The organism is Streptomyces sp. CNZ301 (assembly GCF_004217425.1).
The window spans coordinates 2,523,378-2,581,048 of sequence record NZ_SHLG01000001.1; the positions used below are offsets into that span (position 1 = coordinate 2,523,378).

Consider the following 57,671-nt stretch of genomic DNA (forward strand, 5'->3'; position numbering starts at 1 on the left):
TGTCGCACAGCACGACCACGTCGGCGCCGGCCTCGTGCGCGGCGCGCACGACCTGCTTCGCGTAGCGGGCGTCGGCGAAATAGCCGTCGAAGAAGTGCTCGCAGTCCACGAAGACGCGGCGGCCCTGCTCCCGCAGGTACGCCACGGTGTCCCGGACCATCTCCAGGTTCTCCTCGAGCGAGGTGCGCAGCGCCAACTCGACGTGCCGGTCGTGCGACTTCGCGACGAGCGTGACGACCGGGGCACCGGAGTCCACCAGCGCCTTGACCTGGGCGTCGTCGGCGGCGCGCACTCCCGCCTTGCGGGTGGCGCCGAAGGCCACCAGCTGCGCGTGCCTGAAGTCGATCTCCGCGCGGGCGCGGGCGAAGAACTCGGTGTCGCGCGGGTTGGCCCCCGGCCAGCCGCCCTCGATGAAGCCGACGCCGAACTCGTCGAGGTGACGGGCGATGGTCATCTTGTCGGCGACGGTCAGGTTGATGCCCTCGCGCTGGGCACCGTCGCGGAGCGTGGTGTCGAAGATGTGGAAGTTGTCGTCCGGGGCGAGCATGCTCATGACGGCTGTGGCTCCTGTTGGATGCTGTGCTCCTGGGAGACGAGGGGGAGATCCGTGATGCCGGGGCCCGCTTGTCCCTCGATTGTCCTGCTTCTGTCCTGCTTCCTCCTCGGGCCGCCGGTTCCGGCTGCGGGTGGGCCGGAAACCAAAAAGACCCCTCGCGGGTGCGAGAGGTCTGGCGCGCGGGTCTGGGAGACGGTGACGGCTGCCGCACGGTTTTTCCTGCGGCAGCCGGTCACTGCGGACCGGCGCGCCTGCTGCCGATAATCATGGCGGACGAGGACACGAGGGGAGTCTCGCACAGACCGGGCAGAGGCTCGCAAGGTGTCTCACGATGCGGAAAGTGCGTGCGCACAGGCGCCTCCCCGCTCCGCAGGCGGACGGAACGGCGGTCCGGCGGGCGGGCCGACCGGCCCGGAACGGACCACGGGCCCGCACGGCCGTCCCTCGTGGACGGCGGACGGGGCCCCGGACCGCCGCGGAACCGGCGGTCCGGGCGGTGCGGAGGCGAGGCCCGACAGACCCGCACGCCCGCACGCCCGGCGGCGTGCGCCGCCACACCGCTTTCCGGCCCGCCGGCCGAGGTCAGGCCAGCGACCGCATCCAGCCGTGCCGGTCCTCGGCGTGCCCGGTCTGCACGGCGAGCAAAGCCTCGCGCAGCCGCATGGTGATCTCGCCGGGCTGCCCGTCGCCGACCTTCCATGCGCCGCTCGCGGACTTCGCCTCCCCGACAGGGGTGATCACGGCTGCCGTGCCGCAGGCGAAGACCTCGGTGATCGTGCCGTTCTCGTTGCCCTCACGCCAGTCGTCGACGGTCAGCCGGGCCTCGTCCGTCCGGTAGCCGAGGTCGGCGGCGAGCGTGAGCAGCGAGTCACGGGTGATGCCGGGCAGGAGCGTCCCGGTGAGCGACGGCGTGACGATCCTGGCGTCGGCGCCGGAGCCGTGGACGAAGTACAGATTCATGCCGCCCATCTCCTCGATGAAGCGGCGCTCGATCGCGTCCAGCCACACGACCTGGTCGCAGCCCTGCTCGGCGGCCTCCGCCTGCGCGACCAGCGAAGCGGCGTAGTTGCCCGCGCACTTGGCCTCACCCGTGCCCCCGGGCGCCGCCCGCACGTACTCCCGGGAGAGCCAGACGGACACCGGCTGGACGCCGCCGGGGAAGTAGGAGCCGGCGGGCGAGGCGATCAGCATGAACAGGTATTCGTTGGCGGGCCGCACCCCGAGGCCCACCTCGGTGGCGAACATGAAGGGCCGCAGGTAGAGCGACTCCTCGCCGCTGCCCGGCACCCAGTCCTTGTCCTGCCGGACCAGCAGCTCGCACGCCTCGATGAACGTCTCCTCCGGCAGGGCCGGCATGGCCAGGCGGCGGGCGCTGCGCTGGAAGCGGCGGGCGTTGGCGTCCGGACGGAACGCGGAGACCGACCCGTCCGGCTGCCGGTACGCCTTCAGCCCCTCGAAGATCGACTGTGCGTAGTGCAGCGTCATGTTGGCGGGATCGAGTTGCAGCGCGGCGTACGGCTGGAGCTGTGCGTCGTGCCAGCCACGGCCCTCGGTCCACTTGATCGTGACCATGTGGTCCGTGAAATGACGGCCGAAGCCCGGGTCGGCCAGCACCGCCTCGCGCTCCGCGGCAGGCAGCGGCTGCGAGGAGGGCTTGAGGTCGAAGTCGATTCGAGGCGTCGTCATGTGAGCGCGTCCTTCACTGTGTGTCGTGGCGGACCGCGCTCCCGTACGCCCTCCGTCGTGGTACTGGGACGTCCGAGCTTTCACTCATGCGTCAGCCCCGAGTCCGATTATCACCCGCGGAGGCTCGCAGAGGGAGTCCGGGTGGGCGGCCCCTGCATGGATGGTGGCACCCCGACCCCCCACTGGAACAGCGGCCGGGCACCGATGCCCGGCGAGAGCCTGCGCCGGGTCAGCCGGATACTCGCGTCGCCAGGGCGTCGCCGATCTCGTCCGTGGTCCGGGCCCCTGAGCGCTCGGCGAGGTCACCCGTGACGGCTTCCTCGACGCGGGTGGCCTCGGCCTCCAGGCCGACGTGCCGGAGCATCAGTGCGACGGAGAGGACGGTGGCCGTCGGGTCCGCCTTGCCCGTGCCGGCGATGTCGGGCGCGGAGCCGTGAACGGGCTCGAACATCGACGGGTATTCGCCGGTCGGGTTGATGTTGCCGGAGGCGGCGAGGCCGATACCGCCGCTCACGGCGGCGGCGAGGTCGGTGATGATGTCGCCGAAGAGGTTGTCGGTGACGATCACGTCGAAGCGCGCGGGGTCCTGGACGAGGAAGATCGTCGCGGCGTCGACGTGCAGATAGTCGGTGGCGACGTCCGGATACTCCTCGCCGACCCTGTCGAAGGTGTTCTTCCACAGGTGGCCCGCGTGCACGAGCACGTTGTTCTTGTGCACCAGGGTCAGCTTCTTGCGCGGACGTGCCCGCGCGCGCTCGTACGCGTCACGGACGACGCGCTCCACCCCGTAGGCGGTGTTCACGCTGACCTCGTTGGCGACCTCGGCGGGCGTGCCGGTGCGGATGCTGCCGCCGTTGCCGACGTACGGGCCCTCGGTGCCCTCGCGCACGACCACGAAGTCGATGTCGGGGCGCCCGGCCAGAGGGGTCTCCGTGTTCGGGAAGAGCTTCGACGGCCGGAGATTCACGAAGTGGTCGAAGGCGAACCGCAGCTTGAGCAGCAGCCCGCGCTCCAGGACGCCGGAGGGCACGCTCGGGTCGCCGATGGCACCGAGCAGGATCGCGTCGTGCTGCCGGAGCTGCTCCGTCTCCGCGTCCGTGAGGGTCTCGCCCGTGGCGTGCCAGCGCTTGGCACCCAGCTCGTAGTGCTTCGTCTCCAGTTTCACGTCCTGCGGGAGGACTGCGGCGAGGACCTTCAGGCCCTGGGCCACGACCTCCTGGCCGATTCCGTCACCGGGGATCACTGCGAGGCTGATGGTGCGAGACATGCGGCGACCTTAACCTGCCGTCCCAGGAGCTGACACTTCCGGTCCACATGCCGGACCAGCGGACCGCCGGTCCGGCATGTGCGGGCTGAGTGGCCGTCAGTGGCCCGTGGCTCCGCCGTTGTCCCGGCGGTCGAGGGCGCGCTGCAGGGCGGCGGCGGCCTTCCTGCGCTCGGCGTCACGGTTCGTACGGGCGTTGTGGCGGAGGCGGCGGCGGGCGGTCTCATCCATGATCAGCAACTCCTTCTGCACACAAGGGCTTCAAGAAAGGCTTCAAGAAGGGAAGGCGGGGCTGGTGCTGCCGGAAGGGGCGGGGGCGGAACGGTGCGTCAGGGATCACCTGCGCGGTGCACCGGGCCTCATCCGCCGCTCGCTGGATGAGCGAGAACGTTCGGCTTCCACAAAGATAGAACCCGGACGCCGTGATGTCCCGCCAATTAGTTGGCCTTCCTACTATCTGAGACGAACACCACTCGGATCCGGCCACGGCGCCGGAGCAACCGGCGTCCGTCGGCCACCCGCGGGCGCGGACAGGTCCTAGAGGAGGGCGGCGAGCAGGGCCGGCAGCTCCGCGAGGCCCGTGATCCTGCGCACCCCGGCCAGGGCGGCCGGAGGAGACTGGCCGGTGCGGTCGATCCAGACGCCGCGCAGTCCCGCCTCGTCGGCCGCACGCGCGTCGATGTCGTGCCGGTCGCCCACGTAGGCGACCTCGGAGGGCGGCAGGCCCATCGCCTCACAGCCGGCGTGGAACGCCTCCGGCGCGGGCTTGGCGTGGCCGAGTTCGTCCGCGCACAGCAGGACTTCGAAGCGGTCGCGGATACCCAGGCGGCGCAGCTTGCGCTCCTGGTTGGACGTGGAGGAGTTGGAGAGAGCGCCGTGCCGGTAGGCAGGGGTGAGCGCGTCGAGGGCGGGGACGGCGTCGGGGAAGAGAATCCAGGCCTGCTCGTACAGCGCGACGTAGCGGGCGAACCAGACGTCCGCATCCTCGTCGGTCAGGGGGGTGCCCAGGAAGCTGCGTGCCCGCTCCCTGCGGTGTTCGGCGAAGCCCAGCTCGCCGGCGAGGAAGCGCGCGAACTGCTCGTCCATGACCTCCCGCCAGCGTCCGAGCGCGGCCTCCGGCGAGGGGTGGCGCTCCAGCAGCCGTTCGGCCTCGATGTGCCGCAGGGCCGCCGCGCGGTCGGATCCGGTGTAGTCGAAGAGCGTGTCGTCGACGTCCCAGAGAACAGCTCGGATCGGCATGTACGCGACGCTAGCAGGGAGTTGGGGAGGCTCGTTCCTCGTCCCGACGGTGCCGTGGGCCCGTACCGGAGCCCTACACTCCGCGGCCATGACAGATGATCAGCCGAACGCGCCCGAACTCTTCGGGACCATGTCCACGATGCGCGCGATGCGCCGCCTGAAGCCCGACCCGGTTCCGGAGGAACTGCTGGAGCGGCTCGTGCAGGCCGCGGTGTGGGCGCCGAGCGGGTCGAACCTCCAGCAGTTCCACTACGTCGTCGTGACCGACCGGGCGGTGATCGCCCGGCTGGAACCGCTGTGGCGCAGGTGTGTGAACGCCTACCTCGGGTCCGCGGGGAAGGCCACTCCGCCCAACATGGACGAGGGCGCCTACCGGCGGATGGTGGCGGCCATCGAGTACCAGCGCGACCACTTCGCCGACACCCCGGCGCTGATCATCCCCTGCTACCGCTACGTCCAGCCCAAGGGCGACATGGACGGGCTGCGCGCGATGCGGGACGCACTGGGCACCGGTGCGCTGCTGCGGCTGATGCGCAGCGGGGTCTTCAGCACCGTCGCGGAGACCTCCAGCGTCTACCCCGGCGTGCAGAACTTGCTCCTGGCGGCGCGCGGACTCGGGCTGGGGGCCACGATCACCGTGTGGCACCTGATGCTGGAGCGGGAGTGGAAGCAGGTGCTCGGCATCCCCAAGCAGGTCAACACGTTCGCGGTGATACCCGTCGGCTGGCCGGTGGGCAACTTCGGCCCCGTGCGGCGGCGTCCGGTCTCGGAGGTGATGCACCGGGACGGCTGGTGAGGCGGCGTACGGCGGAGGCGGCGTGCCGCCTCACCAGCCGTCCCGGCTCCGCACGGCGACGGCCCGGCCCCGTGCGGAGCCGGGCCGTGGAGGTCAGCCCATGTGCGGGTACCGGTAGTCGGTCGGCGCGACCTGGGTCTCCTTGATGGCACGCGGCGACATCCAGCGCAGCAGGTTGAACTTCGAGCCCGCCTTGTCGTTCGTGCCGGAGGCGCGGGCGCCGCCGAAGGGCTGCTGGCCGACGATCGAGCCGGTGGGACGGTCGTTGAGGTAGAAGTTGCCCGCGGCGAAGCGGAGTTTCCCGCTCGCCTCGGCGAGCGCCGCCCGGTCCCTTGCGAGGACGGCGCCCGTCAGGGCGTAGGCCGCGACGGACTCCATCTGCTCCAGCATCGTCTCCCAGTCGCCGTCCTCGTAGACGTGCACGGCGAGGATCGGGCCGAAGTACTCCTCGGAGAAGACCTCGTTCTCCGGGTCGGTGCAGGCGATGACCGTGGGCTTGATGAACCAGCCCGTGGAGTCGTCGTATTCGCCGCCGACGAGGATCTCGCAGGTGGGGTCCTGCTTCGCGCGGTCGATGGCGGCCTTGTTCTTCGCGAAGGCGCGGTCGTCGATCACGGCGCCGATGAAGTTGGACAGGTCACTGACGTCGCCCATCGCCAACCCCTCGGTCTCCGCGAGGAGTTCGTCCTTCAGGCCGCTGTCCCACAGCGAGCGCGGGATGTACGCGCGGGAGGCGGCCGAGCACTTCTGGCCCTGGTACTCGAAGGCCCCGCGCACCATCGCCGTCTTCAGCACGGCGGCGTCGGCCGTCGGGTGGGCGACGATGAAGTCCTTGCCGCCGGTCTCACCGACGATGCGCGGATAGGACTTGTAGCGCTCGATGTTCTCGCCGACGGTCCTCCACAGGTACTGGAAGGTCTTGGTGGAGCCGGTGAAGTGCACGCCCGCCAGGTCCGGGTGGGGCAGCGCCACCTCGGAGACGTCCTTCCCGTCGCCGGTGACGAGGTTGATGACGCCCTTCGGCATGCCGGCCTCCTCCAGCATCTCCATGAGGAGCACGGCGGAGTGGGTCTGCGTCGGGGAGGGCTTCCAGACAACAACGTTGCCCATCAGGGCGGGCGCCGTGGGCAGATTCCCGGCGATGGCCGTGAAGTTGAACGGCGTGATCGCGTAGACGAAGCCCTCCAGCGGCCGGTGGTCGAGCCGGTTCCACACGCCCTTGGGCTGGATCGGGGGCTGTTCGGCGAGGAGTTCGCGCGCGAAGTGCACGTTGAAGCGCCAGAAGTCGATCAGTTCGCAGGGGGCGTCGATCTCGGCCTGCTGGATCGTCTTGGACTGGCCCAGCATGGTGGAGGCCGCGATCGTCTCGCGCCACGGGCCCGACAGCAGTTCGGCGGCCTTGAGGATGATCGCGGCGCGGTCGTCGAAGGACATCGCGCGCCACGCGGGCGCGGCGGTGAGCGCGGCGTCGACGGCGTCCTGCGCGTCCTGCCTGGTGGCGTTCGCGTAGGTGCCGATCACCTTGCCGTGATTGTGCGGCTGCACGACGTCGACACGTGCGCCGCCGCCCATCCGCTTCTCGCCGTTGATGGTCATCGGCAGGTCGACCGGGTTCTCGGCGAGCTCCTTGAGCTTGCGCTCCAGCCGGGCGCGCTCGGGACTGCCGGGCGCGTAGGTGTGGACCGGCTCGTTGTACGGGGCGGGGACCTGGGTCACAGCGTCCATGGCTGCCGTCTCTCCTTCGTACGAGGGCACTGTCTGGGTGTTCAGCCGCGGGTGGCGAGCGAGCGGAGGAAGAATCCGAGGTTGGCCGGACGTTCCGCGAGGCGCCGCATGAAGTATCCGTACCAGTCGGTCCCGTAGGGGACGTAGACGCGCATCCGGTGGCCCTCGGCCGCGAGCCGCGACTGCTCGCTCTCACGGATGCCGTAGAGCATCTGGAACTCGAACTCGTCGTGCTTGCGCCCGAGTCGCCGCGCCAGCTCCTGCGTGATCGTGACCATCCGCGGATCGTGCGTGCCGACCATGGGATAGCCCTTGCCCGAGAGCAGGATCTTCAGGCATCTCACGTACGCGCGGTCCACTTCGGCCTTGTCCTGGTGGGCGACCGACGCCGGTTCGTTGTACGCGCCCTTCACCAGCCGTACCCGCGAGCCCTCCCCCGCCAGGTCCCGGCAGTCGTCCTCGGTGCGGTAGAGGTAGGACTGCAGCACGGCCCCGGTCTGCGGGAAGCTCTTCCGCAGCTCGGCGAGGATCGCGAGGGTGGAGTCCACGGTGGTGTGGTCCTCCATGTCGAGCGTCACGGTGGTGCCGGCCTCGGCCGCCGCCTCGACCACCGGCCGGACGTTGGCCAGCGCGATGTCGTGGCCGCCGTCCCGGAGCGCCTGTCCGAAGGCCGAGAGCTTCACCGACAGCTCGGCCCGCACTCCCAGGCCCTCCCCCGCCAGGGCCTCGGCCAGGGCGAGGTAGGCGTCGCGGTTGCGCAGCGCTTCCGCGCGGACGGTGGTGTCCTCGCCGAGGTGATCGAGGGTGACGTCGAGACCGCGGCCGGTCAGCGACCGCACGTTCTCCATGCACGCCTCCAGCCGCTCGCCCGCAACGAAGCGGTTGACGACGGGGCGGGTGACCGGCGTCGACGAGACGAAGCGGCGGATGCCGTCGCTGCGCGCGGCGGCGAGGAGCACTGGACCGAGCACGGGCACCTCCACTGACGTTCTTCTTCGCGCTCCTGGCGTCTTGCGGAGGTCCGTTCACCCGGACCGGAACGGTGCACGGGGGAGCGGAGCGCAATGGCGTCGGAAGCCACCCTGAATCTAAGGATCGCGCCATTCCGCGGCCATCGACAGCTGTCAGGCATCCGTGTCCCGGATCTCAGACATCTGTACGAGAATGGTGGCGCGGGCCGCCCGTGACGAGCGGAGGAGGACCGCACGGCGGTACGAGAGCGCTACGGCGCTGTGGCACTACGGCGCTACGGCGCTACGGCGCTACGGCGCTACGGCGCTACGGCGCTACGGCGAGGATTCGGAACAGCGGGACAGCGGGATGGCCATGCGCGAGGACTACCAGGCACTCATCGACGAGGTCTGCGCGCTGCTCGGCACCCCGGCAACGCTCGAGGCCCGCGACTTCGCCCTGATCGCCTTCGGCGCCCACGAGGGGGACGGCGAGGGCGACGAACCCGCCCTGGACCCGGTACGCAGGCGTTCCATCCTGGGGCGCCGCTCCAGCCCCGAGGTCCGGGCATGGTTCGAGAGCTTCGGCATCACCAGGGCCACGGGCCCCGTACGCATCGACCCCGAACCGTCGGCCGGCGTCGAGCACGGGCGCATCTGCCTCCCCGTACGGCATCGGGGCGTCGTCCGCGGCTACATCTGGCTGATGGACGACGGGGCGCTCGACCTCGCCGACCCCCGGCTGGCGTCGGCCATGGCGGTGGCGTCGCGGATCGGGGCCCTGCTGGCGGCGGAGACGCAGGCCGAGGCACGTGCGGGAGACCTGCTGCGGGAGATGCTCACCGAGGACGACCGGGGCAGGGCCGAGGAGTCGGCGGCCCAGCTGGGTGAGCTGCTCGGTCCGGCGGCCTCGGGGCCGCTGGCGCTCCTGGCCGTGGCCCCCTGGCCGGCGGACGACGCGAGCGGCGACTTGGAGGGTTCCGCAGTCGCGGCCGCACCTGTTCTTCCGCATGTGACGGCGCGGTGCGTGCTTGCGGCCCGCCTCCCCCGGCCCGGCCCTCCGGCCGGGTCCGGCCCGGCGCGGGCGCCGGGCCGGCAACCGGTGCTCGCCGCTCTGGTGAGGCTTCGCTCGGCGGAGGTCCGCGCCCCGGCCCGTACGGCCGCCGAGCAGTTGCTGCGCGTGCCGCGCTCCCCCGCCACCGTGGGGATCAGCGCACCCCGCCGCGGGCTCTACGGCGCCGACACCGCCTGGCGGGAGGCGCTCGCCGCGGCGCGGGCCGCAGGCGCGGAACCGGAGCGGCTGGGGCCGGTCGCCGAATGGGAGACGATCGGCCCGTACCGGCTGCTGGCCGCCCTGCCCGCAGGCGCCGCCCACGATGCGGCAGTCGCGCCGCTGTTGCAGCCGGCGCACCGCGAACTGGCGCGCACGGCCGAGGTGTTCCTCGACCACGCGGGCCAGGCGGGACGGACGGCCGCGGCGCTGGGCATACACCGTCAGACGCTCTACTACCGCCTCTCGCGCATCGAAGCCCTCACCGGCCTCGACCTCGACGACGGCGGCGCCCGGCTGCTGCTGCACATGGCGCTGAAGACCGCCCGGCTGTGACCGGTGGACGGAGCGGCCACGGGGACCGCCGCCCGGCGATGCGGCGGCCACGGTTCCGTCCCGCCGGGCGGTTTCTCCGCTCCGCCTGCCGAGGCCGTGCCGAGTGCGTAGCGTCTGCGGAGTGACGGACGGGGACGGCGGCCGAGGCGGCGGGGACGGGGCCGGGGACGAGCCGGATGGGCAACTTCGGGCCCTCTACGACGAGTTGATGCGCGGAGCGCCCGCCCAGCCTGCTCTCGGCGTGACGTACGAACAGGACGGGCCGCTCGTGCGTGCCGTGGGCGGCTTCCGGGCCTTCGTCTTCGGCCCCCGCGACACCGGTCTGCGCGGCGCCGCCCTGGACCGTCTGATCGCACGGCAGCGCGACCGTTTCGCCGCGCGGGAGGAGACGGCCGAGTGGCGCGTCCACGCGCACGACCAGCCGCCGGATCTGCCCGAACGGCTGCGGGCGGCGGGCTTCGTCGCGGGCGACGCCAAGACCGTACTCGTCGGCGCGAGCGCGGAGTTGGCCGCCGGCTTCCCGCAACCGGACGGGGTGGCGATCCGCCGCGTCACAGAGGCCGGGGACATGCGACGGATCGCGGCGATGGAAGCCGCGATCTGGGACATGGATCTGAGCTGGCTTGCGCGCTTCCTGACGGAGCGGGCCGCGGCGGCACCCGACGGTGCGGTGGTTCTGGTGGCCGAAGCGGGCCGGGCCGGCGGGCAGGTCGTCTCCGCGGGATGGATGATCTTCCAGGCGGGACGCGGCATCGCCGGGCTGCGCGGCGGCACGACACTGCCGGAGTGGCGCGGCCGTGGTGTCTACCGGGCCCTCGTCGCGGAGCGCGCCCGGCTCGCCGTGGCCCGCCGCGTGCCGCATCTGCAGGTCGACGCCTCGGACGACAGTCTGCCGATCCTGCGCCGCCTGGGCTTCCGGGCCGTTACGACCATGACGCCCTACGTGTGGACGCCTGCCCGCGACTGAGACCCGCCCCGGCCGAGGCCGTTCAGGCGCCGGTGGTCCCGTCGACGGCCTCGCGGAGGAAGTCGGCGTGGCCGTTGTGGCGTGCGTACTCGTGGATGAGGTGCAGCATCACCAGCCGCAGGGAGACCACTTCGCCGGTGCGGGCCTGGTGGCCGGTGACATCCAGGGACTCCGCCTCCCGCTCGATGCGGCGCGCGTGCCCGACCTCCTCCTGCCATGCGCCGAACGCCTCGGCCCGGGTGGACCGGCTCGCGTCGTACGCCGTCTGGAAGTCGCCGTCGTCGGACCAGACCAGCGGAATGTCCTCGCCGTTGATCGCGCGCCGGAACCAGGCGCGTTCGACCTCTGCCATGTGCCGCACCAGGCCGAGCAGCGAGAGCGTGGACGGCGGCGAGGAGGCGAGCCGCAGCTGTTCGTCGCTCAGGCCCTCGCACTTCATGGCCAGGGTCTCGCGGTGGAAGTCGAGGAAGGCCCGCAGGGTCTCGCGCTCTCCCCCGGTGAGCGGCGGAGAGGTCCGTTCTTCCCCCTCGGCCCTGGAAGGGCTGGCGGGACCCTCCCCCTCGGCCCTGGAAGGGCTGGCGGGACCCTCCCCCTCGGCCCTGGCGGGCCTGGGGGGACCCCCAGTCACGTCCATGTGTCCTGCCTTTCAGCTCTCGGCGTAGGCGCGGCCCCGCGCCCCTGTGAACAGGCGTGCGCCCGGGCCGTGTTCGCACGGCCCGGGCGCACCCCGGATGTACTGTCCCGCTCCCCGGTCAGTCGGAGAGGTCGACGCTGCGCGCGGACGTCGCCCCGATCTCACCCTTGATCTCGGCGAGTACGGGAGCCGGGATGTTGTCGTCGACGGTCAGCGCCACCAGCGCCTCGCCGCCCGCCGTGGCACGGCCCACCTGCATGCCGGCGATGTTGATGCCCGCCTCGCCGAGGATCCGGCCCACGGTGCCGACCATGCCGGGGCGGTCGGTGTACCGGAAGAAGGCCAGGTGCTCGGCCAGCGGCAGATCCACATCGTGCTCGCCGACGGCGACGATCTTCTGCAGGTGCTTCGGCCCGGTCAGCGTGCCGGAGACCGAGACCTCCTCGCCGCTGCTGAGGGTGCCCCGCACCGTCACCATGTTGCGGTGGTCCGCGGACTCGCTCGACGTGGTCAGCCGCACCTCGACGCCGCGCTCCTGAGCGAACAGCGGCGCGTTGACGTAGCTGACGGTCTCATCGACGACGTCCTCGAAGACGCCCTTGAGCGCGGAGAGTTCGAGCACCTTCACGTCGTGCTGAGTGATCTCGCCGTACACCTCGACGTCCAGCCGCACCGCGACCTCTCCCGCGAGCGCGGTGAAGATCCTGCCCAGGCCTTCGGCGAGCGGCAGCGCGGGCCGCACGTCCTCGGCGATGACGCCGCCCTGGACGTTGACGGCGTCCGGGACGAGCTCGCCCGCCAGCGCCAGCCGCACCGACTTGGCGACCGCGATGCCCGCCTTCTCCTGCGCCTCGCCGGTGGAGGCGCCCAGGTGCGGCGTGCACACGACCTGGTCGAACTCGAAGAGCGGCGAGTCCGTGCACGGCTCGCTGGCGTAGACGTCCAGCCCCGCGCCGGCGACCCGGCCCTCCTTGAGGGCGGAGGCCAGCGCCGCCTCGTCGACGATCCCGCCGCGGGCGGCGTTGACGACGCGGACGCTCGGCTTGACCTTGTGCAGCGCGTCGTCGCCGATCAGGCCGAGCGTCTCGGGCGTCTTGGGCAGGTGGACGGTGATGAAGTCCGAGGCCTCCAGCAGCTCGTCCAGGGAGAGCAGCTTGACGCCCATCTGCGCGGCCCGCGCGGGCTGCACGAACGGGTCGTAGGCGACGACCTTCATCCCGAACGCCGACATCCGCTGCGCCACCAGCACACCGATGCGGCCGAGTCCGACGACGCCGAGGGTCTTCTCGCTCAGCTCCACGCCGGTGTACTTGCTGCGCTTCCATTCACCGTTCTTGAGCGCGGTGTTGGCCTGCGGAATGTTGCGGGCGCTGGCGATCAGCAGACCGCAGGCGAGTTCGGCGGCGGTGACGATGTTGGAGGTGGGAGCGTTCACCACCATCACGCCGGCCTTCGTGGCGGCCGGGACGTCGACGTTGTCCAGACCGACGCCGGCACGGGCGACGACCTTGAGTTTGCGTGCGGCCGCCACCGCCTCGGCGTCGACCTTCGTCGCGGAGCGGACGAGGATCGCGTCCACATCGGCGATGGCGGTGAGGAGTTCGTCCCGGTCGGCGCCGTTGCAGTGCCGGATCTCGAAGTCCGGGCCCAGTGCGTCGACGGTGGCGGGCGAGAGTTCTTCGGCGATCAGTACTACGGGTTTGCTCACGTGATCTCCAGTATGGGGGCACCTCCCAGGCCGAAGGCCCAGGGGGAGGATCATCCTCGCTGCGGGCAGCGGCGGGGAACTACGGCCACGTCCCGGCGACCGTAGACGGTGGAGGGGGTCGTCCCCGCGGGGCGACGGCGCAGGGCAGACGCACGACGCTGTGAGCCTGTGGCGCGCTCGGCTTGCCCGTGCAGTGTAGCTACGTGGGCGCGGTACGGGCTGCCCCTCCCCGTAAACGATCAATCACGGACCGCCGTCCCCGCGCGGCGTGCCCTCACTGCCCGGCAGTGGCGTCCGTACCGGCGTACACCACGGCCTCGCCGCGCACGTCACGGCTGGAGTGCGCCGTGAGCAGACGGTACTCGCCTGCCGGGGTGTGCCAGGAGCGCGTGGCCTCGTCCCACACCTGGAAGGCTCGCGGCTCGACGGCGACGGTGGCCCGCACGGTCTCACCGGGCGCCACGCCGACGACGGTGAAGCCGGCGAGCGAACGCAGCGGCCGGTGCGGACAGCCCTCCCCGCGCGGGGGCTCCACATAGACCTGCACGACCTCACGGGAGGGCCGCCGGCCGGTGTTGCGGACGGGCACGGTCACCTCCACCGGCTGCCCTTCCCGCCACGGCCCGGCGGACGGCTCGCCGTAGGACCAGTCCGAGTAGCCCAGGCCGTAGCCGAAGTCGCGCGCGGGCCGGCGCCCGAGGCGGTCCCAGCCGCGGTGGCCGACGTCGAGGTCCTCGCTGTAGTCGATCACTCCGTCGCGGGGGATGCCGTCCGGGACGGGGACGTCGCGGGGGTCGGCGGGAAGCGTCCAGGGCAGCCGCCCGGACGGTTCGCACGCCCCCGTCAGCACATCGGCGAGGGAACCCCCCGCCTCCTGACCGGGAAGCCACCACCACAGCACCGCCGGAACCTCGTCGAGCCAGGGCAGCAGCACGGGGGCGCCCGCGTTGACGACGACCACCGTGCGGGGATTGGCCCCGGCGACGCGGCGCACCAACTCGTGCTGGCGGCCCGGCAGTCCGAGGTGGGCGCGGTCCCATCCCTCCGACTCCGACTCGGGGTTGGTGCCCACGACGACAACCGCCGTGTCCGCCTCGCGGGCCGCCCGTACGGCCTCCGCGATCTCCGCGTCCGTGCCGGGCTCCGGTCGCAGATGGCGCAGCTCCAGCCGAGCGAAGCGGCCGAACCCGTTGACCTCGACGACCTGCACCGTCGCCGAGACCGTCACCTCCACGGCCTCGCCGCTCACGGTGACGCCGCGGAGGTGACCCTCGGGGTGCCCGGCGGAGGCGTCGAGCAGGACCTCCTCGGCGACCCTGTGGGTGCTCTCGCTGAGCAGCTCCCCGTCGATCTCGATGCGGTGCGCGCCGACGGGGGCGATCTCCAGGAGGTGCTCGCCGGGCTCGTCGAGCCGCAGGCGCGCTTCGGCCCGTACGGACACCGCGCCCTCGGGGAGCTCGCGCAGGGCACCGTCCCAGGGCGCGGTACGGGTCAGGGCCGACAGCTCCCGTCCGTCGGCGTCGTGCACGCTCAGCTCGACGGCTCCGCCCTCCAGGACGTCCGTGTCGACGAGCGGCAGGTGGCGCAGCGTCCGGCCGCCGCGGTGGCCGGTGACCTCGGCTGACGGGAACGCCGCGCGCAGCGCGTCCAGCGGGGCGCTGACGTACGGCGGGGTGACGCGTGCGCTGCCGCCGCCCTGGACGAACGGGTCGAGGGCGTTGGCTCCTATCAGCGCTATGCGGGAGGTGGCCCGCGGAAGGGGAAGCAGCTCGTCCTCGTTGCGCAGGACGACGGTGGCGCGGGCCGCGGTCCGTCGCAGAAGGGAGGCGGTCGCGAGCTGGTGCCCGGATGCTTCCTCGTGCGGGGGCGGGCCGCCGGGGGCCCGGCCGTCCGGGTCCTGGCCGTCGTCCCCCGCAGCGGGACCGGGCACGGGATCGGACAGGGCCTCGGACAGGGCGCCCACGCGGGCCGCGAGCCGCAGGATGCGGCGCACCTTGTCGTCGATGTCCTCCTCGGGGACCTCACCGGCGCGCACGGCGTCGAGCAGTCCCTCGGCCCAGGGGCCGCCGGGGCCGGGCATCACCAGGTCGAGCCCGTTGCGGGCGGAGGCGACCGTGCTCTTCGTCGCGAGCCAGTCGCTGACCACGACTCCGTCGAACTCCCATTCCCCCTTGAGCAGTTCGCGCAGCAGCCCGCGGTGCTCGGTGGCCGGCGCCTCCTCGGCTCCCTCCCCCGGCCCCTCGCCTTCCCGGGGAGAGCCCCAGCTCAGGCCGTTGTAGGCGGCCATGACCATCCACACCCCGGCGTCCTTCACGACCCGCTCGAAGGGCGCGAGATACACCTCGCGCAGCGCGCGGACGCTCAACCGCGAGACATAGCTCGTGCGTTCGGTCTCGGAGTCGTTGGCGACGAAGTGCTTGATGCACGCGCCCACTCCCTCCCGCTGGAGCGCGGCCACGTACGGGACGGCCATGCGCCCGCTGAGCAGCGGGTCCTCCGAGAAGCACTCGAAGTGCCGCCCCGCCAGGGGCGTTCGCTGGAGGTTGACCACCGGCGCGAGGACGACGTCCGCGCTCTTGGCGCGCGCCTCCCAGGCCATCAGTGCGCCCAACTCCCCTGCCAGCGACTCGTCCCACGTGGCCGCGAGGGCCGAGGGCGCGGGCATCTGCGCCGACGTCGTGGGCGCAAGTCCGCGGCCGCGCACGCCGATCGGCCCGTCCGAGACGGTCAGCGCCCGCAACCCCGCGGAAGGAAGCGGACAGAGCATCCATTGGGTCTCGCCGGTGAGCACCCGCACGCGCTCTTCGAGGCTCAACCCGGCCACCAGCGCGTCGAGCCGGTCATCGGTCGGCTGCGAGGACGGAGCGGGCCGGCCGGCGATTGTCATGAGTTTCTCCCGGAGGACGTCGTAGGGGTATCCCCGGACCCGCCAGGGTCCAGGGGAAGGCGCCGAGGCCGCCTCACCCCAGGCATGCTCCCCAGGCACGGCCGTCCGAACCGCAGGCACAGCCACGGCGGACGAGCATGTCAGAGGCGCATGGCAGTAAAGGTGGGATCTTCGTCGTTGCTGACATCGACGGCCGCCTGAAGAATCGGGGTCATGTCCGGGAGACCCCGAAGAAGCGCCGGAGACGTGCTGGTTGTCGTCTTCGACGGCGTGCAGAGCCTCGATGTGACCGGCCCCGTCGAGGTGTTCGCCGGCGCCTGCCTGTCCGCCGGCGACCCCGGCGCGTACCGTCTGCGCACTGCCTCGCCCGACGGCGGACCGGTCCGCACCTCCAGTGGCCTCAAGCTCGTCCCGGACCTCGCACTCGCCGACGCCCCGGCACCGGACACACTCCTGGTGCCGGGAGGTCAGGGCACTCACGCCCCCGACTCCCGCCTGATCGACTGGCTCCGCGCGCACGGACCCTCCGCCCGGCGCCTCGTCTCCGTCTGCACCGGCGCGATGCTGCTCGCCGAGGCGGGGCTGCTGCGCGGTCGCCGGGCGACGACTCACTGGGCGTACAGCCACACCCTCGCCCGCCGCCACCCGGACACCGAAGTCGACCCCGGTCCCATCTACATCCGCGACGGCAATCTCTCGACCTCCGCCGGTGTGACGGCGGGCATCGACCTCGCGCTCTCCCTCGTCGAGGAGGATCTGGGCCGCGACGTCGCACTCGACGTCGCCCGCCACCTGGTGGTCTTCCTCCACCGTCCGGGCAACCAGGCGCAGTTCAGCGCCCAGCTCTCCGCACAGACCGCACAGCGCGAGCCGTTGCGCGACGTCCAGCAGTGGATCAGCGAGCACACGGACGGCGATCTCTCCGTCGCCTCGCTCACCGAACGGGCCCGGCTCTCGCCGCGGCACTTCGCCCGTGCCTTCCTCGCCGAGACCGGCGTGACGCCCGGCCGCTACGTCGACCGCGTGCGCCTGGAACAGGCCCGCAGGCTGCTGGAGGAGAGCAACGACAGCGTCGCGGAGATATCCCGTGCCTGCGGATACGGCACCCCGGAGGCGCTGCGCCGGGCCTTCGTCAGGGTGCTGGGCTCGGCGCCCGCCGAATACCGGCGACGCTTCCGGCCTCCGTCCGGCGGTGCGCGCCGCGAGCAACTCGCCCCCGACGAAGCCTGACCGAAGCCCGAACGGGCCCTGTCCCACGCCTCGTTCCGGGTCTCACGCCCCGTTCCGGCCGCGCCGGACTACGCCCGACGAACCGTCTCCGAAAGGGAAGTCATGCAGATCGCGATTCTCCTCTACGACAACTGCACCGTCCTCGACGCCGTGGGCCCCTACCAGACGCTCGGCCCGCTGCCGGACGCCGAGACCGTCTTCGTCGCCGAGCAGGCAGGTCCCGTACTGGACGACAACCGGAGCCTCTCGCTGGTGGCCGCGAAGTCCCTGTCCGAAGTCACCCGGCCGGACATCGTGATCGTCCCCGGCGGTCCCGAACCGGACCTGGGCAACGGGGCGGTGCTCGACTGGCTGCGCGCGGTCGACGCGACCTCCACGTGGACGGTCTCCGTGTGCACCGGCTCGCTGCTGCTCGCGGCGGCGGGACTGCTGGACGGCCGCCGGGCCACGTCCCACTGGACGACACTGGAGCGGCTGAGGGAGTTCGGAGCCGAGCCGTCGCGTGAACGCGTGGTGTTCGACGGCAAGTACGTCACCGCCGCCGGAGTGTCCGCCGGCATCGACATGGGACTCACGCTCGCGGGCAGGATCGCCGGCGACGAACACGCGCAGGCCGTGCAGCTGATGATCGAGTACGACCCGCAACCGCCGTACGACGCCGGCTCTCCGGACAAGGCGCCCGCCGCGCTGGTGGAGCTGATCAGCGGGGCACCGGCCCCCGGACACTGACGGCCCGCGCTCCCGCCCCCACCTCAGACGTCGATCTCACGCGGCTCGCCCGTGCCGCGGAGCTCCGGCGGGAGGTGGCTCATGTCGTTGAAGAGGATCAGTGAGGCGGGACGTCCGGGCGCGTAACGGACGACGGTCAGGGCGGCCTGACGGCGGCCGCGCTCCGCCAGAGTGCCCTCGTCCGGTGACGCCTCGCCGTGGCGGGCGAGGTACAGACAGCGGACAGCGGTGCCGGCGTGCCTTCCGGTTCCCTGCACGCTCGGCCTGGCGGCGGGAACAACGGCCTGCACGAGCACGTCCTGCCTGCCCGCCGCGCGGCGGGCAGGCAGGACGCCACGTGCGTCGGCTGACCGGCCGGAGGGATCAGGCCTGCTCGTCGACCCAGCTCATCAGCCCGCGCAGCTTGCGGCCCGTGCTCTCCAGGAGGTGGTCGTTCGCCGCCTTCTTGTACTCGTTGTACTTGGGCAGGCCGGCGTTGTACTCCTTCATCCAGTTGTTGGCGAAGGTGCCGTCCTGGATGTCGTCGAGCAGCTTGCGCATCTCGGCCTTGACCCCGTCGTTGATGATGCGCGGGCCGCTGACGTAGTCGCCCCATTCAGCGGTCTCGGAGATGGACCAGCGCATCTTCTCCAGGCCGCCCTCGTACATGAGGTCCACGATCAGCTTCAGCTCGTGGAGGCACTCGAAGTAGGCGATCTCCGGCTGGTAACCCGCCTCGACCAGCGTCTCGAAGCCCGCCTTGACCAGCGCCGACGTACCGCCGCACAGGACGGCCTGCTCGCCGAAGAGGTCCGTCTCGGTCTCCTCGGTGAAGGTCGTCTTGATGACGCCGGCGCGGGTGCCGCCGATGCCCTTGGCGTAGGAGAGCGCGAGGTCGAACGCCCGCCCCGTGGCGTCCTGTTCGACGGCGACGATGCACGGAACGCCGCGGCCCTCCTCGAACTGGCGGCGTACCAGGTGGCCCGGACCCTTCGGCGCGACCATGCACACGTCGATGTTGGACGGGGGCTTGATGAAGCCGTAGCGGATGTTGAGCCCGTGACCGAAGAAGATGGCGTCGCCGTCCTTGAGGTTCGGGGCGACGGACTCCTCGTAGACCTTGGCCTGGATCGGGTCCGGGACCAGGATCATGATGACGTCGGCCTCGGCGGAGGCCTCCGTCGGCGTGGTCACCTTCAGGCCCTGCTCCTCGGCCTTCGCGCGGGACTTGGAGCCCTCGTGCAGGCCCACCCGCACGTCGACCCCGGAGTCGCGCAGGGACAGCGCGTGGGCGTGGCCCTGGCTGCCGAAGCCGAGAACCGCCACCTTGCGGCCCTGGATGATGGACAGGTCGGCGTCGTCGTCGTAGAACAGCTCGGCCACTTGGGAATTCTCCTCTTTCGGGGTCCGGGGAAGCCCCCGGGGTGGTTCTGAAGGATTTTCTTGACGGGGTGCGCCGCCCAACCTACGACGGCCGGGCGGTCCGCACTGCGAGGGGTCACCGGCCGGTGCCCGGCGGGGGTACCCCCGGCCGAAGTCCCCCTGGGCCCGGCGGCCCGGGAGGTACCCCGCTGGGGAGTGCCCGCACGCGGGCGGGCACACGCCTCAGGCGGACCGGTCCAGGGCGCGCAGGCTCCGGTCTGTGATGGAGCGTGCGCCGCGCCCGACGGCGATGGTCCCTGACTGCACCAGCTCCTTGATGCCGTACGGCTCCAGCATCTTGAGCATGGCGTCGAGCTTGTCACTGCTGCCGGTGGCTTCGATGGTGACGGCCTCCGGCGAGACATCCACGGTCTTGGCGCGGAAGAGCGAGACGATCTCGATGATCTGGGAACGGGCCTCGTTGTCTGCGCGGACCTTCACCAGAACGAGTTCACGCTGGACGGCCGAGGCCGGATCCAGCTCAACGATCTTGAGAACGTTGACGAGTTTGTTGAGCTGCTTGGTGACCTGCTCCAGCGGCAGGTCCTCCACGTTCACGACGATCGTGATGCGGGAGATCTCGGGGTGCTCGGTCACGCCGACGGCGAGCGAGTCGATGTTGAAGCCGCGGCGGGAGAACAGCGAGGCGATCCTGGCGAGGATGCCTGGGGTGTTCTCCACCAGGACGGAGAGCGTGTGCTTGGACATCTGTCGTTCCCTATCTCGTGCGTCCTTGAGTCCTTGGGCTTCCGTGCTCACTCGTCGCTGTCGCCGAAGTCCGGACGGACTCCCCGCGCCGCCATGACCTCGTCGTTGGAGGTGCCGGCGGCCACCATCGGCCAGACCATCGCGTCCTCGTGGACGATGAAGTCGACGACGACCGGACGGTCGTTGATCGCGTTGGCCTTCTCGATCACCGAGTCCAGCTCGTCGGGGTCCTCGCAGCGGATGCCGACGCAGCCCATGGCCTCGGCCAGCTTGACGAAGTCGGGGCAGCGAGTGCCCTTGTTGGGCTGCTGCACCTCCTCGGCGCCGGAGCCCGTGTGCAGCTTCGTGTTCGAGTAGCGCTGGTTGTAGAAGAGCGTCTGCCACTGGCGCACCATGCCCAGCGCGCCGTTGTTGATGATCGCGACCTTGATCGGCACGCCGTTCAGGGCGGCCGTGGCCAGCTCCTGGTTGGTCATCTGGAAACAGCCGTCGCCGTCGATCGCCCAGACCGTGCTCTGCGGCCTTCCGACCTTCGCGCCCAGGGCGGCCGGGACGGCGTAGCCCATCGTCCCCAGGCCGCCGGAGTTGAGCCACGTCGCGGGCCGCTCGTAGCCGATGTAGTGGGCGGCCCACATCTGGTGCTGGCCGACGCCCGCCGCGTAGACGGTGTCGTCCGGGGCAAGTTCGCCGATGCGCTCGATGACCTGCTGCGGGGAGAGGCTGCCGTCGTCGGGCAGGTCGTACCCGAGCGGGTACGTCTCCCGCCAGCGGTCCAGCTGCTTCCACCAGTCCGCGTATCCGCCGGCGGCGGCGCTGCCGGGGGCCGCCTCGCCCAGCTCGGCCTGCACCGCCACCACGAGGTCGGCGATGACCTCGCGGGCGTCTCCCACGATGGGCACGTCGGCGGCGCGGTTCTTGCCGATCTCGGCGGGGTCGATGTCGGCGTGCACGATCTTCGCCAGCGGCGCGAAGGAGTCGAGCTTGCCGGTGACCCGGTCGTCGAAGCGCGCGCCGAGCGCGACGATCAGGTCCGCCTTCTGCAGGGATGTGACGGCCGCCACGCTGCCGTGCATGCCGGGCATGCCGAGGTGCTGCGGGTGGCTGTCGGGGAAGGAGCCGAGAGCCATCAGCGTCGTGGTCACGGGGGCCTTCGTCAGCTCGGCGAGGACCTTCAGCTCTGCTGTCGCCTTGGACTTCATCACGCCGCCGCCCACGTACAGCACCGGCCGCCGGGCCTCCGCGATCAGCTTCGCGGCCTCGCGGATCTGCTTCGCGTGCGGCTTGGTCACCGGGCGGTAGCCGGGCAGTTCGCAGGTGGGCGGCCAGTTGAAGAACGTGCGGCCCTGCAGGGCGTCCTTCGCGATGTCGACGACGACGGGGCCGGGGCGGCCGGTCGAGGCGATGTGGAAGGCCTCGGCGATGGTGCGCGGGATGTCGTCCGGGTTCGTGACCAGGAAGTTGTGCTTGGTGACGGGCATCGAGATCCCGCAGATGTCCGCTTCCTGGAAGGCGTCGGTCCCGATCGCACCCGAAGCGACCTGCCCGGTGATGGCGACCAGCGGCACGGAGTCCATGTGCGCGTCGGCGAGAGGAGTGACCAGGTTCGTGGCGCCGGGGCCGGAGGTCGCCATGCAGACCCCGACCTTGCCGGTCGCCTGCGCGTACCCGGTGGCCGCGTGGCCCGCGCCCTGCTCGTGCCGCACCAGAACGTGGTTGACGCGGGCGGAGTCCATCATCGGGTCGTACGCGGGAAGGATCGCCCCGCCCGGAATGCCGAATACGGTGTCGGCGCCGACCTCCTCGAGAGCACGGATGAGGGACTGGGCGCCCGTCATCGCGGCCGGCGCGGCCTTCTGCTGTCCGACGGTGCGGGCCCGCGGCTGGGGTTTGGGAGCCGCGGTGGACTGCTCGGTCATCGCTGATCTCTTCTCGAGAGTGAGGGTTGACGCTCGTTTTGTGCGGTTGATGCTCGGTGGCGGAGCTTGTACTCCGGCGCTGATGCAACAAAAAACCCCTCGTGCCGTGAGGCAGGCGAGGGGAGCGCGTCGCTGTGGTCGCAGGTCCGGAACGAGGACCCGGTCAGTCGACGCGCTTTCCAAGTACGAGAATTCGGGTGCGCATGGCACAGACCCTCCCCCGGCACACTTTCCGTGTCAAGTGGGTGGGACACGCGTCTCAGCATGCGGGCAAGGCGCGGGGGGCCGTGTGACCGGCTCCACAGCTTCTTGCACGTCCCCCGAGACCAGCCACGGAGGCATGTTCTCGCGCCGCTCCTGCAACCGTACGGGCAGGGCTCCGGCGACCACGACCGAACGGCTGCCGCCCCGGCCCGAAGGAGTGTGCCCGCCCCTGCCGCCCGCCGCGCCCGCCCCCGGGGGACCCTGAGGCCGCCCGCACGCGGCCACGCCTCGCGCGGGCGTGCGGTCCTCGGGCACGGGCAGCACGCCCCGGGAGAGGGCGTGGCGTAACCGGTGTTCGTCGAGCGGCCCGGCGAAGACCGCACCCTGGCCGTGGGTGCAGCCCAACTCCCGGAGTTTGGCCGCCTGTTCGGGAAGATCGACGCCCTCGGCGACCGACATCAGGCCGAGGTCCCCCGCGATGCGCAGCAGCCCCTTGGTGATCTTGCGCTGCCTTGTGGAGTCCAAGACTCCCTCGACGAGACCGCGCTCAAGTCTCACGATGTCCACCGGCAGCCGCCGCAGCGCCGAGACGGCGAGCGGTCCGCTGCCGAACCCGTCCAGGGCGACGAGCACGCCGAGCCGGTGCAGTGCGCTGAGCCTCGCCTCCAGCTCGTCCAGGGGAAAGCGGGCGTCGGCGCCCGTCACCTCCAGGATCAGCGAGCCCGGCGGCAGCTCCTGCCGGCTCAGCACCGCCTCGACCGTTCGACCGTCCCGTCCCGGCTCCGTGAGGCATGCCGCGGGCAGCCGTACGGAGACGGGCACCGGGAATCCCGCGCCGTGCCGCGCCGCTGCCTGCTGCACGGCTGCTTCCAGCAGGGTGCGTCCCGTCTCGGCCGCGCCGCCGGACGGGACCGCGTCGCCCGGCCCGCGGCCGCCGCCGGCGTCGTCCACTCCTCCACCTGCGTCACCGCTCCCCGCTCGGAGGAACTCGGCCGGCGTGAACAGAACACCCTGGGCGGACCGTCTGCGGGGGTGCGCCGTGACCGCCGTGATGCTGCCTCCGGCCAGTTCGACGACGGGCTGGTGCAGCAGCGTGAACTCGCTGCCGGGCTGCGGCACTGCGGCCGGGACCGGCGTCGTCGGCACCTCACCGGCGCCCCGGTTCTCGCGCCCGGCGGCGGACGCACGGTCCGTGCCGCCCGGGACGCCGGTCGGCTGCGTGCCAGCCGCCTCGTCCTGCGTCCGGGGCGTGTACAGCTCGACCCTCGCCTTGCCCGCCTGCTTGGCGCGGTACATCGCGAGGTCCGCGTTGCGCATCAGCGTGGTCGGGGAGATACCGGGCTGCGCGAAAGCGATGCCGATAGACGCGGCGACGCGCACCTCACGGCCCTCCACGGTGTACGGCTCGGAGAGGGTCATCCGGAGCCGGTCGGCGATCTCGTGGATGCGCAGCTCGCGTTCGGCGTCGGCGTGCGTGCTGGGGTTGCCGTCGCCGAGGATGAGCACCGCGAACTCGTCACCGCCCAGACGGGCCGCCGTGTCGCCCGCCCTGACCGATTCCTGGAGCCTGCGGGCGGCCGCGACGAGCAGTTCGTCCCCGCCCTGGTGCCCGATGCTGTCGTTGACCGCCTTGAAGCCGTCCAGGTCGATGAAGAGCACCGCGTGTTCGCTGTCGCCGCCGCGGCGGCCGACCAGCGCCTTGCGCACGCGCTCGGTGAACAGCGCCCGGTTGGGCAGGTCGGTGAGCGGGTCGTGGGAGGCGTTGTGCTGCAACTGCGCCTGGAGACGGACCCGTTCGGTCACGTCGCGGCTGTTGAAGATGAGGCCGCTGCGGTAGCGGTTGACCGTCGACTCGACGTTGAGCCAGTGCCCGCGGCCGTGCCGGAAGCGGCACTCGATCCGCGTCGAGGGCTCCTGCTCGGGCGGCGTCGCCAGGAAGCGCCGAAGCTCGTGCAGTACCCGCGCGAGGTCCTCGGGGTGGATCAGCGCGGCCAGCTCGGAACCGATGAGGGCGTCGCCGTCCCGGCCGTAGACACCCGCCGCCGCGGGTGAGACGTAGCGCAGCATCCCCGTGGGCGAGGCGATCATGATGACGTCGCTGGACCCCTGGACCAGCGAGCGGAAGTGGTTCTCCTTCTGGGCCAGTTCCTGGGTGAGGCTGATGTTGTCCAGCAGCATGATCCCCTGCCGTACCACCAGGGAGAGCACGACGGTGCACGCGGTGAAGAGCACCACGCGGTCGATCTCGCGCCCCGCGACGGCGTTGTAGAGAATCCCCAGCGTGCACACGGCCGCCGCCAGATACGGCGTGAGCGCCGTCAGCGAGCCCGCGATCGGACGGCTCGGACTGTCGTCGTACGGAGCGATCTCGCGCTCCGCGGCCGCAGCGGCGGCTCCGGCCGCGGCGGGGGTGGGGACGGGAACGGCTTTCGGCGCCGGACCGCGCTGGGCGGACTCCCGCTCGCCCTTGACCCACGGCGCGTAGGCGAGCAGCAGCGCACCCGCGAACCAGCCGGCGTCGAGCAACTGCCCCGACGTGTAGTGCTCGCGCAGCATCGGAGAGGTGAACAGCGCATCGCACAGCACGGTCAGGGCCAGGGCCCCGATGGCGGTGTTGATGGCCGAACGGTGCGCCGCGGAACGCCTGAAGTGCAGCGCCAGCACCATGCTCACCAGCACGATGTCGAGCAGCGGGTAGGCGAGGCTGAGCGCCGCACTCGCCACCGAGTCGCCATCCCAGTACGTCGTGTGGACGAGCGCGAGCGACCAGGAGATCGTCAGCAGCGAACCGCCGATCAGCCACGAGTCGAGCCCCAGGCAGACCCAACCGGCGCGTGTGACGGGCCTCTTGGCCAGCACGAGCAGGCCGATGATGGCGAACGGAGCGAAGAGCACGAAGCAGAAGTCGGCGGCCGAGGGGCGGGGCACCGGCTGGTGCAGCACCACCTCGTACCATCCCCAGACAGCGTTGCCCGCGGCCGCCATCAGCGACGACAGGCCGAACAGGAACCATGCGGGGCCCAGTTGGGTGCCCCGGTGCGTGCGGGCGTACCGCATGCACGAGGCGGCGGCGAGCAGCCCGGCGGCGCTCAGCCCGAAGTCGCCCATGAACAGCGAGACCTGCTCGGACCCCCAGCCGAAGGCGGCCCCCACCGCGTAGCCCCCGCAGAGGACGACGAGCAGGCTCTGGGGCAGCACGCTCACGAGCCGCACGCGCACCGGGGTGCCGGACCCGCGCGGCGTCGTCGCGTCCCGCGGGGGCACCGTGGCTCCCGGCCTGCTTCCGCCGGGCAGTTGACCGCTGTCCGGGGCGGCGGCCGACGCGGAGGGCGGAGCGAATGCCGGCGCACCGGCCGGGGTCCGCACGAGGCTCTGGCGCGTGGCGGCGCCCCCGGCCGTCATCGTGTCCCCTCGGGGAACGGAGGCTTCTCGTACCGCCGGGCCGCGCGGACGCGGCACACGCCCGCGGGTACGCCCGCGCTCCGGCCTCCCTGCGGGACCGGCCGACGGCACCGTGTCCGTGGTGTATGACGCTTCGTCCACCGGCAGTTCGTCCATTGGCCGCGCATTCGCCCGTCGCCCCCCTCGTGTCCGGGTTCGCCCCCCTCTTGGACGATACACCAGAACAGTCACAGAGGGACATAGTCCCGATACAGAACGTGACGACCAGCGACGTTGCGGATACTGGGAGCGTTCGTACGCCTCCGGAGCGTATTTTCCCGGCGGTTGCGGCGCCCTCGGAACAACTCCCGGGCGCCCGGGATCACTCGGCCACGGCCACCGTGTGCTCCAGCGGCTCGCCCCGCGCCCACCGGCCCAGCTGATTGCGCAACAGCCGCTTCGCGCGCGGCAGGAAGGCGGTCGTCGGACCCCCGACGTGTGGCGTGATGAGCACACCCGGGGCGTGCCAGAGCGGGTGCCCGGCGGGCAGCGGCTCCGGGTCGGTCACGTCGAGCGCCGCGCGCAGCCGGCCCGACTCCACCTCCGCCAGGAGGGACTTGGTGTCCACGACTCCACCGCGTGCGACGTTGACCAGCAGCGCGCCGTCCTTCATCCGGGAGAGGAATCCCGCGCCCGCCAGGCCCCGGGTCTCCTCCGTCAGCGGCGTGCAGAGGATCACCACGTCTGCGTGCGGCAGGAGCCGGGGAAGACTGTCGAGCGCGTGCACGGGACCCCGCGGCGACTCACGCGCCGTACGGGCGACGCGAGTCACCTCCTCGACCTCGAAGGGCACGAGCCGTTCCTCCACGGCCGAACCGATCGCTCCGTGGCCCACGATGAGCACGGACTTGTCGGCCAGCGCGTCGTAGACCCCCGGGCTCCACTCCTCGGCGTCCTGCGCCCGTACGAAGGTGGGCAGCCGGCGCAGCGCCGCCAGCGTGAGCGTGAGCGCCAGTTCGGCGGTGGACGCGTCGTGCACGCCGCGGGCGTTGCACAGCAGGGTCCCGGCGGGAAGGTCCGGTACGGCGTCGGCGACGTGGTCTATCCCCGCCGTGAGCGTCTGCACCACCCGCAGCCGCGGCATCTCCCGCAGCGGGCGCACGGCCACGGCCTGCCCCTTCATGTAGGGGACCACGTAGAACCCGCAGCGTGCCGGGTCCGCGGGGAACTCCTCGTCGCCGTCCCAGAAGTGGTAGGTCAAGCCGTCCGGAAGTCCTTCGATGTGCGCGGGGGGAATGGGCAGCCACACGTCTGTGGCGGTCCGTTCCGCCGACGGTGTCCCCGATTCCTGCGGTGCCGGTGAGGGTGCCATGGTCAGAGGCTAGTTGCTGACGCGCCCCGAGCCGGAAGAGGTACGTGAGGAGTGCCGCACGTGCCCTCCTCGGACGCCGTCACGGGCAGGCGTTAGTTTGGGGGCCGGCAGAGGGGAGTCGGGTCCAGGTGGAGCGCAGGACGATCGGTGCGGCAGCGCTCGAAGTGGGTGCGATCGGCCTCGGCTGCATGCCGATGAGCTGGGCGTACTCCACCTCCGAGCAGAACGGTGAGGAGTCCGTCCGTACGGTGCACGCCGCGCTCGACCGCGGCGTGACGCTGCTGGACACGGCCGACATGTACGGGCCGTTCACCAACGAGCTGCTCATCGGCCGCGTCCTCAAGGAACGCCGCCACGACGCGTTCGTCTCCACCAAGTGCGGGCTGCTGGTGGGAGAACAGCACATCGTCGCCAACGGCCGCCCCTCCTACGTGAAACGGGCCTGCGACGCGTCGCTCCGGCGGCTGCAGACGGACTACATCGACCTCTACCAGCTGCACCGCGTCGACCCCGAGGTGCCGGTCGAGGAGACCTGGGGCGCCATGTCCGAACTGGTCGCCGCAGGCAAGGTCCGCGCCCTCGGCTTCTGCGCCGTCGGCGCGCGGGCGGACCACCGGAAGAGCCCCGGTGCGGCCGGGGTCGACGCCGCGACGATCCGTCACCTGGAGCGGGTGCAGGGCGTCTTCCCCGTCAGCGGCGTGCAGGCGGAGCTGGCCGTCTGGTCGCGTGAGGCGCTGGGGTCGCTGCTGCCGTGGTGCATCTCGCACGGGGTCGGGTTCATGGCCGCCATGCCGCTCGGCAGCGGCTTCCTGAGCGGCACCCTCACCCCGGGCGGCGGCTTCGAGGCGGACGACGTGCGTGCCCGGCACCCGCGCTTCACCGCCGAGATGATGGCCGCCAACCAGCCGGTCGTGGCGGGACTGCGCCGGATCGCGGAACGGCACGGCGCGACGCCCTCCCAGGTGGCCCTCGCGTGGCTGCTGGCGCAGGGCCGGCAGGTGATCCCGCTGCCGGGCACGAAGAAGGAACGCTTCCTGACGGAGAACTGCCGGGCGGCGGACCTGGATCTCACGCCCGCCGACATGGCCGAACTGGGCGCGCTGCCCTCCGCGCGAGGTTCGTGGGAGTAGGCCCGCCGCCTCGTCGCTGTGCTCGCATCCGTACGGGAAGTTCCGCTGCGCGCGGCAGGGCGGTCACGGATGTGGTGTGCTGAGTCCTCTGATCACACCGTGACCGAGCACACCGACACCGGGAGGCACCGACCGTGCGAAGCCGCTATCTGCCGTCCGTACGAGCCGCCGCGGCGGGGCTCGTCGTCCTGGCGCTGGTGACCACGGGCTGTTCCGACGACTCGGGCGGACCCTCGCCCGAGAAGTCCCGCTCCGGCTCGCCCAGCGCGGAGAGCGGGCCGGACGCCACGGCATCGGCGGCGCCCGCGAAGGGATCGGTGAAGGTGGAGCGCACCATCACCACACGTCTGAAGTCGCCTTGGGGCCTGGCGCCGCTCCCGGACGGCGGGCTGCTGGTGTCCCAGCGCGACGACGGCAAGATCCTCCGCGTCGACGAGCGCAACGGCAAGAAGACCGAACTCGGCACGGTGCCGGGCGTGCAGGCGAGCGGCGAGGGCGGCCTCCTCGGCATCGCCGTGCCGCCCGACAACGCCAAGATGGTCTACGCGTATCTGACGACGGCCTCCGACAACCGCATCGTCCGCATGGTCTACGACCCGGAGAAGCCCAGCGGCCGGCAGCTCGGAGCACCCGACACGGTCCTCAAGGGAATCCCGAAGGGCGAGATCCACAACGGCGGACGCATCGCGTTCGGGCCCGACAAGATGCTCTACGCCGGCACGGGTGAGTCGGGCCAGGGCGGCCTGGCGCAGGACAAGAAGTCCCTGGGCGGCAAGATCCTCCGCATCACGCCCGACGGCGACCCGCCCGGCCAGGGCAACCCGGAGCCCGACTCGTACCTCTACAGCTACGGCCACCGGAACGTGCAGGGCCTCGCCTGGGACGCCGAGAAGCGGCTGTGGGCGAGCGAGTTCGGCCAGAACACGTGGGACGAGCTGAATCTCATCCGTCCCGGCAAGAACTACGGCTGGCCCGAGGCCGAGGGACGCGAGGGGAAGTCCGGCTTCGTCGACCCGGTCGAGCAGTGGCGCACGGCCGACGCGTCGCCCAGCGGCATCGCCATCGTCAAGGGCTCCGTGTGGATGGCGGGCCTGCGCGGCGAACGGCTGTGGCGCATCCCGCTGAAGGGCACGGCGCCGGCGGCCGACCCGCAGGCGTTCCTGGAGGGCAGGTACGGACGGCTGCGTACCGTCGTCGCCGACGGCAGTGGCGGCCTGTGGCTGATGTCGAGCGAGACGGACGGACGCGGAAGCCCGGAAAAGGGCGACGACCGTATCCTGAAGCTGAAAGTGAGCTAGGGCCCGGAGGGCCGATGTTCAACCTGATCGAGGAACTCTTCTCCCCGGGCCGCAGGCACACGGACGACGAACGCCGGCGGCTGGAGCACACACGGGTCGAAGAGGGCAGCAACGATCCGGGGCAGGGCCCGATCGACCTGAGCTCCGGACGCGTGCTGATCCGCCCTCGGGAGGAACGGGCCACGGACACGGCGGACGCGCGGACCGACCACGACGGCGACAGGAGCCGGTGATGGACATCGCGGGCAGCATCTTCCATCCGAGCCAGCAGCACGCTCAGCACGAGCAGCAACGACTGGAGCACACCTACGTCGTCGAGGGAACTCACGAACCGGGCTGCGGCCCGGTCGACCTCGGCTCCGGCAGGATCGTGATCGCTCTCCAGGACCAGCACGCGATACTGCCCGCGCGGCCGAAGCTCGAAGAGGACTCCGACGGTGAGGACTCCGGCGCCGACGGACCGCCCGACCTTCTCTGACCCGGGCACCGCCCACCTCACCGCCCGGCGGCACCGGCCCGGCGGGCTCAGCCCGCTGCCGGGCGCGTGTCCGCGTCGGTGAGCAGCCGCAGCCGGTGAGCCATGGCCGCGGCCTCGCCGCGCCCGCCCACCCCGAGCTTCGCCAGGATGTTGGAGACGTGCACGCTCGCCGTCTTGGGCGAGATGAACAGCTGCTCGGCTATCTGCCTGTTGCTGCGCCCGGCGGCGACGAGGCGGAGCACGTCCCGCTCACGCTGCGTCAGCCCGAAGGTGTCCGCGGGCTCCTCCGCCTGCGCCGGGGAACGCCGCGCTCCCGATGACGGCGCGGCGGCAGCAGGCAGCCGGGCCCGTACGGAGAGCTGTTCGATCTCGGTGCGGAGCGGTTCGGCGCCGAGCCGCCGGGCGACCTTGTACGCCGCCGCCAGCAGTTCGTTCGCACGCTCGCGCGCCTCGCGGCTCTGCGCCCCGTCCTCGAGCAGCGCTTCCGCCGAGCGCTGACGCGCCAGGGCCAGGTGGTACGGGCGCTCCATCGCCTCGAAGGCCTCTGTGACCGCCTGCCAGGCCCCGGGGTCCGAACACCCCTCGGCCCGGCGGATCTCCGCCGAGACAAGCGCCGCGTGCGCCTCCCAGACGGGCGCCGGATGCGGCAGGCGACGCGCGGCGGTGCGCAGTTCCTCCAGCACGGCCGCGCGCCCCTCCTCGGCGGCGGGCAGGCCGCGCACGCCGGCCTCGTGCACCGCCGCGGCGTGCAGCAGCGGCCAGGCGTATCGGTGCGTACCGGGCGGGAAGCCCGCTTCCAGCGCGGCCCTCAACTCCGCGCGTACAGCGGCGAAGTCACCGCGGCCCGCAGCCACCGCCAGCTCGAAGTGGCGCAGCTGGACGGCGGCGTTCGCGGCGGCCGCATGGCTGCCCATCACCTCGCGCGCCGCCTCCACGGTCGCCTTCAGGCCCTCCAGATCGCCGTGACCGAGCTGGAGATGGGCCTTCATCAGGGCGGCGAAGCCCTTGGTCTCCGCCGAGCGCGCCGCTGCCGCCGCCTCCTCCGTGATCCGGGCGGCGTCGGCCCACTCCCCCAAGGCGTACAGCGACTCGGCCTGGTTGCCCAGCGCGAAGCCGCACATGTCGGGGCGTCCGTGCGTCGCCGCTCCCTCCGCCGCCCGTACCGCGGCGGCGACCGCTTCCCGGGAGCGGCCCGCGGACTCCAGTTCCGTGGCGATGTTGATGTCGGCCCGCCCGACGACGCCGAAAGCGCCCGCCGCGAGGGCCGCTTCACGCGCGATGCTCATCTCGTCGATGCCCGCGCCGAGATCGCCGGAGTCGGCCATGAGGATGCCGAGGGTGATGCGGCCCTGCCACTCGATCGTGGTGGCCCCGACGACGCGGGCGAGCTCGACGGCCCGTACCGCCGTGCTCATGGCCTCCGGGCCGGGCCGGTGCATCATGCCCCAGCTCGCGGCGCTGGTCAGCACGTCCGCGTGCACGGCGGACGGCGGCAGCCCGCGCACGAGTTCCTGGGCACGGGCGATCTCGGCCCATCCGTCACCCCGGCCCAGGGCCTCGACGGTCTTGGCGCGGCTGACCCAGAACCACGCGGCGCGCAGCGGATCCACGTCGTGGTCCAGCAGGTCGAGGGCGCGTTTGGTCAGGGCGAGGGCGCGCTCGACGTCACCGCCGGTGCGGGCGGCCACGACGGCCTCGGCCAGCAGCTCCATGAACGACAGCGACTCCGCGGCCGGTTCCTCGGGACAGTCGGCGGGGCGGGGATAGACCTCCGCCTCGTCCATGGGGCGCAGCCGCTCCCGCACCTCCCCCGGGACCTCGTGCCACAGCTCGATGGCGCGCTCCAGCAGCTGGTGCTGCTCGGCGAAGGCGTGTCTTCGCCGGGCCTCGACGGCCGCGGCGAGCACGGCGGGCAGCGCCTTCGCCGCGTCCCGGCCGTGGTACCAGTAGTGCGCCAGGCGCGTCGTGCACTCCTCGGGCCGTACGAGCGAGGGGTCGGCCTCCAGGGACTTCGCATAGCGGCGGTTGAGTGCTGCGGCCTCCCCCGGCAGCAGGTCCTCGCCGACCGCCTCGCGCAGCAGGGCGTGCCGGAACCGGTAGCCGTCTCCGTCCTCGGTCGGCAGCAGCACGTTGGCGCCGACGGCCACGCGCAGCGCGTCCAGCAGTTCGGCCGCGGGCAGTTCGCAGACGGCGGCGAGCAGCGCGTGTCCCACGGCGGACCCGCCCTGGGCGGCGACCCTCAGCACCTGCTGGGCGTGCTCCGGGAGCGCTTCGACACGTACCAGCAGCAGGTCGCGCAGGGTGTCGCTGATGCCGCACGTGGCGCAGTTGGCGGTGAGCTCCTCGACGAAGAAGGGGTTGCCGTCGGAGCGTTCGAAGATGACGCGGGCCTGCTCGGGTTCGGGTTCGGCGACCCCCTGGATCGCCGCTATCTGCGCGTGCACCTCCGCGCGTGTCAGCCGGGGCAGTTCGATGCGGCGTACGCTGCGCAGCCGGTCGAGCTCGGCCAGGAAGGGCCGCAGCGGATGGCGGCGGTGGATGTCGTCCGAGCGGTACGTGGCGAGCAGGACCAGCCGTGAGGTGTGCACGGAGCGGTAGAGATAGCCGAGGAGTTCGCGGGTGGAGCGGTCGGCCCAGTGCAGGTCCTCCAGGGCGATCACGACCGTACGGCCGGTGGCCAGCCGTTCCAGCAGCTGTGCCGTCAGCTCGAAGAGGCGGGCACGTCCGTCCTCTTCGTCGTACGCCTCGGCGGCCGCGGCTCCGGGGCTGCCGGGCGCGGGCGCCAGATCGGGCAGCAGGCGGGCCAGCTCGGCCTCCCGGCCGGCGACGGCCGCGGCGAGATCCGCCTCGCCCAGGCTCCGGTGCAGGCCGCGCAGGGCCGTGGCGAAGGGCGCGAACGGCAGCCCGTCCGCGCCCAGTTCGAGACAGCCGCCGACGGCCGTGGTGGCTCCGGCGGCGCGGGCGGTCCGGAGGAATTCCTCCAGCAGGCGGCTCTTGCCGACGCCTGCCTCACCGCCCAGGAGCAGTGCCTGCGGCTCGCCCGCGCCGGCGCGGGCGAGCGCATCCTTGAGCAGCGTCAGTTCGTCGGCGCGGCCGACGAATACCGGACTGATGGTGGTCTGGCTGGGCACGTCGCCCAGCATGGCACCTGCCACCGACATTGCGGCAGCCGGTTTCCCGCCCGGCGCCGGCCCTCTCAGGACGGGCCGCAGCGGCGCCGGTGCCTCCTTCACGCGGACCGGAGCCAGAAGCGGCGTGCCCGCCTCGCGTGGCGCGCGGCCTCCTCCCGGTGCTGGTGGCCGCCTCCGTCGGCCTCAAGGGCGCGGCGCTCAGCCGCGGCCTTCTGCCGCATTTCGGCTATGCGCAGGAGCCCTGCCTCGTGGCCGTAGTAGTGCATCTCTGACTCTCCCGGTGTCGTGTGGACGGTCTGCTTTTCGCTGTCTCCACACTCGTCTCCCAGGTGGGCTCGCCGCATCGGGCACCTGCCCGGTCTTACGGGTCCACGGGGCCTTAGCCGTGCGGCCGGGGGGTCTTAGGCGGGCTTCCGGCACGGCTGAGCCGCCCGCCCTCGGGTCCTCGGACCCGTGGGCGGGCGGCTCGGCCGGTGGTCGCTTCAGATGTGAACGGCGGTCACTGCGCGGGCGGCCCGGCGGGCGCGCTCGGCATCTCGGGAGCCGGGGCGAACAGGTCGAGGTACATGCCGCCGGCCACGGCGAGGCCGATCACGCCGAGGATGACTCCGCCCAGCGCGACCGCCTTGACCCAGGAGGCCGTCTCGGCCCGCTTGGCGACGAGCGCGAACAGCACACCGCCCACGAGCACGGCGAGCAGCGCGAAGATCCCGTTCAGGAGGGCGGTCGCATGCCAGGGCGCGCCGTAGAGCGCGTTGATCTGGTCGGCTCCGCCGCCTCCGCCCTGCGGGGCCTGGGCGCTGCTCTCGATCTGCCCGATGAGCTGTTTGCGATCGCGCAGCATCTCGCTGAGAGAGGTGCCCGTGAGGGACACGAGGCCCAGCGCGGCGCTCACGACGGCGCCGGCGCCGGCACCCGGCCCGCTGCGGCGCACGTCGGTCGCGACGACGGTCTCCTCCTCGACGTGGATCTCGTCGGGGGAGGCGTCGTCCTGGAGGATCTCGGTGCGGGTGTCAGCGGTACCGGCGGCGGTCTCTTCCGCCTTGCCGGTGGCCTTGTCGTCGGTGTTGCCGGTACCGGTCTCCGCCGGCGTGGCGGCGGTCTCTTCGGTCTTGTCGGTCTTGGTCGTCTCGGTAGCCATGGGGCGTCACCGTAGGGGCCGTTTCTGAGAGTCCGATGAGAGTTCGGGACGCGGCGCGGGGACCGCCCCGGCGGCCGCGGCGGCGACGGGTTCCGGCAGCGCTTCGGGAGAGGGTTCGGGGACGGCTTCCGGTTCGATGCTGAGGCGCGGCAGCAACCGGTCCATCCAGCGCGGCAGCCACCAGTTGGCGCCGCCCAGCATGTGCATCAGGGCCGGGACCAGCAACGTACGCAGCACGAACGCGTCCAGCGCCACGGCGGCCGCGAGACCGATGCCGAACATCGCGATGATCCTGTCGCCGCTGAGCACGAACGCGCCGAAGACCGCGATCATGATGACGGCGGCCGAGTTGATCACCCGTCCCGTCTCGGCCAGCCCCACGCGTACGGATCTGCGGTTGTCGCCGGTCAGACGCCACTCCTCGTACATGCGGCTGACGAGGAAGACCTGGTAGTCCATCGACAGCCCGAAGAGCACCGACACCATGATCACCGGCAGGAACGGTTCGATCGGGCCGGAGCCGCCCAGGCCCATCAGGCCGCTGCCCCAGCCCCACTGGAAGACTGCGACGACGACGCCGCAGGCCGCTGCCACCGCCATCACGTTCATCAGCGCGGCCTTCAGCGGGATACCGATGCTGCGGAAGGCGAGCAGCAGCAGCGCGCAGCCGAGGGAGACCACCACACCGACGAACAGCGGCAGCTTGCCGAGTATCACGGAGGCGAAGTCGTCGTGCGCCGCCGTGATTCCGCCGACCTTCACGTCCAGGGAGCTGGAGTCGGCCGCCTGGGGCAGCACGTCCTCGCGCAGGTCCTCCACGAGCTGCGAGGTGCTCTCGGACTGCGGCGCGCCGTCCGGGACGACGGTGATCACGCCGGTGCTGCCGCTGCCGTTCAGCTCCGCCCCGGAGACGTGGGCGACGCCTTCGACGTCGCGCAGCTCGCCGGGCAGCTTCTCGAAGTCGAGCTTCGCCTTGGCGTCGTCGATCTCGCCGACCAGCGTGAGCGGACCGTTCGTGCCGGCCCCGAACCCGTCGGACATCAGGTCGTAGGCCTGCCGGGTCGTCGTCGTACTCGGGTTGCTGCCCTGGTCGGAGGTGCCCAGCTGAAGCCCGCCGACCGGCACCGCCAGCCCCACCATCAGCACCGCGGCGATGCCGCCGAGCAGCCGCGGACGGCGCGCGACGAAGGCCGACCAGCGCGCCGCCGCACCGGCACGGGCACGGCCGCCGGCCTTCCCCGGCTTCTCGTCCTCGTCGGCCATGTGCAGGTCGGCCGGCTCCTCCGGTCCGTGTTCGGCGAGCCTGCGCCGTTCGCGTCTGCTCAGTGCGCGCTTGCCGATCACGCCGAGCAGGGCGGGCAGGAGCGTCACCGAGGAGAGCACCGTCAGCACCACGGTCAGCGAGGCGGCGATGGCGACCCCGTTCAGGAAGCTCAGCTTCAGTACGAGCATGCCCAGGAGGGCGATGCAGACCGTCACGCCCGCGAACACCACGGCCCGTCCCGCCGACGCGACGGCACGCTCCGCCGCCTCCGCGACGGGCATGCCCTCCTTCAGGCCCCGGCGGTGTCTGGTGACGATGAAGAGGGCGTAGTCGATACCGACGCCGAGGCCGATGAGGGTGCCGAGCATCGGCGCGAAGTCGGCCACCGTCATCACATGACTCAGCAGTCCGATGCCGAGGATCCCCGTGCCGACGCTGACGAGCGCCGTCACCAGGGGCAGCAGCATCGCCGCGAGGGAGCCGAAGGCCAGCAGCAGCACGACGGCCGCCACGGCGATGCCGACGGCCTCGCTGATGTGGCCTTCCTGCTTCTCGGTCAGCGCGACGCCTGGGCCGCCGAGCTCGACGTCCATGCCGGGCACGTCGTCGCCGGCGCGCTGCGCCGTGTCGACGACGCGCTGCACGTCCTTCTTGTCGAGCTTCTCCAGGGGAGCGTCGAACTTCACCGTCGCGTATGCGGTGCGGCCGTCACGGCTGATGCGGTCCTGTTGCTCGCCGCGCTCGCCGCCGCCGGCGGGGCCGTAGGGGCTCTGGACCGAGGCGACTCCGGGCAGGGCCGCGACGTCGTCGAGGGTCCGGTCCATGGTCTTCTCGACCTGGGTGTCGCGGACCTTGTCGGTGGCGGCGTCGGTTCCCTTGCCCGTGTGCCAGACGATGGTGTCGCCGTCGCCCCGGCGGTCCGGGAAGCTCTCGCTGATCAGCGTGTTGGCCCGCCCGGACTCGGTGCCCGGCACGTCGTACTTGTTGGAGAAGGCCGAACCGGTGAGGACGGCCGAGGTGCCCACGCCCAGCAGGACGGCACACCAGAGAAGGATCACGGACAGACGGCGGCGCAGACACCACCGAGCGAGAGCCGTCATGTACGCGTCGACCTCTTCCAGGGGCATGGGGCGTGTACGGATCCCCCGGCCCGGGTGGTACGTCGTTCCGCACGGGTCCGGCGGGGAGCGGGTTGTGGGATCCCCCCAGGCCGCCAGGCCGAGGGGTGGGGGTCCCCCCAGCCGTTAGGCGAGGGGGAACATCGTGATGCGGTCGTGATGTTCCGCTCTGGCAGAGTGACACCGCACGAAGATCCTTTGCCACCTTTGTGTTGATGGCCACATATGCGGTGCCGACCTCGCTCAGCAGCAGGTCGTCCCGTACGTCGGTCCCCGACGAGATGTGTGCCGGTGCAAAGCCACGAGGGCGGGCAGGGGCCGGGGGCCGCCCGCGGGAGCCGCCGGGAAGGGGGCCACCACACAGGGGCCGCCCGCATAGGGGCCCGCACGAAAGGGGCGGCCCGTGCGGACTGCCCCTTCCCTGTGCGTCCGGCTCCTCGACACAGAGCCCCGGACTCAGCCCTCGACGCCGAGCTTCTCCAGGATCAGCTCGCGCACGCGCGCCGCGTCCGCCTGCCCGCGCGTGGCCTTCATGACCGCGCCGACGAGCGCGCCGGCCGCCTGCACCTTGCCGCCGCGGATCTTCTCCGCGATGGCGGCGTTGCCCGCGATGGCCTCGTCCACGGCGGCGCCGAGCGCGCCCTCGTCGGAGACCACCTTCAGCCCGCGCTTCTCCACGACCTCGTCCGGCGTGCCCTCGCCGTCCAGCACGCCCTCGATGGCCTGCCGCGCGAGCTTGTCGTTGAGCGAGCCCTCCTCGACGAGCGCACACACCCGGGCGACGTCCTCCGGACCGATGGGCAGGTCCGCCAGATCGGTACCCGACTCGTTGGCGCGGCGGGCGAGTTGGCCCATCCACCACTTGCGGGCCTGGTCGGCGGGCGCGCCCGCGTCGACGGTCGCCACGATCAGGCCGACCGCACCAGCGTTGAGGGCGGACTGCATCTCGTGCTGCGAGATGCCCCATTCCTCCCGCAGCCTGTTGCGGCGCAGGCGCGGCAGTTCCGGCAGGCCTGCCCGCAGCTCCTCGACCCACTCGCGCGACGGAGCGACGGGGACGAGGTCCGGCTCGGGGAAGTAGCGGTAGTCCTCCGCCTCCTCCTTGACGCGGCCGGAGGTGGTGCTGCCGTTGTCCTCGTGGAAGTGCCGGGTCTCCTGGACGATCTTCTCGCCCGCGTCCAGCACCGCGGCGTGCCGCTGGATCTCGAAGCGGGCCGCACGCTCCACACTGCGCAGCGAGTTGACGTTCTTCGTCTCGCTGCGCGTACCGAACGCGCTCTCACCCCTGGGACGCAGCGACAGGTTGACGTCGCAGCGCATCTGCCCCATTTCCATGCGGGCCTCGGAGACGCCCAACGCCTTGATCAGTTCCCGCAGTTCGGCCACGTACGCCTTCGCCACCTCGGGCGCGCGCTCCCCCGCGCCCTCGATCGGCTTGGTGACGATCTCGATGAGCGGGATGCCGGCGCGGTTGTAGTCGAGCAGCGAGTGCGAGGCGCCGTGGATGCGGCCCGTGGCGCCGCCGATGTGCGTCGACTTGCCGGTGTCCTCCTCCATGTGCGCGCGCTCGATCTCGACCCGGAAGACCTCGCCGTCCTCCAACTGCACGTCGAGGTAGCCGTTGAAGGCGATCGGCTCGTCGTACTGGGAGGTCTGGAAGTTCTTCGGCATGTCCGGGTAGAAGTAGTTCTTCCGCGCGAAGCGGCACCACTCCGCGATCTCGCAGTTCAGCGCGAGACCGATGCGCACAGCGGACTCGACGCCCTTGGCGTTGACGACCGGAAGCGCGCCGGGCAGCCCCAGACAGGTCGGGCACGTCTGGCTGTTGGCGTCGGCGCCGAGGGTCGTCGAACAGCCGCAGAACATCTTCGTCGCGGTGCCGAGCTCGACGTGGACCTCGAGCCCCATGACGGGGTCGTAGGTGGCCAACGCGTCCTCGTACGGCACCAGTTCAGTGACGGTCACGGATTTCGCCTCTCAGTCGTCCCAGAGGACATCGTCGATGTCGAGCCGTCGCAGCTCCCGTACGAGCAGCGCCACACCGGTGACGATCCCCGCGGCCGAGACGGCGACGTCGACCAGCTGGAGCGTGTCGCCCTCGCGCCGGGCCTCCCTGCCGCGCTTGACCGTGCCGACCACGCTGAAGAGGGATGCCGCGATGGACACGTACATCCCGGTGCGGGACTTCTTGAACCCCTTGGCCTTCTGCAGCTTTCCACTCACAGCGACGGTGCCTCCTCAAGCAGCGGGTGCCCCCAACGTGCCTGGTGAGCTTCTTCCAGAGCCGCACCGACACGATAGAGACGGTCATCGGCCATGGCCGGGGCGATGATCTGGAGCCCCACCGGAAGGCCGTCCTCCGGGGCCAGACCGCACGGTACGGACATGGCGGCGTTCCCGGCCAGGTTGGACGGGATGGTGCACAGGTCGGCCAGATACATGGCCATCGGGTCGTCGGCGCGCTCGCCGATCGGGAAGGCCGTGGTCGGCGTGGTGGGCGAGACAAGCACGTCCACCTCGCCGAAGGCACGCTCGAAGTCACGCTTGATGAGCGTGCGGACCTTCTGCGCCGAGCCGTAGTACGCGTCGTAGTAGCCGGAGCTGAGCGCGTACGTACCGAGCATGACGCGGCGCTTGACCTCGTCCCCGAAGCCCGCCGCACGGGTCAGCGCGGTGACCTCCTCCGCTGAGCGCGTCCCGTCGTCGCCCACGCGCAGGCCGTAGCGCATCGCGTCGAAGCGGGCCAGGTTGGAGGAACACTCCGACGGAGCGATCAGGTAGTACGCGGCCAGCGCCTTCGTGAAGGACGGGCACGAGACCTCGACGATCTCGGCGCCCAGTTCGCGCAACAACTCCACGGTCTCGTCGACGCGCTGGAGCACTCCCGCCTGATAGCCCTCGCCCCGGAACTCCTTGACGACGCCGACGCGCAGACCCGCCACGTCGCCGTTGCGGGCGGCCGTGACGACGTCCGGCACGGGCTGGTCGATCGAAGTCGAGTCCAGCTCGTCGTGGCCCGCGATGACGGAGTGCAGCAGAGCCGCGTCCAGCACGTTGCGGGCACAGGGCCCTCCCTGGTCGAGGGAGGAGGAGAAGGCGACCATGCCGTAGCGGGAGACCCCGCCGTAGGTCGGCTTCACGCCCACGGTGCCGGTGACGGCGGCGGGCTGGCGGATGGAACCGCCGGTGTCGGTGCCGATCGCCAACGGCGCCTCGTACGCGGTGAGCGCCGCGGAGGAGCCGCCGCCGGAGCCGCCGGGGATGCGCGTGAGGTCCCACGGGTTGCCCGTCGGCCCGTAGGCGCTGTTCTCGGTCGAGGACCCCATGGCGAACTCGTCCATGTTGGTCTTGCCGAGGATGACGACGTCCGCCTCCTTCAGCTTCCGCACGACGGTCGCGTCGTACTGCGGAACCCAGCCCTCGAGGATCTTCGAACCCACCGTCGTGGGCACGCCCGCCGTGGTGAAGAGGTCCTTCACAGCGATCGGCACGCCGGCCAGCGGACCGAGCCGCTCACCGCGCGCACGCTTCTCGTCGACCTCGCGGGCCTTGGCGAGGGCGCCCTCACGGTCGACGTGCAGGAACGCGTGCACCTTCTCGTCCACCGCGTCGATGCGCGCCAGATGCGCCTCGGCGACCTCGACGGCGGTGACCTCGCCGCTCGCGATCCGCTCCGCGGTCTCCGCCGCGGTCAGTCTCGTCAGATCGGCCATCGCTCAGTCCTCCCCCAGGATCTGCGGCACCTTGAAGCGCTGCTGCTCCTGCGCGGGGGCTCCCGAGAGCGCCTGCTCGGGAGTCAGACCCGGACGCACGTGGTCCGGGCGCATCACATTGGTGAGCGGCAGCGGGTGAGAGGTCGGCGGTACGTCCTCGTTGGCGACGTCGGAAACGGTGGCGACAGCACCGATGATGTCGTCTAGCTGACCGGCGAAGTGATCCAGCTCTTCGTCCTTCAGCTCCAGGCGCGCCAGCCGGGCGAGGTGGGCGACCTCCTCGCGCGAGATGCCAGGCATGCAGCGGTCCTCTGGGTGAGTGTCGGATCTTCCGCTCCCAATCCTATGGCTCCCGCGACGGCGGCTGCGCCGGGCCCGGTCTCCGGGCGGGGTGCGGGCCGGGTGCGGGCGGTGGCGGGCAGACGGGTGCGCAGATGGTGCGTGGTGGGTACGCCTCCGCGCGTGGCGGGTGGCGGGGGCGTGCGTTCCCCTTGCGGGGTGCGGGGGCGCGGGGTGCGGGGCGCCTGCGGTGTGTGGTCGGTGACGGGGCCGTGCCGCTCCGGCGGCGGCTCCGGGAGGGCATGATTTACGGCCGCCCACGCAAAGAGACTTGGTGAGCTCTGCGGCGGCCACAAATCACGCTTGAGTCTCCCGGAACCACCCCCTCCGCGTCCCGCCCCCTTCCGTCCGTTCGCGCTTTCCCCAGGTGGCCGCGATTGGCACCCGTTTCTCTCCGTACGGGACCAGCGGCCGCTCGGTCGCGGGCGCCCACCGCGACTGGCCTGGGTGCACGCCGCCCCCTGCGGTCGTGCCACCCGGAAGCTCAACAGGACTACGGCCAGGGGCGGTTGACGTGAGACGAACCGCAGGTCTCCCTGATCGGAAACGTAAAGGTGACGTCGTCTGGGCCACTGCGGGACAGCCGCTGGACAGGCGGGAGGGGGTGGGACGTGGAGGCGTGCGTGTCCGGACACCCAAGCGTGATTTGTGGCCGTCGCAGAGATCAGCAAGTCTCCGTGCGTGGGCGGCCGTAAATCATGCCGTCCGGACATGTACGCCGGAGCGGCCCGCCCCCGGCACCAGGAACACAGCGAACGCGCCCCGGCACACGCGTCAGCCGCCCGTCCCCCGCACCACGAACCCACCGAACACGCCCTCGGCACAGGCAGCCGAAGGCGCCCGCCACCGCACCACGAACCCACCGGAAGCGGATCGGGACTTGCTGCGGCCGGCAGGCCGTTACTGGACCGGCTGCCAGCCCGTGGGGCGGTTCGCGTCATGGGACCCGTTCGGCTTCGAGGGCGGCCCCGAGGAACGGGGCCCGCTCCCCGTGGAGCCGGTGTGCGGACGGATCGAGCTCGTGGCCGACGCCGACGGGCCGCACTCCAACTGCGGTTGCGGACGGGCGCTCTCCAAGGAGTGCGGGACCCCCTCGCGCGCCCGCAGCCACGCCGTCGTCTCGTCGGGCGGCATGGCTGCGGCCACCAGCCAGCCCTGCACCGCGTCGCATCCCAGATCCCGCAGCCGCTCCCAGGTCTCGTCGTCCTCCACGCCCTCGGCGACGACCAACAGGCCCAGCGAATGCGCCAGATCGACGGTGCAGCGCACGATCTCGGCGTCCTCCGCGTCGACCGCGAGCCGTGCGACGAAGGACCGGTCGATCTTGAGTTCGCTCACCGGCAGCCTGCGCAGGTGCACGAGCGAGGAGTAGCCGGTGCCGAAGTCGTCCAGCGACATCTTCACTCCGTGACCTGCCAGCGCCGCGAGGGTGTCGGCGGCGCGGTGCGGATCCTCCAGCAGGACGTGTTCCGTGATCTCCAACTGGAGCGCGCCGGCGGGGACTCCGTGCCGCGCGAGTCGTCCGGCGACGGCGCCGGCGAAGCCGGGCGCGTGGACGTCGCGGGGCGAGACGTTCACGGCGACGGGAACCGTGAGCCCGTCGGAGCGCCAGCGGGAGACCTGGGCGAGCGCGGTCTCCAGCACGTACTCGGTGAGCCGCGGCATGAGCCCCGACGTCTCGGCGATGGCGATGAACTCGTCCGGGGGAACGCGTCCACGCTCGGGGTGGACCCACCGCACCAGCGCCTCCAGGCCGGAGACGACACCGTCGAAGCCGACCTTCGGCTGGTAGTGCAGCGCGACCTCCCCCGCGTCGAGCGCCCGTCGCAGGTCGGCGAGCAGGCCCAGCCTGTCGGGGGTGTTGCTGTCGCGCGTCGCCTCGTAGACCTCGACGCCCGTGCGGTCCCGCTTGGCCTCGTACATCGCCACGTCCGCGCGCCGCAGCAGCCCTTCGGCCTCGCGTGCGTGCTCCGGGAAGACCGCCACTCCCGCGCTGGCCTCGAGGACGAGCGTCAGCCCGTCGAGGTCGAGCGGCGAGCCCAGCGCGGAGACGAGGGTGCGGGCGGCGCGCATGGCGCTGGTCGTGGAGTCGGCCAGCGGCAGCAGGACGGCGAACTCGTCGCCGCCCAGCCGGGCGGCCTCGGCGCCGCGCGGAAGTTCGGCCCGCAGCCGTTCGGCGATCTTCAACAGCAGTCTGTCGCCTGCGAGATGCCCGAGTGTGTCGTTGACGGAGCGGAAGCGGTCCAGGTCGATGAGGACCAGGGCGGAACGGGCTTCCGTGCGGTCCGCCTCGTCCAGGGCGGACCAGGTGCGCTCCAGCAGCCACTGGCGGTTGGGCAGACCGGTGAGCGGGTCGCGCAGCGCCTCCTCCGCGCGGACGCGGGCGATCCACAGCGTCGAGTCCAGCGCGATGAGCGGCACCGCGAACAGCGGCAGCAGCACGGGCCGGTACGCGGCGACCACCGCTATCAGCGGGGATATGCCCAGCAGGGCGACCGCGACGAGTCCCTGACGCTGCAGCGCCCTGCGCAGCGCGGTGGGCAGGCCTGTCTTGCGCGGGGCCTGCGAGAACCAGAGCAGGGTGCGTGTGATGACGAGGTAGGCGAAGGCGGCCATGACGACCTCGGGCACCGCGAAGTAGCCCCAGTCGTCCGGACTCCACGGATTCCCGACGGACGGGTGCACGCCCGCGGCGGCCAGCGACAGCGCCGCGGCTCCGATGCCCAGGATGTCGACGGCGCCCTGCACCACCGCCTGCCGCCAGTGGCGGCGCACCGCGCCCACCAGAACCACGACGGCGAGGCTCACCAGTACGGCCGGCGCCCAGCCGTACAGCAGCAGGATCGCCAGCGTCAGCGCGGCGCCCGAACCGGTGCCGCTCCACCAGCGGTCACGGCCCAGCGCGACGAGGTGACCGACGATCAGGGCCGTGAGGACCGCCAGGGACCAGCCCGTCACCGCGTCCGGGAAAAGGGCCCTGCCGTCCGTCGCGACCCGGAAGATGCCCGTGCCGAGAGCCAGGCCCGCCCCGACGACCACGAGTAAGGGCAGGCCGGGCACCCGCAGCGCTGCGATGCGTTGCACCCACGGAACGTCCTCCGCTCCGCCCGTGGACCCCGTACTGCCGCTCGTGTCGTCGGGCAGGCTGGAGTACGGGGGGCCGTGGCCCCCAGGAAATTCCTGCATGCCCGTCCCTCCGCCGGCCGTCCGTGCCTGCTTCCCCAAACCAGGCACACACATCAACAGTAGGCCGCACACCGCTTCCAGGGCAGCGATCGTTCCGGGTTGGCTGTGCGCGACCCGGCTGATCCAGCCCCTTTCGCGCACAACAGCCGATAACAGTGCGGCTTCTGAGTGCATACCCGGGCGCAAACGCACGGGACACCTGTGACGGCCACTCAACAATGTTAAAAGTGGGACGAGTTGGCGGGCCCTCAGTGCCCTATTCGGGATGCTTTTCGGCCACTTCGCGTGCGGCGTCCGGGCCTTGCTCCAGAAGAACGGCGAGACCGTCATCGTCCAAAATAGGCACCTTCAACTGGACGGCCTTGTCGTATTTGGACCCAGGGCTTTCCCCGACGACCACGAACCCGGTCTTCTTCGAAACGGATCCGGTCACTTTCGCGCCCCGTTCCTGGAGGGCCTCCTTCGCGCCGTCCCGGGTGAGTGTCGCCAGCGTCCCGGTGACGACGACGGTGATCCCTTCCAGTGGCCGCGGCCCCGACTCCGCCGAGCCCTCCTCCTCCATCCGCACACCCGCGGCACGCCACCGTTCGACGATCTCGCGGTGCCAGTCCTCCGCGAACCAGGCCTTCAGCGAGGCAGCGATGGTCGGCCCGACGCCCTCCGTGGCCGCCAGTTCCTCCTCGCCGGCCTCGGCGATCCGCTCCAGGGAACGGAACTCGCGGGCCAGCGCCTCGGCGGCCACCGGCCCCACATGACGGATCGAGAGCCCGGTGATGATCCGGGGCAGCGGGCGCTCCTTGGCGGCCTGAATGTTCTCCAGCATCGCCAGCGTGTTCTTGCGCGGCTCGCCCTTCTGGTTGGCGAAGAGGGTGACGACCTTCTCCTCGCCGGTCTCCGGATCGCGCTTGGGCAGGCCGCTGTCCGGGTCCAGGACGTAGGACTTGATGGGCAGCAGATCCTCGACCTCCAGGTCGAACAGGCCGCCCTCGTCCTTCAGCGGCGGATCGGCAGGCTCCAGGGGCTGTGTGAGCGCCGACGCCACCACGTAGCCGAAGTGCTCGATGTCGAGGGACTTGCGGCCCGCCAGGTAGAAGAGGCGCTCTCTCAACTGCGCAGGGCAGGAACGGGCGTTGGGGCACCGCAGATCGATGTCGCCCTCCTTCATGGGGCGCAGCGCCGTCCCGCAGTCCGGGCAGTGCGTGGGCATCTCGAACTCGCGCTCGCTGCCGTCCCGCAGATCGGCGACCGGCCCCAGGATCTCCGGGATCACGTCGCCGGCCTTGCGCAGCACCACGGTGTCCCCGATGAGCACGCCCTTGGACCGGACGACCTCCTGGTTGTGCAGGGTGGCGAACTCGACCTCGGAGCCCGCGACCGTCACGGGCTCCACCACCGCGTACGGCGTCACCCGGCCGGTGCGGCCGACGCCGACACGGATGTCGACCAGCTTCGTGTTCACCTCCTCAGGGGCGTACTTCCACGCGATCGCCCAGCGCGGCGCACGCGAGGTGGAGCCCAGGCGCCCCTGGAGCCGGACCTCGTCGAGCTTGACCACGACTCCGTCGATCTCGTGCGCCACCGAGTGACGGTGCTCGCCGTAGTAGGCGATGAACTCGCGGACACCGTCGAGCCCCCTCACCACCTTCGTGTGGTCCGACGTGGGCAGGCCCCACCCCCGCAGCAGGTCGTACGCACCGCTGAGCTTGTCCACGTCGAAGCCGTCGCGGGCACCGACACCGTGCACCACCATGCGCAGCGGACGCGTCGCCGTGATCTTCGGGTCCTTCTGCCGGAGCGAACCGGCCGCCGCGTTGCGCGGGTTGGCGAACGGCTTGTCACCCGCCGCCACCAAGCGGGCGTTGAGCTCCTCGAATCGCTCCATCGGGAAGAAGACCTCCCCGCGGACTTCGACCAGTCCGGGGACGTTCTCGCCGCTGAGCCGCTCAGGGATGTCGGCGATCGTGCGGACGTTGGGCGTGATGTCCTCGCCCGTGCGCCCGTCGCCGCGGGTGGCCGCGCGGGTCAGCCTCCCGTGCTCGTAGGTCAGATTGACCGCCAGGCCGTCGATCTTCAGCTCGCACAGGAAGTGGTGCTCCACGCCTTCCAGTTCACGCGAGAGGCGCTCGGCCCATTCGTCGAGCTCCGCGTCGTCGAAGGCGTTGTCCAGGGACAGCATCCTCTCGCGGTGCGCGACCTCCGTGAACTCCGTCTCGTACTGGCCCGCGACCTTCTGCGTCGGCGAATCCGGCGTCACCAGCTCCGGGTGGTCCGCCTCCACCGCCTCCAGTTCGCGCAGCAGCCTGTCGAACTCGGCGTCGCTGACGACGGGCGCGGCCTTCACGTAGTAGCGGAAGCGGTGCTCCTCGATCTGCTCCGCCAGCCGCTGGTGCCTCTCCCGCACGTCCGCGGGCGCTGGGGCTTGCTCGTTGCCGGCCACCGTCTCGTCCTCCCGTCACTCAGGGTCGTCAGCGAGGGATCTCGCCGCCCGGACGCAGTGCGCGAGAGCCTGCCGCGCGTACACGGGCGAGGCTCCCGCCATCCCGCACGCCGGGGTGACCACGACCGACTCCGTGAGGAGGGCCGGGGACAGCCCGAGCCTGCGCCACAGCGACCTGACACCACTGACGCTACCGGCAGGGTCCGACAGTCCACCCTCGGGCGGCCCGCTTCCCGGGACGACGCCGGCGAACAGCACAGTGCCGCCCTCGACGGCTTCACCGATCGCGTCGTCCTCACGCTCGGTGATCAGACTCGCGTCGAAGGAGACACCGCGGACGCCGGCACGGCGCAGCAGCGCGAACGGAGGCCGTGGCGCACACGAGTGCACGACGACGGGCACCTCCTCCGCCCCGCACGCCGCGGTGATCTCCCGCAGCGCACCCTCCGCCACGGCACGGTCGACGGCGGCATGGGCGCGGTATCCGCTCGCGGTTGCGACGCGGCCCAGCAGCACGGCCGTCAGCATCGGCTCGTCCAGCTGAAGCACGGGCCGCGAACCGGGCACCCTGCGCCGTACGTCCGCGAGATGCGCCCGCAGCCCCTCGAGGAGGGAGGCCGTCACATCGCGGCACGCGCCCGCGTCACCCAGCACCGCCTCGCCGTTGCGCCGTTCCAGGGTGGCGGCCAGCGTCCACGGGCCGACGGCGGAGACCTTCAGTGCGCGCCGCGCGGTGCCGTCCCCCTGCGTGAACTCCTCCAGCGCGTCCAGGTCTTCGCTCATCCAGGACCGCGCCCGCCGGGTGTCACGGCCGGGCCGGTCGCTGATCCGCCATCCGCTGGGCTCGAGATGCGCGTACAGCTCCGCCAGCAGGCCCACGGTGCGACCGGTCATGTCCGCGCCGGGCCCGCGTGCGGGCAGCTCCGGGAGGAAGGGGAAGGCCTCCAGCGTTCCCGTGACCGTGCGGGCCGCCTCCCGCGCGTCCTCACCCGGCATCGAGCCGATGCCGGTGGCCGCGGCGCCGCCCCACACCTCGCTGCCCGTGCTCATCCGCCCGGCCGCACGGTCAGATCGGTGACCTCGGCGCCGCGCGGCATGTCCAGCGCGGTGATCAGCGCGGTCGCGACGGCCTCCGGGGGGATCCACCGGTCCGGGTCGTACTCCTTGCCCTCCTGGCGGTGCACCTTCTCCTGCATGGGCGTGGCCGTGCGCCCGGGGTAGACCGACGTCACGCGCAGCCCGTTGCCGCTCTCCTCCGCGCGCAGGGCGTCGGCGAGTGCCTTCAGCCCGTGCTTGCTCGCCGCGTACGCGGACCACTGCGGGTTGGCGCGCAGGCCCGCACCCGAGTTGACGAACAGGACGTGCCCGCGGGCCAGGCGCAGTTGCGGCAGCAGCAGGCGCGTCAGCTCCACGGGGGCGACGAGGTTCGCGGCGAGGGTGTGGTTCCAGACCTTGGCGCTCAGTTCGCCCACGCCGCCCAGCTCGACGACGCCCGCGACGTGCTGGAGGGAGTCCAGCTCCCCCGGCAGGTCCTGCTGGGCGAGGGCCCATGAGAGGCGTTCGGGCTCGGCGAGGTCGCCGACGACCGTACGCGCGCCCGCGAACCGCTCCCTCAGCTCCTTGGCGCGTCCGGCGTCGCGCGCCAGCAGCCACAGTTCGTCGCCACGGTCCAGAAGCCGCCGCGTGACGGCGGCGCCGATGCCCGAGCCGGCACCGGTGATCAGATGCGTTGCCATGACCCCATCGTCCCCCAGCGCCGCGGCGGCCCGTGGACCGGCCGCTCACCGATGAGTTTCCGGCGCGGTCGGGGTCTGATCGCTGTGAGCCGGGCGGTACGCGTGTGCGGGCGTCCGGGAATGACGCGGACAAGGGAGGGCAGCGATGCCGACCGACACGGCAGACGCGGACGTACCGGCGGTCGAGACGTCGGGCCTGGTGAAGGTCTTCGGTGAGAACCGTGCCGTGGACGGCATCGACCTGCGCGTCCCGGCCGGTTCCGTCTACGGCGTGCTGGGCCCGAACGGCGCGGGCAAGACCACCGTCGTGAAGATGCTGGCCACGCTGCTGCGTCCGGACGGCGGGCAGGCGCGGGTGTTCGGGCACGACGTGCTGCGGGAGCCCGCCGCGGTACGGGCCAGGGTCAGCCTCACCGGGCAGTACGCCTCCGTCGACGAGGATCTGACGGGCACGGAGAACCTGGTGCTGCTGGCCCGGCTCCTCGGTCACTCCAGGACCGCCGCGCGCACCCGCGCCGCCCGGCTGCTGGACGCCTTCGCCCTCACCGACGCGGCAAAGCGCCAGGTCAAGCAGTACTCGGGCGGCATGCGCCGGCGCATCGACATCGCGGCGAGCATCCTGAGCACGCCCGATCTGCTCTTCCTCGACGAGCCGACCACCGGCCTGGATCCGAGGAGCCGCAACCAGGTGTGGGACATCGTGCGGGCGGTCGTCGCGCAGGGCACGACGGTTCTGCTGACCACGCAGTACCTGGACGAGGCCGACCGGCTCGCGGACCGCATCGCGGTGATCGACCACGGAAGGGTCATCGCCGAGGGCACACCCGGGCAGTTGAAGTCGTCCGTCGGTGCGGGCTCGGTGCATCTGCGGCTGCGCGACGCCGGACAGCGCCGCGAGGCGCACGACCTGCTCTCCCGGACGCTGACCGCTCAGGTGCAGCTGGAGAGCGACCCCGTGGCGCTGACGGCACGCGTGCCCGGGGACGGCACCGAGGCCGGTGCGGCCGAACAGGCGGCGCAGGCACTGGCACAGCTCACCCGCTCCGGAATCACCGTCGACCACTTCTCTCTGGGCCAGCCCAGCCTGGACGAGGTCTTCCTCGCCCTCACCGACCATCCCGCACACGAACCCCAGCACGCCGCGGCGGCGGCACCGGCCCAGGAGACGAGACCATGAGCACCGCGCCCACCCAGCCCCGTACGCCCTCTCCCCGCTCCGCCCCGGCGCCGGCCGCCTCGCTGCCGGCCGCGCTGGTCGCCGGGCCCCGGCCGCCGCGGCCGGGCGCCCTGTCCGTGTGCATGACGTTCGGCTGGCGCGCGATGCTGAAGATCAAGCACGTGCCGGAGCAGCTCTTCGACGTCACCGCCTTCCCGATCATGATGACGCTGATGTTCACCTACCTCTTCGGCGGTGCGCTGGCGGGTTCCACAGGCGAGTACCTGCAGTTCCTGCTGCCGGGGATCATGGTGATGAGCGTCGTGATGACCACGATGTACACGGGTGTGTCGGTCAACACCGACATCGAGAAAGGGGTGTTCGACCGCTTCCGTACGCTGCCGATCTGGCGGCCCGCACCGATGGTCGGCTACCTCCTCGGCGACGCCTTCCGCTACACGGCGGCGTCCGTGGTGATCCTCGGCGTCGGGCTGGTGATGGGTTTCCGTCCCGCGGGCGGCGTGGCGGGGGTTCTGGCAGGGATCGCGCTGCTGGTGGCCTTCTCGTTCGCCTTCTCGTGGCTGTGGACGATGTTCGGGCTGCTGCTGCGCACGGAGAAGTCGGTGATGGGCGTCAGCATGATGGTGCTCTTCCCGCTCACCTTCCTCAGCAACATCCTCGTCGACCCGAGGACCATGCCGGGGTGGCTCCAGGCGTTCGTGGAGGTCAACCCGGTCACGCATCTCGTCGCCGCCGTAAGGGGGTTGATGGAGGGCGCGTGGCCCGGCGCGGAGATCGCATGGACGCTCAGCGCCGGGGCGGTGCTGATCGCGGTGTTCGGGACGCTCACGATGCGGCTGTACAACCGCAGATAGGCGGCAGCCGGTGACGGCCACCGGCCCGGTGCGTCTCCCGGGGGGCGGCGCCGGCCGGTTCACGCCTCCAGCAGGCGCAGCGCGCTCGCACCGTCGTCGGCGAAGACGACCAGTTCGGACAGCGGCAGAGGAAGGAAGCCCTCGGCCTCCATGCGGGAGAGCTGCTGACGCAGCCCGTCGTAGTAGCCGGCCGTGTTGAGCAGCACGACGGGCTTGGCGTGCAGCCCGTGCTTCTTCAGCTCCAGGATCTCCGTGGCCTCGTCCAGGGTCCCGGTGCCGCCCACCATGATGACGAACGCGTCCGCGCGCTCCAGCAGTTGAGCCTTCCGTTCGGCCAGCGTCGGGGCGACGACCATCTCGTCCGCGTCCGCACGCGCCGAGCTCTGCAGGAACTCCACGGAGATGCCCACGAGGCGTCCTCCGTGACTGTGGACTCCGTCCGCGACGACCTTCATCAGCCCGACGTCCGATCCGCCCCACACCAGAGAATGTCCGCGGCTGCCGATAAGCTCGGCGAACTCGCGTGCCGACTCCATGTACACGTCTGCGAGTTCGGCAGCGGAGCAGAAGACGCAGATGTTCAGGGGGGAACTGTCCTTGGAGACCATGGACAGCAGCCTAGGTCGAGGCCTGCGCGGACACATGGTGGTCTGCGGTGACAACGCGCTCGCGCAGCGGGTCACCAGGGAACTGGCCACGGTCTACCGGCAGCATGTGACGGTCGTCCTGCCCTCGCTGCGCGGCGGGAGTCACGGCCCGCAGATCGCGGGGCTCACCGAGAGGCCGGGGCTGTCGGTCGAGACGGTCGAGGCGAAGGTCCCCGACGACGACGCACTGTTACGGGCGGGCATCGAGCGGGCCGGCGCACTCGCACTCACCTCCGGCGACGACCAGCTGAACATCTACATCGCGCTGCGGGCCCGCCGCCTCAACCCGCGGGTGCGGCTCGTCATCCGGATGTTCAACCGCAACCTGGGCCAGTACCTGACGGACCTGCTGGACCGGGCCGCACGGCTGAGCGGCAACCGGCGGGCGGGCGGCGACGGAGCGCAGGAGCCCCCGTCGGACGCCACGACGACAGTGCTGTCCGACTCCGACACCGCCGCGCCCTCCATCGTCGCGGCGGCCGTCGTGGGCAGCGACAAGGTGATCTACGCGGACGGGCTGCTGCTGCGCGCGAAGGAACGCACGCTGCGCACCGTGGACCGCCGCAATCCGCTGTGCACGCTCGCGTTGATGCCCGCCACCGAGGACGCCGAGAACGACGAGGGCTCCTCCGACGACGACGATGGCTCCTCCGACGGCAGCGTGAGCGAGGGCGCCGCGGACCCCGCGGGGACGGGCGGGGCGAACGGGACGGGCGGCACCGGAGCGTCCTCCCCCGGCGGTGACCGCGCCGGCAGGGGCCCCGTCCTGCTCCCGGGAGAGGAGGACCTGCGCGGCCTGCCGCCGCACCGGGAGGCCGTCGTGCTGGAGGCCATCACACGAAGGAGCAGCCGCGCCGCCGCCATCCGCGCCCCGCGGCTGCCGCGGATGCTGGCCTTCAAGGAACTGTTCTCGCGACGTCTGCGGTACTCGCTGCTTGCCATGACGGTGGTCGTGTTCGTCCTGGCCGCGGTGAACTGGGGGATCAGCGGCGACTCCCCTCTGCACGCCGCCTACGTGACGCTTCTCGATCTCTTCGCCATCAACGAGCCCAATCTTCGGGAACCGCCCGGTGAGCAGATCCTCCAACTGCTCGCCGGCCTGGCCGGGATGATGCTTCTGCCGCTGCTGCTGGCGGTGGTCCTGGAGAGCTACGGGGCCTTCCGCAAGGCGGCAGCCCTGCCGACGCCGCCGCGCGGGATGTCCGGGCACGTGGTGCTGGTGGGCCTCGGCAAGGTGGGCAAGCACGTACTGGAGCGGCTGCTGGAGCTGAACATCCCCGTCGTGTGCGTCGAGAAGAACGACGAGGCGCGGGGCATCGCTCTCGCCCGCAGGCGCCGGGTGCCCACGCTGATCGCCGACGTCACGCAGGAAGGCGTCCTCGAAGACGCCAAGATCAAACGCAGCCGCGCGCTGCTGGCCCTCACCAGCTCCGACGGCATCAATCTGGAGGCGTCGCTCAACGCCAGGCAGATCAAGCCCGAACTGCGGGTGGTGATGCGGCTGTTCGACGACGCCTTCGCCACCACGGTCTACCGCACGCTCCGCGACTCCTATCCCGCCGCGCAGACCCGCAGCCGAAGCGTCTCGGCGCTGGCGGCTCCCGCGTTCGCCGGAGCGATGATGGGACGGCAGGTGCTCGGTGCGATCTCGGTGGGCCGCCGGGTGCTCGTCTTCTCGGCCGTCGACGTGCGCGGCAATCCGCTGCTGGAGGACCGCACGGTCGAGCAGGCCTTCCAGCCGGGTGCGTGGCGGGTGGTCGCGCTCGACACGGCCTCGGAGGACGAGCGCCGGCACGACCTGTCATCCGTGACGTCGGACGACACGGGTGTGACGTCCACCGGCGCGGGGGAACTCGAGTGGCGCCTGCACCCGGGGTACGTGCTCAAGGCCGGCGACCGCGTGGTGGTCGGAGCGACCCGCCGTGGCCTCAGCCGGCTGCTGGCGGCCGGCCCCACCCGCGACAGGCCGCGCATTCCGGGCACCGGGGAGCACCGGTTCCCCGATCCGCGCACGCCCTGACCCGCCCCGGAGGGGGTCCCCCGCGCGCATGCGAGGGGGACCGTGCCCCGCCCCCCGGTGGGAGGCGGGAACAGACAGCAAAATCGTTTCTCAAAGCCTGAAGTGGAAGATTCCCCAGGTGAGTTGACGCTCGTTGCCGCCGTTGACCCAGTGGCCCAGTCCCTTTTTCATGTTGGTCAGGTACTCCGAACTCACCTTGCCGGCAAGGCCGTCGACCCCCTCGGCCTCCTGCCGCTCGGTCTCCCGGAGCACGCGGCCGTAGTGGTTGACCAGCTGCTCGCGGTGCTCCTCGAAGCCTTCGCTGCTGGCAGCGCTGAACCCGAGCCGGGCCAGTTCACGCCGGTAGAAGCCGGGCGAGCCCATCGTGTCCAGGTGGATGCGCTCCAGGATCGGCTTCAGCACGGCCGTCGAGGTGCCGTCCGCCGCCATCGGGTCGGTGAAGACGAGCTGCCCACCGGGGCGCAGCACCCGCGTGATCTCTTCCAGTACCCGCGTGCGGTTGCCGCTGTGCAGGAAGGCGTCCTGCGACCAGACGACGTCGACGCTGTCGTCGGGGTAGGGAATGTTCTCGAACGAACCGTCCACCACCTCGATCTTGCCGGTCAGGCCGCGCTGGGCGTTCAGCTCACGGTTCCGCTCGTTCTCGACCTCGCTGAGGTTGAGCGCGATGACGCGGCTGCCGTACGTCTCGGCCAGGTAGCGCGCCGAACCGCCGTAGCCGGCACCGAGGTCGAGGACGACCGACGAATCGTCCAGGTCGAGCTTCTCCGCCATGCGCTGGACCGTACGGCGGCTCGCGTCGGCGATGGGCTCGTCGGAGCTCTCGTAGAGCCCGATGTGGATGTCCTCGCCGCCCCACACCGATGCGTAGAACTCGTCGGCGTCGGACGAGTTGTAGTACGTACGAGCGGTGCTGACGGCGGCGGAGTATGCACCGCCACCCTCTTCGTCCATGCGGTACTCCTTCTCCGCGACATGCACAAAGAAGTCCGGCTGCTCCTCACGGTAGGTGTGCTGGAAGTCGCCGTAGGTTTCTATGTGCTGGAATCCCACCTCGGACATGAGCCGCCGGGTGTAATCCTTCCGCAGCGGGAACATGTTGAGGTGATACACGGAGTTGTCGGAGAAGTTGTACCGCATACGGCACAACCCCTCGTCCAGGTACTCCGGTTCGACCGCGACGTCCTCGCCGCAGTAGTAGTACGTGTGCTTGCTCGAGAATCCACGGTCCAGCATCGCGTCGTAGTTGCGCTGGTCCAGGATCAGCACTCCGTCGTGCTTGAGCATCGCGTAGAACTCGGCAAGCGCCTTGCGGCGGTCACGCTCCGAGAAGAGGTGCGTGAAGGAATTGCCGAGGCAGACGATGGCGTCGTACTCCCCGTGCACGTCCCTGTTGAGCCAGCGCCAGTCCGCCTGGACCACGCGGAGGATGTGACCGCCGTTCTCCATTCCGTTCTTGAAGGCTTTCGACAGCATGTCGGCACTGCCGTCCGCACTTACGGCGTCGAAACCTGCTTCGAGGAGTCGCACCGAGTGGAACCCGGTCCCCGTGGCGACGTCGAGCACACTCTTCACTCCCCGCTTTCGCAGCAGGTCTATGAAGAAATTGCCCTCACTGTGTGAGCGCTTTTCCCAGTCAATGAGAGAGTCCCACTTGTCGACGAAACTTGGGACGTACTCCTCCGTGTAGTGGCCGGTTTCCCGGACATCGACGGGGTTCTCTCCGAATTCCTGCGTCGGTCGCGCGGTAATGGGGTACCTCCGATTGCTGAGGGTGGCCTACGGCGCGGCCGACCCGGGACGCCAAGGCTTCAGTCACGGGCACCGCGCGCTCGGACTCCAGCGCATAGCTATCCACTCAGGTCCGGGTCTATGCCACCCAACCGAACGGTCGACCCCTTGTTCGACCGCGAACCGCGCTCCCACCAGCGCCGATGCGATCTCAGGTTCCTGGAGGGCGAGTTGCCCTGAAACCAGGACAGTTGGGTATGCTGCAAGCCCACCCAGACAATTCGGCACACCACGCACCGAACACGGCGAGACCACATATGGCGAAGAGCACCTCGTTCAGCACGCGTGACATCGGCATAGACCTTGGCACGGCCAACACGCTTGTATACGCGCGAGGACGCGGGATCATCCTCAACGAACCGTCCGTCGTGGCGGTCGAGTCGCGCACCGGAAAAGTGCTCGCCGTAGGCACGGAAGCGAAAGAGGCAGTTGGCCGCACCCCCGGCTCCATCACTGCGACAAGACCCCTCAAGGGCGGCGTCATCACCGATTTCGAAGCCACCGAGGGAATGCTCCGGCATTTCATCCGCGCGGCGAGGGTGGGGCGCGGCAGAGGACCGAGGGTCGTCGTATGCGTCCCGAGCGGTGTGACGGGCGTGGAGCGCCGCGCCGTGTTGCAGACGGCCGCGCGTGCCGGAGCGCGTTCCGTGCACCTCATCGAGGAGCCGATGGCGGCCGCGATCGGCGCCGGGCTGCCCGTGCACGAGGCCCGCGGCTCGATGGTCGTCGACATCGGCGGCGGCAGCACGGAGGTCGCGATCATCTCCCTGGGCGGCACGGTCGTCACGCGCTCCGCGCGGGTCGCCGGAGACGCCCTGGACACGGCGATCGCTTCGTACATCGAGCAGAACTTCGCCATGGGGGTGGGGGAACGCACCGCGGAGGACGTGAAGATGTCGATGGGCAGCGGCATTCCGACCCCCGTGCGCGGCCGGGACAAGGAGACCGGCATGCCCAAGACCGTGGAGCTGACCGAGGACCAGATCAAGGAGGCGACGGAGAAGCCCGTCGCGGCGATCATCGACGCGGTGCGCGCCGCCTTCGACGCCTGTCCCCCGGAGCTCTACGGCGACATCATGGAGCGCGGCATCGTCCTCACAGGCGGCGGAGCGCTGCTGCACGGCCTGGACGAACGGATGGCGAAGGAGACGGGCATGCCGGTCTTCGTCGCCGAGGAGCCGCTCAGCTGCGTGGCGGTGGGCACCGGCCGCTGTCTCGAGGAGTTCGACAAGCTGGAGAAGGTCTTCAGCGGGACGGTCCACGGCGGGTAGTTCTCCCCGGACTCCAGCCGGCTGCCGGGCGGCGGGCAGCGCCCGCTCCGGGCGCCTCGCCCCTCCCCGGCTCCGCGTGGCCCGGTCGGCCGCACAGGTCTCCGCCCGTGGCTGTCCGGGCCGTTCGCCGCGGGCGACGTCACCCCTGGCTGACGCCCTTCCCCAGAGCCTCCGGCCTGGGCGGCGCCCCCAGCCGCGCCCGTTCCGTCGTGGCGATCGTCGCGGAGCCGACGACACGGGTGCCGTCGTAGAGGACGACAGCCTGGCCCGGGGCCACTCCGCGCACCGGGTCGGCGAAGCGGACCCTCAACTCCGTCCCGTCCGCGGCCGGTTCGGCGCTGACCGCGCACTCGCCGCCGTGTGCGCGCAGCTGGGCGGTGTACGTGCCGGGACCGGCCGGAGGGGTGCCGCACCAGCGGGGCTTCACCGCCGTCAGGCCCGTCACGTCGAGCGAGGCAGCGGGGCCGACGGTGACCGTGTTGTCGACCGGGGAGATGTCCAGCACGTACCGCGGCTTGCCGTCGGACGCCGGGTGCCCGATGCGCAGACCCTTGCGCTGGCCGATGGTGAAGCCGTACGCGCCCTCGTGGGTGCCGAGCTTCTCGCCGTCCTCGTCGACGATGTCGCCCTCGGACGTGCCGAGACGGTCCGCGAGGAAGCCCTGGGTGTCGCCGTCCGCGATGAAGCAGATGTCGTGGCTGTCGGGCTTCTTCGCGACGGCCAGGCCGCGCCGTTCCGCCTCTTCCCGGATCTCGTCCTTGCTGGTGAGGGTGTCGCCGAGGGGGAACATGGCGTGTGCGAGCTGCCGGGCGTCCAGCACGCCCAGCACGTAGCTCTGGTCCTTGGCGGCGTCGCTTGCGCGGTGCAGCTCGCGGGTGCCGTCGTCGCGCGTGACGATCGTGGCGTAGTGGCCGGTGCACACGGCGTCGAAGCCGAGCGCCAGCGCCTTGTCCAGCAGCGCAGCGAACTTGATCTTCTCGTTGCAGCGCAGGCAGGGATTGGGGGTGCGGCCCGCCTCGTACTCGGCGACGAAGTCCTCGACGACGTCCTCGCGGAAGCGTTCGGCCAGGTCCCAGACGTAGAAGGGGATGCCGATGACGTCGGCGGCGCGGCGCGCGTCGCGCGAGTCCTCGATCGTGCAGCAGCCGCGGGCGCCCGTACGGAAGGACTTGGGGTTGGCGGAGAGGGCCAGGTGCACCCCGGTGACGTCGTGGCCGGCCTCCGCGGCGCGGGCGGCGGCGACCGCCGAGTCGACGCCGCCGGACATGGCGGCGAGTACTCGCAGCCTGTCGGCTCGCCCGGACGGAGGCTGAGCCGAGGTGCCGGAGGTGCCGGGCCGGTAGGGGGCGCCCCCGGCCGGAGGCTGGGTGGGGGCACCCCCGGCCGAAGGTCGGGGGATGGAAGCGTCAGTCATAACCCGTCCAGAGTAGACGGAGCGGCCCACCGGACCGAAGGCGAGTAACGGCCGCGGCACGGTGGTGCGACGGCGGAACCGGGAGCGTGGCCGCAGGCGTTTGCAGGGGTATGGGATCGATCTCTCGGCGTGCTGCGATCATCGGCGGAGGCAGCGGTGCGGTGCTCGCCACCGCCGCTGCTCTGACCTGGGACAAGACCTCACGGCTGTGGTGGCGGCTGCCGGGGGTCGACAAGCCGCGCAAGAGCGGCGAGGTCGATCAGCCGGGAGTGACCTGGATCGCCGCCTCGGAGGCGAATCTGCGCTTCGCGGACCGGCCCGACGACTACGTCATCGACCGCGTCGTGATCCATGTGACCCAGAGCGACTTCCGTACCGCCGTGAAGGTCTTCCGCGATCCGCTGCACGCGTCGGCCGCGCACTACATCGTGCGGGCGAGCGACGGGCGGACGGTGCAGATGGTGCGCGAACTGGACGTCGCCTACCACGCGGGGAACCGCGGCTACAACGAGCGGAGCATAGGCATCGAGCACGAGGGGTTCGTGGACCGCCCGCAGAACTTCACGG

General features: G+C 71.4%; 44 protein-coding genes and 1 pseudogene (2 of these 45 cut by a window edge). 14 read left to right on the plus strand and 31 right to left on the minus strand.

Going from position 1 to position 57,671, the window contains the following annotated elements:
• The 5 genes from cimA to EV375_RS10860 all read right to left on the minus strand — a co-directional run.
• Positions 1 to 553 carry the 5' end (the start) of a citramalate synthase gene (gene cimA / locus EV375_RS10840; RefSeq protein ID WP_130299257.1) on the minus strand. Its footprint begins 1,049 nt before the window's first position, so 553 of the gene's 1,602 nt are visible here — the first part of the coding sequence; its start codon is at positions 551 to 553; its stop codon lies off the left edge, out of view.
• A gap of 585 nt (positions 554 to 1,138) precedes the next feature.
• Positions 1,139 to 2,242: a branched-chain amino acid aminotransferase gene (locus EV375_RS10850; protein WP_130299259.1), complete on the minus strand. Its 1,104-nt coding sequence runs from the start codon at positions 2,240 to 2,242 to the stop codon at positions 1,139 to 1,141.
• 229 nt (positions 2,243 to 2,471) lie between these two features.
• Entirely contained in the window at positions 2,472 to 3,509 is a 1,038-nt protein-coding gene (locus EV375_RS10855; RefSeq protein ID WP_130299260.1) for a 3-isopropylmalate dehydrogenase, read from the minus strand.
• 96 nt (positions 3,510 to 3,605) lie between these two features.
• On the minus strand, positions 3,606 to 3,737 hold the full coding sequence (locus EV375_RS29670; protein WP_281393672.1) for a hypothetical protein: 132 nt from the start codon (positions 3,735 to 3,737) through the stop codon (positions 3,606 to 3,608).
• 306 nt (positions 3,738 to 4,043) lie between these two features.
• Entirely contained in the window at positions 4,044 to 4,745 is a 702-nt protein-coding gene (locus EV375_RS10860; protein WP_130299261.1) for an HAD family hydrolase, read from the minus strand.
• 88 nt (positions 4,746 to 4,833) lie between these two features.
• On the opposite strand from EV375_RS10860, the gene EV375_RS10865 reads away from it, so the two are divergent.
• On the plus strand, positions 4,834 to 5,541 hold the full coding sequence (locus EV375_RS10865; RefSeq protein ID WP_486588404.1) for a nitroreductase family protein: 708 nt from the start codon (positions 4,834 to 4,836) through the stop codon (positions 5,539 to 5,541).
• Between the two features lie 93 nt (positions 5,542 to 5,634).
• On the opposite strand, the gene pruA is transcribed toward EV375_RS10865, so the two are convergent.
• Together pruA and EV375_RS10875 are read right to left on the minus strand one after the other, a co-directional pair.
• On the minus strand, positions 5,635 to 7,266 hold the full coding sequence (gene pruA, locus EV375_RS10870; RefSeq protein WP_130299262.1) for an L-glutamate gamma-semialdehyde dehydrogenase: 1,632 nt from the start codon (positions 7,264 to 7,266) through the stop codon (positions 5,635 to 5,637).
• A 41-nt stretch (positions 7,267 to 7,307) separates the two neighbouring features.
• Complete coding sequence (locus EV375_RS10875; RefSeq protein ID WP_130299263.1) at positions 7,308 to 8,237, minus strand: proline dehydrogenase family protein; 930 nt, start codon at positions 8,235 to 8,237, stop codon at positions 7,308 to 7,310.
• A 355-nt stretch (positions 8,238 to 8,592) separates the two neighbouring features.
• Here EV375_RS10875 and EV375_RS10880 point away from each other — a divergent pair, with 355 nt between their 5' ends.
• On the plus strand, positions 8,593 to 9,822 hold the full coding sequence (locus EV375_RS10880) for a helix-turn-helix domain-containing protein (RefSeq protein ID WP_130301756.1): 1,230 nt from the start codon (positions 8,593 to 8,595) through the stop codon (positions 9,820 to 9,822).
• A gap of 208 nt (positions 9,823 to 10,030) precedes the next feature.
• Positions 10,031 to 10,789 (plus strand): GNAT family protein, encoded by a 759-nt coding sequence (locus EV375_RS10885; protein WP_130301757.1) that lies wholly within the window; start codon positions 10,031 to 10,033, stop codon positions 10,787 to 10,789.
• Between the two features lie 22 nt (positions 10,790 to 10,811).
• Here EV375_RS10885 and EV375_RS10890 read toward each other — a convergent pair whose 3' ends face one another.
• The 3 genes from EV375_RS10890 to EV375_RS10900 all read right to left on the minus strand — a co-directional run bounded on the left by EV375_RS10890 (position 10,812) and on the right by EV375_RS10900 (position 16,018).
• Positions 10,812 to 11,267 carry a DinB family protein gene (locus EV375_RS10890; RefSeq protein WP_486588723.1) on the minus strand — a complete coding sequence of 152 codons (456 nt, stop codon included), beginning with the start codon at positions 11,265 to 11,267 and terminating at the stop codon, positions 10,812 to 10,814.
• Between the two features lie 274 nt (positions 11,268 to 11,541).
• Positions 11,542 to 13,131, minus strand: coding sequence for a phosphoglycerate dehydrogenase (gene serA / locus EV375_RS10895; protein WP_486588405.1), 1,590 nt, complete (start codon positions 13,129 to 13,131; stop codon positions 11,542 to 11,544).
• A 274-nt stretch (positions 13,132 to 13,405) separates the two neighbouring features.
• A complete protein-coding gene (locus EV375_RS10900) occupies positions 13,406 to 16,018 on the minus strand; it encodes a glycoside hydrolase family 3 protein (protein WP_130299266.1) in 2,613 nt (870 codons plus the stop codon).
• A 213-nt stretch (positions 16,019 to 16,231) separates the two neighbouring features.
• Here EV375_RS10900 and EV375_RS10905 point away from each other — a divergent pair, with 213 nt between their 5' ends.
• Both EV375_RS10905 and EV375_RS10910 read left to right on the plus strand, forming a co-directional pair.
• Positions 16,232 to 17,248, plus strand: a complete 1,017-nt coding sequence (locus EV375_RS10905) for a GlxA family transcriptional regulator (protein WP_130299267.1) — start codon at positions 16,232 to 16,234, stop codon at positions 17,246 to 17,248.
• 102 nt (positions 17,249 to 17,350) lie between these two features.
• The gene (locus EV375_RS10910; RefSeq protein WP_130299268.1) at positions 17,351 to 17,977 is read left to right on the plus strand and encodes a DJ-1/PfpI family protein; all 627 of its coding nucleotides are present in this window, start codon (positions 17,351 to 17,353) and stop codon (positions 17,975 to 17,977) included.
• A 23-nt stretch (positions 17,978 to 18,000) separates the two neighbouring features.
• Here EV375_RS10910 and EV375_RS10915 read toward each other — a convergent pair.
• The 6 genes and pseudogenes from EV375_RS10915 to EV375_RS10940 form a co-directional block, all read right to left on the minus strand.
• Positions 18,001 to 18,123: pseudogene (locus EV375_RS10915) on the minus strand (histidine phosphatase family protein); the annotation flags it as partial.
• Positions 18,124 to 18,340: 217 nt separating this feature from the next.
• A complete protein-coding gene (gene ilvC, locus EV375_RS10920; protein WP_130299269.1) occupies positions 18,341 to 19,339 on the minus strand; it encodes a ketol-acid reductoisomerase in 999 nt (332 codons plus the stop codon).
• 222 nt (positions 19,340 to 19,561) lie between these two features.
• On the minus strand, positions 19,562 to 20,086 hold the full coding sequence (gene ilvN / locus EV375_RS10925; RefSeq protein ID WP_028435325.1) for an acetolactate synthase small subunit: 525 nt from the start codon (positions 20,084 to 20,086) through the stop codon (positions 19,562 to 19,564).
• A gap of 47 nt (positions 20,087 to 20,133) precedes the next feature.
• Positions 20,134 to 22,002 carry an acetolactate synthase large subunit gene (locus tag EV375_RS10930; RefSeq protein ID WP_130299270.1) on the minus strand — a complete coding sequence of 623 codons (1,869 nt, stop codon included), beginning with the start codon at positions 22,000 to 22,002 and terminating at the stop codon, positions 20,134 to 20,136.
• 237 nt (positions 22,003 to 22,239) lie between these two features.
• On the minus strand, positions 22,240 to 25,608 hold the full coding sequence (locus EV375_RS10935; RefSeq protein WP_130299271.1) for a diguanylate cyclase domain-containing protein: 3,369 nt from the start codon (positions 25,606 to 25,608) through the stop codon (positions 22,240 to 22,242).
• A 361-nt stretch (positions 25,609 to 25,969) separates the two neighbouring features.
• Positions 25,970 to 26,959, minus strand: a complete 990-nt coding sequence (locus EV375_RS10940; protein ID WP_107097654.1) for a 2-hydroxyacid dehydrogenase — start codon at positions 26,957 to 26,959, stop codon at positions 25,970 to 25,972.
• A 128-nt stretch (positions 26,960 to 27,087) separates the two neighbouring features.
• Between EV375_RS10940 and EV375_RS10945 the strand changes: the two genes are divergently transcribed.
• From EV375_RS10945 to EV375_RS10960, 4 genes are all read left to right on the plus strand, one after another.
• On the plus strand, positions 27,088 to 28,089 hold the full coding sequence (locus tag EV375_RS10945; RefSeq protein ID WP_130299272.1) for an aldo/keto reductase: 1,002 nt from the start codon (positions 27,088 to 27,090) through the stop codon (positions 28,087 to 28,089).
• 134 nt (positions 28,090 to 28,223) lie between these two features.
• Entirely contained in the window at positions 28,224 to 29,387 is a 1,164-nt protein-coding gene (locus EV375_RS10950) for a PQQ-dependent sugar dehydrogenase (RefSeq protein ID WP_130299273.1), read from the plus strand.
• Between the two features lie 14 nt (positions 29,388 to 29,401).
• Entirely contained in the window at positions 29,402 to 29,620 is a 219-nt protein-coding gene (locus tag EV375_RS10955) for a DUF6191 domain-containing protein (RefSeq protein WP_130299274.1), read from the plus strand.
• Positions 29,620 to 29,865 carry a DUF6191 domain-containing protein gene (locus EV375_RS10960; protein ID WP_130299275.1) on the plus strand — a complete coding sequence of 82 codons (246 nt, stop codon included), beginning with the start codon at positions 29,620 to 29,622 and terminating at the stop codon, positions 29,863 to 29,865. Before EV375_RS10955 ends, EV375_RS10960 begins: the two co-directional genes overlap by 1 nt.
• Before the next feature lie 47 nt (positions 29,866 to 29,912).
• Here EV375_RS10960 and EV375_RS10965 read toward each other — a convergent pair whose 3' ends face one another.
• The 12 genes from EV375_RS10965 to EV375_RS11015 form a co-directional block, all read right to left on the minus strand.
• Entirely contained in the window at positions 29,913 to 33,026 is a 3,114-nt protein-coding gene (locus EV375_RS10965; protein ID WP_486588406.1) for a helix-turn-helix transcriptional regulator, read from the minus strand.
• Between the two features lie 68 nt (positions 33,027 to 33,094).
• Complete coding sequence (locus tag EV375_RS29080) at positions 33,095 to 33,262, minus strand: hypothetical protein (protein ID WP_165434706.1); 168 nt, start codon at positions 33,260 to 33,262, stop codon at positions 33,095 to 33,097.
• 233 nt (positions 33,263 to 33,495) lie between these two features.
• The gene (locus EV375_RS10970; RefSeq protein WP_130299276.1) at positions 33,496 to 34,137 is read right to left on the minus strand and encodes a hypothetical protein; all 642 of its coding nucleotides are present in this window, start codon (positions 34,135 to 34,137) and stop codon (positions 33,496 to 33,498) included.
• Between the two features lie 6 nt (positions 34,138 to 34,143).
• Entirely contained in the window at positions 34,144 to 36,501 is a 2,358-nt protein-coding gene (locus tag EV375_RS10975; RefSeq protein WP_130301759.1) for an MMPL family transporter, read from the minus strand.
• Positions 36,502 to 36,975: 474 nt separating this feature from the next.
• Positions 36,976 to 38,484: an Asp-tRNA(Asn)/Glu-tRNA(Gln) amidotransferase subunit GatB gene (gatB, locus tag EV375_RS10980; RefSeq protein WP_130299277.1), complete on the minus strand. Its 1,509-nt coding sequence runs from the start codon at positions 38,482 to 38,484 to the stop codon at positions 36,976 to 36,978.
• Positions 38,485 to 38,496: 12 nt separating this feature from the next.
• The gene (locus tag EV375_RS10985; protein ID WP_130299278.1) at positions 38,497 to 38,742 is read right to left on the minus strand and encodes a hypothetical protein; all 246 of its coding nucleotides are present in this window, start codon (positions 38,740 to 38,742) and stop codon (positions 38,497 to 38,499) included.
• Positions 38,739 to 40,232: an Asp-tRNA(Asn)/Glu-tRNA(Gln) amidotransferase subunit GatA gene (gene gatA, locus EV375_RS10990; RefSeq protein ID WP_130299279.1), complete on the minus strand. Its 1,494-nt coding sequence runs from the start codon at positions 40,230 to 40,232 to the stop codon at positions 38,739 to 38,741. Before gatA ends, EV375_RS10985 begins: the two co-directional genes overlap by 4 nt.
• Before the next feature lie 3 nt (positions 40,233 to 40,235).
• Positions 40,236 to 40,532, minus strand: coding sequence for an Asp-tRNA(Asn)/Glu-tRNA(Gln) amidotransferase subunit GatC (gene gatC / locus EV375_RS10995; protein ID WP_055486423.1), 297 nt, complete (start codon positions 40,530 to 40,532; stop codon positions 40,236 to 40,238).
• Positions 40,533 to 41,471: 939 nt separating this feature from the next.
• Positions 41,472 to 43,757, minus strand: coding sequence for a bifunctional diguanylate cyclase/phosphodiesterase (locus EV375_RS11000; RefSeq protein ID WP_486588407.1), 2,286 nt, complete (start codon positions 43,755 to 43,757; stop codon positions 41,472 to 41,474).
• 256 nt (positions 43,758 to 44,013) lie between these two features.
• Positions 44,014 to 46,194: an NAD-dependent DNA ligase LigA gene (ligA, locus tag EV375_RS11005; RefSeq protein ID WP_130299280.1), complete on the minus strand. Its 2,181-nt coding sequence runs from the start codon at positions 46,192 to 46,194 to the stop codon at positions 44,014 to 44,016.
• A gap of 15 nt (positions 46,195 to 46,209) precedes the next feature.
• Positions 46,210 to 47,244 (minus strand): methionine synthase, encoded by a 1,035-nt coding sequence (locus EV375_RS11010; protein ID WP_130299281.1) that lies wholly within the window; start codon positions 47,242 to 47,244, stop codon positions 46,210 to 46,212.
• Complete coding sequence (locus EV375_RS11015; protein ID WP_130299282.1) at positions 47,241 to 47,930, minus strand: SDR family oxidoreductase; 690 nt, start codon at positions 47,928 to 47,930, stop codon at positions 47,241 to 47,243. Before EV375_RS11015 ends, EV375_RS11010 begins: the two co-directional genes overlap by 4 nt.
• 145 nt (positions 47,931 to 48,075) lie before the next feature.
• Here EV375_RS11015 and EV375_RS11020 point away from each other — a divergent pair, with 145 nt between their 5' ends.
• Together EV375_RS11020 and EV375_RS11025 are read left to right on the plus strand one after the other, a co-directional pair.
• Entirely contained in the window at positions 48,076 to 49,107 is a 1,032-nt protein-coding gene (locus EV375_RS11020) for an ATP-binding cassette domain-containing protein (protein WP_130299283.1), read from the plus strand.
• A complete protein-coding gene (locus EV375_RS11025) occupies positions 49,104 to 49,961 on the plus strand; it encodes an ABC transporter permease (RefSeq protein ID WP_130299284.1) in 858 nt (285 codons plus the stop codon). Before EV375_RS11020 ends, EV375_RS11025 begins: the two co-directional genes overlap by 4 nt.
• Positions 49,962 to 50,020: 59 nt before the next feature.
• Here the strand turns inward: EV375_RS11025 and EV375_RS11030 are convergent, their stop codons facing one another.
• Entirely contained in the window at positions 50,021 to 50,545 is a 525-nt protein-coding gene (locus tag EV375_RS11030) for an LOG family protein (protein ID WP_130301760.1), read from the minus strand.
• A gap of 22 nt (positions 50,546 to 50,567) precedes the next feature.
• Between EV375_RS11030 and EV375_RS11035 the strand changes: the two genes are divergently transcribed.
• Complete coding sequence (locus EV375_RS11035; RefSeq protein ID WP_486588408.1) at positions 50,568 to 52,628, plus strand: NAD-binding protein; 2,061 nt, start codon at positions 50,568 to 50,570, stop codon at positions 52,626 to 52,628.
• 90 nt (positions 52,629 to 52,718) lie between these two features.
• Here the strand turns inward: EV375_RS11035 and EV375_RS11040 are convergent, their stop codons facing one another.
• Positions 52,719 to 54,380, minus strand: a complete 1,662-nt coding sequence (locus EV375_RS11040; protein WP_130299285.1) for a glycine/sarcosine N-methyltransferase — start codon at positions 54,378 to 54,380, stop codon at positions 52,719 to 52,721.
• A gap of 296 nt (positions 54,381 to 54,676) precedes the next feature.
• On the opposite strand from EV375_RS11040, the gene EV375_RS11045 reads away from it, so the two are divergent.
• A complete protein-coding gene (locus tag EV375_RS11045; protein ID WP_130299286.1) occupies positions 54,677 to 55,690 on the plus strand; it encodes a rod shape-determining protein in 1,014 nt (337 codons plus the stop codon).
• Positions 55,691 to 55,829: 139 nt separating this feature from the next.
• Here EV375_RS11045 and mnmA read toward each other — a convergent pair whose 3' ends face one another.
• Positions 55,830 to 56,957 carry a tRNA 2-thiouridine(34) synthase MnmA gene (gene mnmA, locus EV375_RS11050; protein WP_130301762.1) on the minus strand — a complete coding sequence of 376 codons (1,128 nt, stop codon included), beginning with the start codon at positions 56,955 to 56,957 and terminating at the stop codon, positions 55,830 to 55,832.
• A gap of 257 nt (positions 56,958 to 57,214) precedes the next feature.
• Between mnmA and EV375_RS11055 the strand changes: the two genes are divergently transcribed.
• A protein-coding gene (locus tag EV375_RS11055; RefSeq protein ID WP_130299287.1) for a peptidoglycan recognition protein family protein crosses the window boundary here: on the plus strand, positions 57,215 to 57,671 show its 5' portion. It continues 233 nt past the right edge of the window; the window shows 457 of its 690 coding nt (coding positions 1-457); the start codon lies at positions 57,215 to 57,217; the stop codon falls past the right edge of the window.

What these genes read in the sequence shown, in the direction of transcription:
- EV375_RS10910 (WP_130299268.1), top strand. Translation starts at nt 17,351, where the DNA reads ATGCAGATCGCGATTCTCCTCTACGACAACTGCACCGTCCTCGACGCC.
- EV375_RS29670 (WP_281393672.1), bottom strand. Translation starts at nt 3,737, where the DNA reads ATGGATGAGACCGCCCGCCGCCGCCTCCGCCACAACGCCCGTACGAAC.
- EV375_RS11015 (WP_130299282.1), bottom strand. Translation starts at nt 47,930, where the DNA reads ATGGCAACGCATCTGATCACCGGTGCCGGCTCGGGCATCGGCGCCGCC.
- EV375_RS10930 (WP_130299270.1), bottom strand. Translation starts at nt 22,002, where the DNA reads ATGACCGAGCAGTCCACCGCGGCTCCCAAACCCCAGCCGCGGGCCCGC.
- EV375_RS11000 (WP_486588407.1), bottom strand. Translation starts at nt 43,757, where the DNA reads ATGCAGGAATTTCCTGGGGGCCACGGCCCCCCGTACTCCAGCCTGCCC.
- EV375_RS10975 (WP_130301759.1), bottom strand. Translation starts at nt 36,501, where the DNA reads ATGACGGCTCTCGCTCGGTGGTGTCTGCGCCGCCGTCTGTCCGTGATC.
- EV375_RS10970 (WP_130299276.1), bottom strand. Translation starts at nt 34,137, where the DNA reads ATGGCTACCGAGACGACCAAGACCGACAAGACCGAAGAGACCGCCGCC.
- EV375_RS10855 (WP_130299260.1), bottom strand. Translation starts at nt 3,509, where the DNA reads ATGTCTCGCACCATCAGCCTCGCAGTGATCCCCGGTGACGGAATCGGC.
- EV375_RS11035 (WP_486588408.1), top strand. Translation starts at nt 50,568, where the DNA reads ATGGACAGCAGCCTAGGTCGAGGCCTGCGCGGACACATGGTGGTCTGC.
- EV375_RS11020 (WP_130299283.1), top strand. Translation starts at nt 48,076, where the DNA reads ATGCCGACCGACACGGCAGACGCGGACGTACCGGCGGTCGAGACGTCG.
- EV375_RS10880 (WP_130301756.1), top strand. Translation starts at nt 8,593, where the DNA reads ATGCGCGAGGACTACCAGGCACTCATCGACGAGGTCTGCGCGCTGCTC.
- ilvN (WP_028435325.1), bottom strand. Translation starts at nt 20,086, where the DNA reads ATGTCCAAGCACACGCTCTCCGTCCTGGTGGAGAACACCCCAGGCATC.
- EV375_RS11045 (WP_130299286.1), top strand. Translation starts at nt 54,677, where the DNA reads ATGGCGAAGAGCACCTCGTTCAGCACGCGTGACATCGGCATAGACCTT.
- EV375_RS10935 (WP_130299271.1), bottom strand. Translation starts at nt 25,608, where the DNA reads ATGACGGCCGGGGGCGCCGCCACGCGCCAGAGCCTCGTGCGGACCCCG.
- EV375_RS10850 (WP_130299259.1), bottom strand. Translation starts at nt 2,242, where the DNA reads ATGACGACGCCTCGAATCGACTTCGACCTCAAGCCCTCCTCGCAGCCG.
- EV375_RS10905 (WP_130299267.1), top strand. Translation starts at nt 16,232, where the DNA reads ATGTCCGGGAGACCCCGAAGAAGCGCCGGAGACGTGCTGGTTGTCGTC.
- EV375_RS11025 (WP_130299284.1), top strand. Translation starts at nt 49,104, where the DNA reads ATGAGCACCGCGCCCACCCAGCCCCGTACGCCCTCTCCCCGCTCCGCC.
- EV375_RS10960 (WP_130299275.1), top strand. Translation starts at nt 29,620, where the DNA reads ATGGACATCGCGGGCAGCATCTTCCATCCGAGCCAGCAGCACGCTCAG.
- EV375_RS10860 (WP_130299261.1), bottom strand. Translation starts at nt 4,745, where the DNA reads ATGCCGATCCGAGCTGTTCTCTGGGACGTCGACGACACGCTCTTCGAC.
- EV375_RS10955 (WP_130299274.1), top strand. Translation starts at nt 29,402, where the DNA reads ATGTTCAACCTGATCGAGGAACTCTTCTCCCCGGGCCGCAGGCACACG.
- EV375_RS10900 (WP_130299266.1), bottom strand. Translation starts at nt 16,018, where the DNA reads ATGACAATCGCCGGCCGGCCCGCTCCGTCCTCGCAGCCGACCGATGAC.
- EV375_RS10965 (WP_486588406.1), bottom strand. Translation starts at nt 33,026, where the DNA reads ATGTCGGTGGCAGGTGCCATGCTGGGCGACGTGCCCAGCCAGACCACC.
- mnmA (WP_130301762.1), bottom strand. Translation starts at nt 56,957, where the DNA reads ATGTCCGGCGGCGTCGACTCGGCGGTCGCCGCCGCCCGCGCCGCGGAG.
- gatC (WP_055486423.1), bottom strand. Translation starts at nt 40,532, where the DNA reads ATGCCTGGCATCTCGCGCGAGGAGGTCGCCCACCTCGCCCGGCTGGCG.
- gatA (WP_130299279.1), bottom strand. Translation starts at nt 40,232, where the DNA reads ATGGCCGATCTGACGAGACTGACCGCGGCGGAGACCGCGGAGCGGATC.
- EV375_RS10885 (WP_130301757.1), top strand. Translation starts at nt 10,031, where the DNA reads ATGCGCGGAGCGCCCGCCCAGCCTGCTCTCGGCGTGACGTACGAACAG.
- EV375_RS10865 (WP_486588404.1), top strand. Translation starts at nt 4,834, where the DNA reads ATGACAGATGATCAGCCGAACGCGCCCGAACTCTTCGGGACCATGTCC.
- EV375_RS10940 (WP_107097654.1), bottom strand. Translation starts at nt 26,959, where the DNA reads ATGGCACCCTCACCGGCACCGCAGGAATCGGGGACACCGTCGGCGGAA.
- EV375_RS29080 (WP_165434706.1), bottom strand. Translation starts at nt 33,262, where the DNA reads ATGCACTACTACGGCCACGAGGCAGGGCTCCTGCGCATAGCCGAAATG.
- pruA (WP_130299262.1), bottom strand. Translation starts at nt 7,266, where the DNA reads ATGGACGCTGTGACCCAGGTCCCCGCCCCGTACAACGAGCCGGTCCAC.
- EV375_RS11010 (WP_130299281.1), bottom strand. Translation starts at nt 47,244, where the DNA reads ATGAGCACGGGCAGCGAGGTGTGGGGCGGCGCCGCGGCCACCGGCATC.